At 66.0% G+C, this 54,893-nt stretch carries 57 protein-coding genes, 1 tRNA gene and 1 pseudogene (1 of these 59 running past the window's edge); 37 read left to right on the top strand and 22 right to left on the bottom strand.

Annotated elements, in window-relative coordinates:
• Positions 1–56 carry the 3' end of a dienelactone hydrolase family protein gene (locus WBB14_RS08130; protein WP_424239376.1) on the top strand. It extends 733 nt beyond the left edge of the window, so the window shows 56 of its 789 coding nt (coding positions 734–789); its start codon lies beyond the left edge, outside the window; it ends in the stop codon at positions 54–56.
• 76 nt (positions 57–132) lie between these two features.
• Here WBB14_RS08130 and WBB14_RS08125 read toward each other — a convergent pair whose 3' ends face one another.
• Positions 133–1,794, bottom strand: coding sequence for a Na/Pi cotransporter family protein (locus WBB14_RS08125; protein WP_424239375.1), 1,662 nt, complete (start codon positions 1,792–1,794; stop codon positions 133–135).
• Positions 1,795–1,967: 173 nt separating this feature from the next.
• Between WBB14_RS08125 and WBB14_RS08120 the strand changes: the two genes are divergently transcribed.
• Positions 1,968–3,359, top strand: a complete 1,392-nt coding sequence (locus WBB14_RS08120) for an L-serine ammonia-lyase (protein WP_332014673.1) — start codon at positions 1,968–1,970, stop codon at positions 3,357–3,359.
• Between the two features lie 66 nt (positions 3,360–3,425).
• On the opposite strand, the gene htpX is transcribed toward WBB14_RS08120, so the two are convergent.
• Positions 3,426–4,307, bottom strand: coding sequence for a protease HtpX (htpX, locus tag WBB14_RS08115; RefSeq protein ID WP_424239374.1), 882 nt, complete (start codon positions 4,305–4,307; stop codon positions 3,426–3,428).
• Between the two features lie 151 nt (positions 4,308–4,458).
• Between htpX and WBB14_RS08110 the strand changes: the two genes are divergently transcribed.
• Both WBB14_RS08110 and WBB14_RS08105 read left to right on the top strand, forming a co-directional pair.
• A complete protein-coding gene (locus tag WBB14_RS08110) occupies positions 4,459–5,313 on the top strand; it encodes a DMT family transporter (RefSeq protein ID WP_424239373.1) in 855 nt (284 codons plus the stop codon).
• A 37-nt stretch (positions 5,314–5,350) separates the two neighbouring features.
• Positions 5,351–6,202 carry a sulfurtransferase gene (locus WBB14_RS08105; protein ID WP_424239372.1) on the top strand — a complete coding sequence of 284 codons (852 nt, stop codon included), beginning with the start codon at positions 5,351–5,353 and terminating at the stop codon, positions 6,200–6,202.
• Positions 6,203–6,206: 4 nt separating this feature from the next.
• Here the strand turns inward: WBB14_RS08105 and WBB14_RS08100 are convergent, their stop codons facing one another.
• Positions 6,207–7,130 (bottom strand): LysR family transcriptional regulator, encoded by a 924-nt coding sequence (locus WBB14_RS08100; protein WP_424239371.1) that lies wholly within the window; start codon positions 7,128–7,130, stop codon positions 6,207–6,209.
• A 217-nt stretch (positions 7,131–7,347) separates the two neighbouring features.
• Here WBB14_RS08100 and WBB14_RS08095 point away from each other — a divergent pair, with 217 nt between their 5' ends.
• The gene (locus WBB14_RS08095) at positions 7,348–8,481 is read left to right on the top strand and encodes an MFS transporter (protein WP_424239393.1); all 1,134 of its coding nucleotides are present in this window, start codon (positions 7,348–7,350) and stop codon (positions 8,479–8,481) included.
• Here WBB14_RS08095 and WBB14_RS08090 read toward each other — a convergent pair.
• Positions 8,459–9,028, bottom strand: a complete 570-nt coding sequence (locus WBB14_RS08090; protein WP_013392486.1) for a phosphonate degradation HD-domain oxygenase — start codon at positions 9,026–9,028, stop codon at positions 8,459–8,461. The two genes, WBB14_RS08095 and WBB14_RS08090, sit on opposite strands and share 23 nt — an antisense overlap.
• 38 nt (positions 9,029–9,066) lie before the next feature.
• Positions 9,067–9,930: a LysR family transcriptional regulator gene (locus tag WBB14_RS08085; protein ID WP_424239370.1), complete on the bottom strand. Its 864-nt coding sequence runs from the start codon at positions 9,928–9,930 to the stop codon at positions 9,067–9,069.
• Positions 9,931–10,077: 147 nt separating this feature from the next.
• Between WBB14_RS08085 and WBB14_RS08080 the strand changes: the two genes are divergently transcribed.
• From WBB14_RS08080 to WBB14_RS08060, 5 genes are all read left to right on the top strand, one after another.
• A complete protein-coding gene (locus tag WBB14_RS08080; RefSeq protein WP_424239369.1) occupies positions 10,078–11,151 on the top strand; it encodes a putative 2-aminoethylphosphonate ABC transporter ATP-binding protein in 1,074 nt (357 codons plus the stop codon).
• The gene (locus WBB14_RS08075) at positions 11,129–12,919 is read left to right on the top strand and encodes a putative 2-aminoethylphosphonate ABC transporter permease subunit (RefSeq protein WP_424239368.1); all 1,791 of its coding nucleotides are present in this window, start codon (positions 11,129–11,131) and stop codon (positions 12,917–12,919) included. Before WBB14_RS08080 ends, WBB14_RS08075 begins: the two co-directional genes overlap by 23 nt.
• Before the next feature lie 23 nt (positions 12,920–12,942).
• Positions 12,943–13,764 (top strand): phosphonoacetaldehyde hydrolase, encoded by an 822-nt coding sequence (gene phnX, locus WBB14_RS08070; RefSeq protein WP_424239367.1) that lies wholly within the window; start codon positions 12,943–12,945, stop codon positions 13,762–13,764.
• Positions 13,765–13,859: 95 nt separating this feature from the next.
• The gene (locus WBB14_RS08065) at positions 13,860–14,882 is read left to right on the top strand and encodes a putative 2-aminoethylphosphonate ABC transporter substrate-binding protein (protein ID WP_424239366.1); all 1,023 of its coding nucleotides are present in this window, start codon (positions 13,860–13,862) and stop codon (positions 14,880–14,882) included.
• Between the two features lie 120 nt (positions 14,883–15,002).
• Positions 15,003–16,133 (top strand): TIGR03364 family FAD-dependent oxidoreductase, encoded by a 1,131-nt coding sequence (locus tag WBB14_RS08060; protein ID WP_424239365.1) that lies wholly within the window; start codon positions 15,003–15,005, stop codon positions 16,131–16,133.
• 76 nt (positions 16,134–16,209) lie between these two features.
• Here the strand turns inward: WBB14_RS08060 and WBB14_RS08055 are convergent, their stop codons facing one another.
• The 3 genes from WBB14_RS08055 to WBB14_RS08045 form a co-directional block, all read right to left on the bottom strand.
• A complete protein-coding gene (locus WBB14_RS08055) occupies positions 16,210–17,358 on the bottom strand; it encodes an aromatic ring-hydroxylating oxygenase subunit alpha (protein WP_424239364.1) in 1,149 nt (382 codons plus the stop codon).
• Between the two features lie 242 nt (positions 17,359–17,600).
• The gene (locus WBB14_RS08050) at positions 17,601–18,611 is read right to left on the bottom strand and encodes an acyltransferase (RefSeq protein WP_424239363.1); all 1,011 of its coding nucleotides are present in this window, start codon (positions 18,609–18,611) and stop codon (positions 17,601–17,603) included.
• 204 nt (positions 18,612–18,815) lie between these two features.
• On the bottom strand, positions 18,816–19,784 hold the full coding sequence (locus tag WBB14_RS08045; RefSeq protein ID WP_424239362.1) for a Bug family tripartite tricarboxylate transporter substrate binding protein: 969 nt from the start codon (positions 19,782–19,784) through the stop codon (positions 18,816–18,818).
• 155 nt (positions 19,785–19,939) lie between these two features.
• Between WBB14_RS08045 and WBB14_RS08040 the strand changes: the two genes are divergently transcribed.
• The 12 genes from WBB14_RS08040 to WBB14_RS07985 all read left to right on the top strand — a co-directional run bounded on the left by WBB14_RS08040 (position 19,940) and on the right by WBB14_RS07985 (position 30,060).
• A complete protein-coding gene (locus WBB14_RS08040) occupies positions 19,940–20,794 on the top strand; it encodes an IclR family transcriptional regulator (RefSeq protein ID WP_424239361.1) in 855 nt (284 codons plus the stop codon).
• Positions 20,795–20,887: 93 nt separating this feature from the next.
• Positions 20,888–21,154: an exodeoxyribonuclease VII small subunit gene (locus WBB14_RS08035; protein WP_424239360.1), complete on the top strand. Its 267-nt coding sequence runs from the start codon at positions 20,888–20,890 to the stop codon at positions 21,152–21,154.
• A 7-nt stretch (positions 21,155–21,161) separates the two neighbouring features.
• Entirely contained in the window at positions 21,162–22,073 is a 912-nt protein-coding gene (locus WBB14_RS08030) for a polyprenyl synthetase family protein (RefSeq protein ID WP_424239359.1), read from the top strand.
• 53 nt (positions 22,074–22,126) lie between these two features.
• A complete protein-coding gene (dxs, locus tag WBB14_RS08025; RefSeq protein WP_424239358.1) occupies positions 22,127–23,989 on the top strand; it encodes a 1-deoxy-D-xylulose-5-phosphate synthase in 1,863 nt (620 codons plus the stop codon).
• 181 nt (positions 23,990–24,170) lie between these two features.
• Positions 24,171–24,968, top strand: a complete 798-nt coding sequence (folE2, locus tag WBB14_RS08020; protein ID WP_173143174.1) for a GTP cyclohydrolase FolE2 — start codon at positions 24,171–24,173, stop codon at positions 24,966–24,968.
• Positions 24,969–24,975: 7 nt separating this feature from the next.
• Entirely contained in the window at positions 24,976–25,899 is a 924-nt protein-coding gene (locus WBB14_RS08015) for a DUF817 domain-containing protein (RefSeq protein WP_424239357.1), read from the top strand.
• Positions 25,900–26,109: 210 nt separating this feature from the next.
• A complete protein-coding gene (gene rpsF / locus WBB14_RS08010; protein ID WP_013392507.1) occupies positions 26,110–26,487 on the top strand; it encodes a 30S ribosomal protein S6 in 378 nt (125 codons plus the stop codon).
• A gap of 51 nt (positions 26,488–26,538) precedes the next feature.
• Positions 26,539–26,862 carry a primosomal replication protein N gene (gene priB / locus WBB14_RS08005; RefSeq protein ID WP_013392508.1) on the top strand — a complete coding sequence of 108 codons (324 nt, stop codon included), beginning with the start codon at positions 26,539–26,541 and terminating at the stop codon, positions 26,860–26,862.
• Between the two features lie 110 nt (positions 26,863–26,972).
• On the top strand, positions 26,973–27,245 hold the full coding sequence (rpsR, locus tag WBB14_RS08000) for a 30S ribosomal protein S18 (RefSeq protein WP_006218308.1): 273 nt from the start codon (positions 26,973–26,975) through the stop codon (positions 27,243–27,245).
• 14 nt (positions 27,246–27,259) lie between these two features.
• Positions 27,260–27,715: a 50S ribosomal protein L9 gene (gene rplI, locus WBB14_RS07995; protein ID WP_424239356.1), complete on the top strand. Its 456-nt coding sequence runs from the start codon at positions 27,260–27,262 to the stop codon at positions 27,713–27,715.
• Between the two features lie 126 nt (positions 27,716–27,841).
• Complete coding sequence (locus WBB14_RS07990; RefSeq protein WP_424239355.1) at positions 27,842–28,681, top strand: hypothetical protein; 840 nt, start codon at positions 27,842–27,844, stop codon at positions 28,679–28,681.
• Positions 28,678–30,060: a replicative DNA helicase gene (locus tag WBB14_RS07985; protein ID WP_332010884.1), complete on the top strand. Its 1,383-nt coding sequence runs from the start codon at positions 28,678–28,680 to the stop codon at positions 30,058–30,060. The genes WBB14_RS07990 and WBB14_RS07985 overlap by 4 nt, the downstream gene beginning before the upstream one ends.
• 64 nt (positions 30,061–30,124) lie before the next feature.
• On the opposite strand, the gene WBB14_RS07980 is transcribed toward WBB14_RS07985, so the two are convergent.
• From WBB14_RS07980 to WBB14_RS07960, 5 genes are all read right to left on the bottom strand, one after another.
• Positions 30,125–31,102, bottom strand: a complete 978-nt coding sequence (locus WBB14_RS07980) for a bile acid:sodium symporter family protein (RefSeq protein WP_424239354.1) — start codon at positions 31,100–31,102, stop codon at positions 30,125–30,127.
• 125 nt (positions 31,103–31,227) lie between these two features.
• Positions 31,228–32,208, bottom strand: coding sequence for a 4-hydroxythreonine-4-phosphate dehydrogenase PdxA (gene pdxA, locus WBB14_RS07975; RefSeq protein WP_424239353.1), 981 nt, complete (start codon positions 32,206–32,208; stop codon positions 31,228–31,230).
• A 62-nt stretch (positions 32,209–32,270) separates the two neighbouring features.
• Positions 32,271–32,579 (bottom strand): hypothetical protein, encoded by a 309-nt coding sequence (locus WBB14_RS07970; RefSeq protein ID WP_424239352.1) that lies wholly within the window; start codon positions 32,577–32,579, stop codon positions 32,271–32,273.
• Between the two features lie 42 nt (positions 32,580–32,621).
• Positions 32,622–33,080 (bottom strand): Lrp/AsnC family transcriptional regulator, encoded by a 459-nt coding sequence (locus WBB14_RS07965; protein WP_424239351.1) that lies wholly within the window; start codon positions 33,078–33,080, stop codon positions 32,622–32,624.
• A 107-nt stretch (positions 33,081–33,187) separates the two neighbouring features.
• Positions 33,188–33,793, bottom strand: a complete 606-nt coding sequence (locus WBB14_RS07960; protein ID WP_424239350.1) for a hypothetical protein — start codon at positions 33,791–33,793, stop codon at positions 33,188–33,190.
• A 182-nt stretch (positions 33,794–33,975) separates the two neighbouring features.
• Here WBB14_RS07960 and WBB14_RS07955 point away from each other — a divergent pair, with 182 nt between their 5' ends.
• On the top strand, positions 33,976–34,221 hold the full coding sequence (locus WBB14_RS07955) for a hypothetical protein (protein WP_424239349.1): 246 nt from the start codon (positions 33,976–33,978) through the stop codon (positions 34,219–34,221).
• Positions 34,222–34,466: 245 nt separating this feature from the next.
• The gene (locus WBB14_RS07950; protein ID WP_424239348.1) at positions 34,467–34,694 is read left to right on the top strand and encodes a hypothetical protein; all 228 of its coding nucleotides are present in this window, start codon (positions 34,467–34,469) and stop codon (positions 34,692–34,694) included.
• Positions 34,695–34,701: 7 nt separating this feature from the next.
• On the opposite strand, the gene WBB14_RS07945 is transcribed toward WBB14_RS07950, so the two are convergent.
• Both WBB14_RS07945 and WBB14_RS07940 read right to left on the bottom strand, forming a co-directional pair.
• The gene (locus WBB14_RS07945) at positions 34,702–35,265 is read right to left on the bottom strand and encodes a DedA family protein (RefSeq protein ID WP_424239347.1); all 564 of its coding nucleotides are present in this window, start codon (positions 35,263–35,265) and stop codon (positions 34,702–34,704) included.
• On the bottom strand, positions 35,262–36,701 hold the full coding sequence (locus WBB14_RS07940; protein ID WP_424239346.1) for a PLP-dependent aminotransferase family protein: 1,440 nt from the start codon (positions 36,699–36,701) through the stop codon (positions 35,262–35,264). The genes WBB14_RS07945 and WBB14_RS07940 overlap by 4 nt, the downstream gene beginning before the upstream one ends.
• Positions 36,702–36,870: 169 nt before the next feature.
• Between WBB14_RS07940 and WBB14_RS07935 the strand changes: the two genes are divergently transcribed.
• From WBB14_RS07935 to WBB14_RS07920, 4 genes are all read left to right on the top strand, one after another.
• Positions 36,871–37,251: a hypothetical protein gene (locus tag WBB14_RS07935; protein WP_424239345.1), complete on the top strand. Its 381-nt coding sequence runs from the start codon at positions 36,871–36,873 to the stop codon at positions 37,249–37,251.
• Between the two features lie 20 nt (positions 37,252–37,271).
• Positions 37,272–37,348, top strand: a tRNA-Met gene (locus WBB14_RS07930).
• Between the two features lie 249 nt (positions 37,349–37,597).
• Complete coding sequence (locus WBB14_RS07925; protein ID WP_424239344.1) at positions 37,598–37,942, top strand: hypothetical protein; 345 nt, start codon at positions 37,598–37,600, stop codon at positions 37,940–37,942.
• Positions 37,943–38,227: 285 nt separating this feature from the next.
• Positions 38,228–39,499: a TIGR03862 family flavoprotein gene (locus tag WBB14_RS07920; RefSeq protein ID WP_424239343.1), complete on the top strand. Its 1,272-nt coding sequence runs from the start codon at positions 38,228–38,230 to the stop codon at positions 39,497–39,499.
• A 12-nt stretch (positions 39,500–39,511) separates the two neighbouring features.
• Here WBB14_RS07920 and WBB14_RS07915 read toward each other — a convergent pair whose 3' ends face one another.
• Positions 39,512–39,919, bottom strand: coding sequence for a hypothetical protein (locus WBB14_RS07915; RefSeq protein ID WP_424239342.1), 408 nt, complete (start codon positions 39,917–39,919; stop codon positions 39,512–39,514).
• A gap of 66 nt (positions 39,920–39,985) precedes the next feature.
• On the bottom strand, positions 39,986–40,345 hold the full coding sequence (locus WBB14_RS07910; protein ID WP_424239341.1) for a hypothetical protein: 360 nt from the start codon (positions 40,343–40,345) through the stop codon (positions 39,986–39,988).
• Positions 40,346–40,513: 168 nt separating this feature from the next.
• Here WBB14_RS07910 and WBB14_RS07905 point away from each other — a divergent pair, with 168 nt between their 5' ends.
• From WBB14_RS07905 to WBB14_RS07885, 5 genes are all read left to right on the top strand, one after another.
• Complete coding sequence (locus WBB14_RS07905) at positions 40,514–40,645, top strand: entericidin A/B family lipoprotein (protein WP_424239340.1); 132 nt, start codon at positions 40,514–40,516, stop codon at positions 40,643–40,645.
• A gap of 144 nt (positions 40,646–40,789) precedes the next feature.
• A complete protein-coding gene (locus tag WBB14_RS07900; RefSeq protein ID WP_424239339.1) occupies positions 40,790–41,221 on the top strand; it encodes a BPTD_2524 family lipoprotein in 432 nt (143 codons plus the stop codon).
• A 3-nt stretch (positions 41,222–41,224) separates the two neighbouring features.
• Entirely contained in the window at positions 41,225–41,638 is a 414-nt protein-coding gene (locus WBB14_RS07895; protein WP_424239338.1) for a hypothetical protein, read from the top strand.
• 97 nt (positions 41,639–41,735) lie between these two features.
• Positions 41,736–43,028 (top strand): aspartate carbamoyltransferase, encoded by a 1,293-nt coding sequence (locus tag WBB14_RS07890; protein WP_332014514.1) that lies wholly within the window; start codon positions 41,736–41,738, stop codon positions 43,026–43,028.
• A 140-nt stretch (positions 43,029–43,168) separates the two neighbouring features.
• Positions 43,169–44,605 carry a diguanylate cyclase gene (locus WBB14_RS07885; protein ID WP_424239337.1) on the top strand — a complete coding sequence of 479 codons (1,437 nt, stop codon included), beginning with the start codon at positions 43,169–43,171 and terminating at the stop codon, positions 44,603–44,605.
• Positions 44,606–44,680: 75 nt separating this feature from the next.
• Here the strand turns inward: WBB14_RS07885 and WBB14_RS07880 are convergent, their stop codons facing one another.
• Positions 44,681–45,580, bottom strand: coding sequence for a recombination-associated protein RdgC (locus tag WBB14_RS07880; protein ID WP_054451049.1), 900 nt, complete (start codon positions 45,578–45,580; stop codon positions 44,681–44,683).
• A gap of 148 nt (positions 45,581–45,728) precedes the next feature.
• On the opposite strand from WBB14_RS07880, the gene WBB14_RS07875 reads away from it, so the two are divergent.
• Positions 45,729–45,938, top strand: a complete 210-nt coding sequence (locus tag WBB14_RS07875) for a hypothetical protein (protein ID WP_059379226.1) — start codon at positions 45,729–45,731, stop codon at positions 45,936–45,938.
• 427 nt (positions 45,939–46,365) lie between these two features.
• Here the strand turns inward: WBB14_RS07875 and WBB14_RS07870 are convergent, their stop codons facing one another.
• The 3 genes from WBB14_RS07870 to WBB14_RS07860 all read right to left on the bottom strand — a co-directional run bounded on the left by WBB14_RS07870 (position 46,366) and on the right by WBB14_RS07860 (position 50,408).
• Positions 46,366–48,027 (bottom strand): MFS transporter, encoded by a 1,662-nt coding sequence (locus tag WBB14_RS07870; RefSeq protein ID WP_424239392.1) that lies wholly within the window; start codon positions 48,025–48,027, stop codon positions 46,366–46,368.
• 196 nt (positions 48,028–48,223) lie between these two features.
• Positions 48,224–49,603, bottom strand: a complete 1,380-nt coding sequence (locus WBB14_RS07865) for a sensor histidine kinase N-terminal domain-containing protein (RefSeq protein WP_424239391.1) — start codon at positions 49,601–49,603, stop codon at positions 48,224–48,226.
• 115 nt (positions 49,604–49,718) lie between these two features.
• Complete coding sequence (locus WBB14_RS07860) at positions 49,719–50,408, bottom strand: response regulator transcription factor (protein ID WP_013392535.1); 690 nt, start codon at positions 50,406–50,408, stop codon at positions 49,719–49,721.
• A 291-nt stretch (positions 50,409–50,699) separates the two neighbouring features.
• Here WBB14_RS07860 and recA point away from each other — a divergent pair, with 291 nt between their 5' ends.
• Positions 50,700–51,761: a recombinase RecA gene (recA, locus tag WBB14_RS07855; RefSeq protein ID WP_332014511.1), complete on the top strand. Its 1,062-nt coding sequence runs from the start codon at positions 50,700–50,702 to the stop codon at positions 51,759–51,761.
• 135 nt (positions 51,762–51,896) lie between these two features.
• The gene (gene recX / locus WBB14_RS07850; protein WP_424239336.1) at positions 51,897–52,580 is read left to right on the top strand and encodes a recombination regulator RecX; all 684 of its coding nucleotides are present in this window, start codon (positions 51,897–51,899) and stop codon (positions 52,578–52,580) included.
• A 27-nt stretch (positions 52,581–52,607) separates the two neighbouring features.
• Here the strand turns inward: recX and WBB14_RS07845 are convergent, their stop codons facing one another.
• Entirely contained in the window at positions 52,608–53,525 is a 918-nt protein-coding gene (locus tag WBB14_RS07845) for a LysR substrate-binding domain-containing protein (RefSeq protein ID WP_424239335.1), read from the bottom strand.
• A gap of 142 nt (positions 53,526–53,667) precedes the next feature.
• On the opposite strand from WBB14_RS07845, the pseudogene WBB14_RS07840 reads away from it, so the two are divergent.
• A pseudogene (locus tag WBB14_RS07840) lies at positions 53,668–54,893 on the top strand (5-methyltetrahydropteroyltriglutamate--homocysteine S-methyltransferase); the annotation flags it as partial.

Genomic DNA, 54,893 nt, shown 5'->3' with positions numbered 1-54,893 from the left:
AGGCGGCGCAGGACGGCTGGAAGCGCATGCTGGATTGGTTCAAGCGGTACTTGTAGGAGCGGAGCAGGGGTGCGAAAGCGCCTCTCGCCGATTTGAAAAAGCCGACCTCGCGGGTCGGCTTTTTTCTTCTTCTCAGTTTCCCGCTTCGCGCAGGCGGCTGGGCAGCAGCTCGCCGTGGCGTGCCAGCAAGGGATAGGCGGCCGCGCCGACCAGATGGGAATTGATGCCCTTCATGTCGCGCAGGATATCCAGGTAGAGCGCGCCCACTTCGGCGGCGTCGACCTCGCCTGCCTTGATCTTCTGCAGGTGGGTGTCCGCCGCGTTGGTTTCAATCGAGCGGAAGCGCGCCTTTTCGCCCGCCAGCGCGCGGGCCTGGCGCAGGTCGTCGTTGACGAACAGGGCGGCGGCGGTGCGCTGGTTGGCGATGAGCTGGCCCAGCGTGTCGTCCAGGCTGGCGCGCTGCTCGGGCGAGAACACCCAGCCCTGCTTGCGCAGCTTGGCGACGTGGCTGAGCAGGCCGTGGTGGGCGATGTCGCCGGCATGGCCGATATTGCTGGTGAAGGCCAGGATGTCGTCCAGGCGCTGGATGTCGTCGCGCGTCATGTTTTCCTGGTCCAGGGTGGCCAGGTAGGTGGTGATGGCGTTCTCCAGCTTGTCCAGCGCGGCGTCCAGCTGGCGCGCCTGCACCATGCGGTGGCGGTTGTCGCGCTTGAAGCCGGCGCGGGCGTAGAGCAGCAGGGTCTGCAGCATGTCGGCCATGCGCAGGGCTTCGCGCGCCGCGTTGCCCAAGGCCACGGCCGGCACGTCGTGGGCCCATTCGTCCAGGTACTGGGGGCGCGACGGGTCGTTCGGATCCGCGCGTTTGGGCAACCAGCGGGTCAGCAGGGCGGCATAGGGCGTCAGCAGCGGCAGGAACACCAGGGCGATGACGGCGTTGAACAGCGTGTGGAAGTTGGCCACGGCGCGGGCCGGGTCGGACGCCAGGTCGCTCATCATCGGCTGCAGGTAGGGCAGCAGTATCAGTCCGATCAGCACGCCCAGCACTCGGGTCAGCAGGTTGCCCAGGGGCAGGCGGCGGGCCGCGGGGTCGTCGCCGGTCACGCCTTCGATCATGGGGTTGATGGCGGTACCCAGATTGGCGCCCAGCACCAGCGCAAACGCGACGTGCGGCGCCACCATATGGTGGCTGGCCAGCGACATGACCAGCACCACCACGGCCACGCTGGAATGCGCCGCCCAGGTGAAGGCGGCCGCCAGCAGCACGGTGGCGACCGGCTGGGTCGCCAGCGCGTCCAGGATCATGCCCAGCATGGGCGCGGTCTGGAACGGCTGGAACAGCTCGACCAGCTGGTGCAGCGACAGCAGCAAGAGGCCCAGGCCGATGAAGACGCGGCCTAGGTCGCGCGTGCGCCCCGGCGGATAGCGGCGGAACATCCAGACGCCCGCCAGGATCAGGATGGGGGCGAGCGAGGTCAGGTCGAAGGACAGCAGCTGCACAATCAGCGTGGTGCCGACGTTGGCGCCCAGCATGGCGGCCAGGGCCGGTGCCAGGGCGACGACGCCGCCGGCGGCGAAGCCGGTGATCATCAGACCGGTGGCGGTGCTGCTCTGCAGCGCGGCGGTAATGCCCAGCCCGGCGGCAAAGGCCCGCAATCGGGTGCCCAGGGCCTTGCCCAATGCCGCGCCCAGCGCGGCCCCGAAGGCGCGCTGCACGCCTGTTTGGACCATGTGTACGCCCCAGAGCAGCAGGGCGACGTAGCCGGCGAAGTCAAGCAGGGTAATAAGTCCGGACATCCTGGGGCGTTTCCATTCTTCTATGACAAGTAATAATTCTGTAATGATCGCATGCGCGGCGCTGGCGGGGGAACCTGTCCCCTCAATACAGCATACGCCTCCAGGTCCTGCTGCGCGCGGACGGGCCAGCGCGTATCATTGCTTCATCATTCGTAGATGCACTGGAGTTTGGCGTGGCCGTTTCCGTATTCGACCTGTTCAAGATAGGCATAGGCCCGTCTAGCTCCCATACGGTGGGGCCCATGCGGGCCGCCCTGTTGTTCGCGCAAGGCCTGGAGCGCGACGGCCTCATGCCCAGCGTGGCCGCGGTCCGCGCCGAGCTCTACGGGTCGCTGGGCGCCACGGGCAAGGGCCACGGCACCGACAAGGGCGTGCTGCTGGGCCTGATGGGCGAAGCGCCCGACACGGTGGATCCCGCCGCCATCGCCGGCATGGTCGCATCGGTGCGCGCCAGCCGCCAATTGCCGCTGCTGGGACGCCATCCGGTTCCTTTCGTGGAAAAGGAACACATGATGTTCTACCGCCGCGAAGCCATGGCGGAACATCCTAACGGCATGAAGTTTCATGCGTTTGACGCCAACGGCGAGTCGCTGCGCGAAGCCCGCTACCTGTCGGTGGGCGGCGGCTTCGTGGTGACGGCCGGGGCCTCCAACAGCCAGGTCATTGCCGCGCACGACCAACTGCCGTTCCCGTTCCGCATGGGCCGCGAGCTGATGTCCATGTGCCGCGAGAACGGGCTGTCGGTGGCGCAGCTGATGATGAAGAACGAGCTGACCTGGCGCGACGAGGCCGAGGTGCATGCCGGGCTGGACCGCATCTGGCAAGTGATGCAGGACTGCGTGTCGCGCGGCTGCGGCATCAACTATCCGGAAGCGGACGGCGAGCTGCCCGGTCCCTTGCGCGTGCGCCGCCGCGCGCCCGAGCTGTACCGCAACCTGACCCAGCGCGCCGAGCGCACGCTGTCCGATCCCCTGTCCGTGATGGACTGGGTCAATCTGTACGCCATGGCGGTCAATGAAGAGAACGCCGCCGGCGGCCGGGTGGTGACGGCGCCGACCAACGGCGCGGCCGGCATCATCCCCGCCGTGCTGCATTACTACGACCGCTTCGTGCCCGGTTCCAACCGGGAGGGCGTGCGCGATTTCCTGCTGACCGCGGCGGCAGTCGGACTGCTGTACAAGTACAACGCCTCGCTGTCGGGCGCCGAGGTCGGCTGCCAGGGCGAAGTGGGCGTGGCCTGCTCGATGGCGGCGGGCGGCTTGGCCGCGGCCCTGGGCGGCACGGTCGAACAGGTCGAAAACGCGGCCGAGATCGGCATGGAGCACAACCTGGGCCTGACCTGCGATCCCGTGGGCGGCCTGGTCCAGATCCCCTGTATCGAGCGCAACGCCATGGCCTCCATCAAGGCCGTCAACGCCGCCCGCATGGCGCTGCGCGGCGACGGCCAGCACTATGTGTCGCTGGATTCCGTCATCAAGACCATGCGCGAAACCGGCGCCGACATGAAGACCAAGTACAAGGAAACCGCGCGCGGCGGGCTGGCGGTGAACATCGTCGAGTGCTGACCCGTATCCCGGGTTGCACCCAAGAAAAAGCCCCTCCGTGGAGGGGCTTTTTGCTGGCTGCGCGGCTTAGATCACGCGGGCGTTCTGCAGCGCGGCGATGCGGGCCGGAATCGGCGGGTGCGAGGCGAACATCGCGGCCAGGCCACCCTTGCCGGTGATGCCCGAGGCTTCGAAGGATTTGGGCAGCTCGCCCGGCTCCAGGCCGCCCAGGCGGGCCAGGGCGCGGATCATGGGCTCGCGGGCGCCCATCAGGTGGGCCGAGCCGGCGTCGGCGCGGTATTCGCGCTGGCGCGAGAACCAGGCCACGATGATCGAGGCCAGGACGCCGAAAATGATTTCACAGACCAGCACGGTGATGTAGTAGCCCGGGCCGATGCCGCGTTCGTTCTTGAATACGACGCGGTCGATGAAGTAGCCGACCACGCGCGCCAGGAACACGACGAAGGTGTTGACCACGCCCTGGATCAGGGTCAGCGTGACCATGTCGCCGTTGGCGATGTGGGCGACTTCGTGGGCCAGCACGGCGGCGACTTCTTCTTCGCTCATGCTTTCCAGCAGGCCGGTGGACACGGCGACCAGGGAGTCGTTCTTGAACGCGCCGGTGGCGAAGGCGTTGGGCGCGCCTTCATAGATGGCGACTTCCGGGCGGCCGATGCCGGCGCGGTCGGCCAGCTGGTGCACGGTGTCGACCAGCCAGGCTTCGCGCTGGTTGCGCGGCGAGTTGGGGTCCAGCACCTGCGCGCCGGTACTCCATTTGGCCATGGGCTTGCTGATCAGCAGCGAGATGATCGCGCCGGTAAAGCCCACCACGACCGAGAAGATCAGCAGGGCGTTGAGGTTCAGGCCATTGGCGGTGATGTAGCGGTCTACGCCCAGGATGCGCAGCGTGGCCGACAGCACGAGCATGACGGCCAGGTTGGTAATGACGAACAGGACAATGCGTTTCATGTTTTTTGTGTTCCTCTGCGAGCAGGATATGCCGGGATTCGACATCGCCGCGGCCCGCCAGTTCCCCGACCTGCGGCGCCGCTTCCGGTGACGGAGAGTATAGTATCGCTTTCCCTTATTCCTTCTCACTTTTCCCTTAGCGTAGACCCCCATGCAGGCACTCTGGATGTTGCTGGCGTCCGCCATGTTCGCCATCATGGGTTCGTTCGTGAAGCTCGGCACCGAGCACGGCGCGTCGCTGCCGCAAGTGGTGCTTTTCCGCGGACTGCCATCGGTCATCCTGCTGCTGATCTGGGCCCGCGCCGGCCGCCAGTCCATCATCCCCGTCAGCTGGAAACTGCACCTGTGGCGCAACCTGTCCGGCGTCACGTCGATGTGGCTGGGCTTTTTCGCCATCGCCCATCTGCCCCTGGCCACGGCCACCAGCCTGAACTACACCGCGCCCCTGTTCATCGCCTGTTGGATGCTGGGGTGGGGCGGCGCGCAGCGCGACTCCGTGCGCATCATGGCGGTGGCGCTGGGCTTCCTCGGCGTGATCGCGGTTTTGCGGCCCAGCATCAACGAAGACCAGTGGCTGGCCGCCTTGCTGGGAATGACCGCCGGCGCCATGTCGGCCATCGCCATGATGCAGATCCGCCAGTTGGGCCGGGTCGGTGAGCCTGAATGGCGCACGGTGCTGTTCTTCTCCGTGGCCGTATGCGTGTCCAGCCTGGCCGGACTGCTGTTCGAGGGCTGGGGCTACGCCGACTGGACCGGCTACCTGTCGTTGCTGGGCGTGGGCGTGACGGGGCTGTTCGGGCAGTTGGCCATGACCCGCGCCTTCGGCCTGGGGTCGGCGCTGCTGACGGCGGCGCTGCAGTACAGCACCATCATCTTCGCGGCCTTGCTGGGCATGGGTATCTGGGGCGAGCAGCTGGACGCTCTGGCCTGGGCCGGCATGGGCCTGATCATTTTCGCGGGCCTGCTGTCGATATGGCGCACCATGCGCGATCCCAAGCCGGCCTGACCCGCGCTCGCCACACATCATTACAGGAGCACACCGAATGACGATGACCCTGATTTCCGCCGCCGACCTGGCCGCGCGCTTGGATGCGCCCGACGTGCGCGTGTTCGATGTGCGCCACGACCTGGGCAACCACGCGGCGGGCCGCCAGGCCTATGACGCTGGCCATATCCCCGGCGCCCGCTACCTGGACCATGAAACCGAGTTGTCCGCGGCCCGCACGGGCAAGAACGGTCGCCACCCCTTGCCCTCGCGCGCCGCGTTGGGCGCGCTGATGGCCGCGCATGGCGTGACGCCCCAGACCCTGGTGGTGGCCTACGACGCCAGCGGCGGCATGTATGCCGCGCACCTGTGGTGGATGTTGCGCTGGCTCGGGCATGACCAGGTGGCCGTGTTGGACGGCGGCTGGCAGGCATGGACTGCGGCGGGACTGCCGACCACGACCGAAGCCGTGGCCGCCGTGCGCGCCGGCGATCCGGTCGAGCCGGGCGCCTCCCTGGCGGGCTCGGTGGACGCCCAGGCGGTGCTGGACAACATTCCCCGCCAGGCCTTCACCGTGATCGATGCGCGCGCGGCCAACCGCTATCGCGGCGAGGTCGAGCCCATGGACCCGGTAGCGGGCCACATTCCGGGCGCCCTGAACCGTCCCAACGGCGAAAACCTCCAGGCCGACGGCCGCTTCAAGCCGGCCGCGCAGTTGCGCGAGGAATTCGCCAGCCTGCTGGACGGACGCGATCCCGCGGGCATCGTGCATCAGTGCGGCTCGGGCATTACGGCTTGCCACAATCTGCTGTCGATGGAGATCGCGGGCCTGTCGGGTTCGCGCCTGTACCCGGGCTCCTGGAGCGAGTGGTGCAGCGATCCGTCCCGGCCGGTGGCCAAGGGCGCCTAGGCTCCTAGCGCCTGGGGCGGTCCCCAGGCCTGGACGCCTTGGCGTCCGCAAATACTCTTGAACCAAGAAAGTCCACCAGCGCCCGTACTTTAGGCGACGGCTGCTTGCTGGCGGGCCAGAGCATGTGGAAGACGTTGGTGCGCTCAGCCTGTCCCGCGAGGACCTGCACCAGGCGCCCGTCCGCCAGGGGCTCGCGGATGGCGAAGTCGGGCAGGTAAGCGATACCCAGCCCTTGCAGCGCGAAGCAGGCGCGCGTCTCGATGTTGTTGCAGATCATCGAGACGGGCAGCTGCAGTTCAGGTTCGCCCTCGGCTTGCCGCAGCGCCCAGGTCTCCAGCTTGCCGCTGCTGGGAAAGCGGTAGTGCAGGCAGCTGTGATGCAGCAGATCTGCCGGCGCCTGGGGCGTGCCGCGGCTGGCCAGATAGCCGGGCGAGGCGACCAGCAGTATCTGGAAAGTGCCCAGCCGGCGGGCCGACAGCCGGGAGTCGGCCGGCTCGCCCGTGCGCACCACCGCGTCGAAGCCTTCTTCAATCACATCCACCATGCGGTCGGTGAAATCCAGATCGAGTTCGATCTCGGGATACTCGCGCATGAACTCGCCCAGCACGGGCAGCACCAGCCCGCTGACCAGGGGCAGGCTGACGCGCAAGCGTCCGCGCGGCGCGGCGGCGGCATGCGACAGCTCCAGCTCGGCGGCCTCGATCTCGGCCAGGATGCGGCGGCTGCGCTCCAGGAACAGCATGCCTTCGGCCGTCAGCGTGACGCTGCGCGTGCTGCGGTGGAACAGGCGCACCCCCAGCTTGTCTTCCAGCCGCGCCACGCTCTTGCCGATGGCGGACGCCGACACGCCGAGCAGCCGGCCGGCGGCGACGAAGCTGCGCGTTTCGGCAACTTGCACAAACACGACAAAGCCATTCAGGCTGTCCATTTCTTTCCCGATTGCGGACATACAGTTCCGCATAAGAAGGAAATGTAGCCTACTTTTTCTTTAATTCCAGGACATTTATCGTCTGGGCTCTCCCGCTTCGACCGAGATGCCGCCCATGACAGATTCCGCGTTTTCCTCGCGCCAAGGCCCCGCGCCCGCGCATCCGCCCGCAGCCGCCCGCGACCGCCTGCCGTTGGGCTCGCTGTTGGCGCTGGCCATGGCGGGCTTCATCACGATCCTGACCGAGGCGCTGCCGGCCGGGCTGCTGCCGCAGATGGCGCAAGGCCTGGCCGTGTCCCAGGCCAGCATCGGTCAGACCGTCACCATCTACGCGATCGGTTCGCTGGTGGCGGCCATACCGCTGGTCGCCGCCACCCGGGGAGTCCGACGGCGTCCGCTGCTGCTGGCGGCGATCGCCGGGTTCGTGCTTGCCAATACCGTGACCGCGCTGTCATCCGGCTATGTGCTGACCATGGCCGCGCGCTTCCTGGCCGGCATGTCGGCAGGGCTGCTGTGGGCGCTGGTGGCCGGCTACGCCGCGCGCATGGTGCCCGCGCATCAGCAGGGCCGTGCAATCGCAGTGGCGATGCTCGGCGCGCCGCTGGCGCTGTCGCTGGGCGTGCCGGCCGGAACCTTCCTGGGCGCGCTGTGGGGCTGGCGCATCGGCTTCGGCATCATGAGCGGGCTGGCGTTGATCCTGATGGTCTGGGTGCGCCTGCGGGTGCCGGACTTTGCGGGACAGGCACGGGGCCGGCAACTGCCGCTGCGGCGCGTATTCCTGCTGCCTGGCGTGCGTCCGGTGCTGTTTGCCGTGCTGGCGTTCGTGCTGGCGCACAACATTCTCTACATCTATATCGCGCCGTTCCTGGCCTCGGTGGGGATGGCCGCGAGCACCGAGCTGGTGCTGCTGGTGTTCGGACTGAGTTCCCTGCTTGGCATCTGGCTGGTCGGGACGCTGATCGACCGCCATCTGCGCGCGCTGACCCTGGCCTGCGTAGCGCTGTTCGGCCTGGCCGCGCTGGCGCTCGGCATCGCGGGCGGCATGCCGGCCATGCTCTATCTGGCGGTCGGCGCCTGGGGCGTCGCGTTTGGCGGCTCGCCGACGCTGTTCCAGACCGCGCTGGCCAAGACGGCCGGCGATGCCGCGGACGTCGCGCAGTCCATGCTGGTCACGGCGTGGAACACGGCCATCGCCGCGGGCGGCGTTGTCGGCGGCGCGCTGCTGGAACGCCTGGGCGTGGGCGCGTTCATGCCGGTCCTGTTGGCGCTGCTGGCGGCGACGCTGGCGGTCGTCTGGACCGCCAGCAAGCATGGCTTTCCCGCCAGCCCTACCAGATGGCAGCCAGCTTGACCCGTCCGGAGACGCTCTCGGCGATCTCCAGGAAGTGATCCAGCGGCGGCGTGGCCAATCCGGGAACCTTGGCCATGTCGTCCCAGCGCCTCAGGCGGATCGCATCCGGCGCGCCCGGCATGCTCGCGAAATCCACCGCCTGGCCCGCATCGAAACTGCCCCCCTGTAGCGCCAGGCTGCGTTTCGAATCCTCCGAGAGCGACGCTTCATATTGCGGTTCCACATAGCAGAGGTAGCGCTTGGCCTCCACATGCAGCCGGATCGGGTCCAGCACCGCCGGGCCGAACAGGCCGCGCAGGAAGGGCAGCACGAAATACTGGTGCTTGTCGTCGAGGCCGCGCAGCGTGGGCGTGCCCGGCCGGTCGGCGATGAGATGGCCCAGGTCGTGCAGCAGGCTGGCGGTGATCAGGTGGGCGCCGGCGCCGTGGCGTTCGGCCAATGCCGCGGTCTGCAGCGCGTGCCGCAGGTGGCTGACGGATTCGCCGTCATAGGAGCGGTGCCCGCGCTCCAGGAAAATCTGTTCGATATCTTGCAAGGTCAAGGCCATGGTTGTCTCCTGAGTGGCCGCATAGGGGAGGGCGGCGCTCAGCCGGCGGCTGGCGCCATCTCCAGAAAGCGCGCGATAAGCTGCACCGGTTGGCGCTCGCGCAGGCAGTACAGGTATTCGTGCATCACGATGCCGGCGTCCTCGATGTCCAAGGCCGCCAGTTCGGGATGGGAGGGGATCTCGCGCGAGGGGATCAGGCTAATCCCCAGTCCGCACAGGATCGCCTGGCGGATCGACTCGCGGCTGCCGATCTCCAGCGTGCGGCGCACGGCGACGCCGGCCGCCAGCAAGGCGTCCTCCGTCAGCTGCCGCGTCATGGAGCCGGGCTCCCGCAACAACAGCGCGTGTTCGGCCAGGTCGGCCAGGCGGACCCGGCTCTGGCGCGCCAGGGGGTGGTCGCGATGCGCCACCACCCGGATGGGATCGGCGGCGATCATGCGCCGGTACAGGTGCTTGTCATCCATCAGAAAGGAAGACGTGGCAATCTCGATGCGATAGTCATGCAGCGCCTGCAGCATGCTCTGCGAATTGCCGATGGCCAGCGTCAGGTCTATGCCCGGGTAGCGCTGGTTGTAGGCGCGCACCGTGTCCATGATGTAGTAGGGGCCGGTGGCGCCGATGCGCAGATTGCCTTCGCGCAGGTCGCTGGCGTCGCGCAGGCGGAAATCGATCTCGGTTTCCTGCTGAACCAGCTTCTCCACCATGGGCATCAGGCTGTGGCCGGCGTCCGACAGGCGCATGCCGCGCCCCTGGCGGTGGAACAGTTCCACGCCGTAACGGGACTCCAGCTGGCGCAATTGCCCCGTCACCGTGGGCTGGCTGACGCCCAACTGGGCGGCGGCCTTGGTAACGGTGCCGCAGCGGGCCACGGCATAGAAGGATTTGAGTTCGGCGACAAGCACGGTGCAGGGGGCGGAATATGGGCGCAATGCGCAAGACCGCCAGTACACCAAAATAATTTGATGTTTTTATTACTGCATTTGCGCGAAGTGTCATAAACACTCAATACGCGTCTTCCATACTGCCTTCGTTCCCAAACCGGAGGCCCCATGGCCGAACGCGATACCGCATTTCTCTCTGTCAGGCATCTAGTGAAGCGCTTCGGCAGCCATACAGCGCTGTCGGACGTCTCGCTCGACATCCGCGCCGGGGAGCTGGTGTGCCTGCTGGGCCCCTCGGGCTGCGGCAAGACCACCTTGCTGCGCGCCATCGCCGGCCTCGAACGGCAGGACAGCGGCGCCATCGTGCTGTCCGGCCGCGACATCTCGCACGCCGAACCGCAAGCGCGCGACTACGGCATCCTGTTCCAGTCCTATGCGCTGTTTCCCAACCTGACCGTGGCCCAGAACGTGGCCTACGGCCTGAGCGGCAAGCGCGCGCACCGCAACCACGTCGCCAACCGCGTCGAAGAAATGCTGACGCTGGTCGGGCTGGCCGGCGCGGCCGACAAGTATCCGGGACAGATCTCCGGCGGACAGCAGCAGCGCGTGGCCCTGGCGCGCGCGCTGGCGCCGTCGCCGTCGCTGTTGTTGCTGGACGAACCCATGTCGGCGCTGGACGCCCGCGTCCGCGAGCATCTGCGCATCGAACTGCGCGCCCTGCAGAAGCGCCTGTCCATCACCACGCTGATGGTTACGCATGACCAGGAAGAGGCCATGGTGATGGCCGACCGCATTGCCGTCATGAATGGCGGAATCATCGAGCAGTACGGCACGCCGCGGGAACTCTACCGCCAGCCCGGTTCGGCCTTCATCGCCGATTTCGTCGGCGAGGCCAACTGGCTGCCGTTCGAACGCCTGGATGCGCACCGCGCCCGCGTCGGACGCCAGGAACTGGCCGTGGACGAGGCGCTGGACGCCGCCAGCGGCAAGCTTTTCGTGCGGCCGGAAGCGGTGCGCGTCAGCACCGTGCGCCCGGACCAGCCGAACGCCATGCTGGCCGACGTGCTGGACGGGGTATTCCTGGGCCGCGGCTATCGCCTGGCCCTGCGCCTGGAAGGCGTGCCTGGCAGCACGGTGCATTCCATCGTATCCCCCGAAATCGGAGACGCCCTGCTGGGCCCTCACGCCGCCAGCCGCTGCTGGGTGGAGCTGCCGCGCCATGCGATACGCGCCTACGCTTGATCCGGCCATGAACCGTTCCGCCAACACGGCCGCCCCGGCTACGGCCAGCCTCGCGGCGCCCGTCCCGGCGCTGGGCCGCCGTCCGCTGCCGGCCTGGATCGGCTCCCTCGGCCTCTCTGCCGGGCAGGGCGCCCTGGCGCTGGGCTTGCTGCTGTTCCTGGCGCTGCCGCTGGCCGCGATCCTGATCCGGTCGGTGACCGACAGCGATGGCGCCTGGGCCGGCCTGTCGGTGCTGGCAGGCATCATTGGCGGCGATGGCTTCATGTCCATGGTCGCGCGCAGCCTCGCGGTAGGCGTCGTGACCACGTTGCTGGTCGTGCCCTGCGCCTACGGGTTCGCCTACGGCCTGACGCGCACCCGCCTGCCGGGCAAGGGGCTGCTGCGCACCGTCGCCTTGCTGCCGTTGCTGGCGCCGTCGCTGCTGCCGGGCATCTCGTTGGTGTATCTGCTGGGCAACCAGGGCCTGCTCAAGGGCCTGACCGGCGGCGCGACCATCTATGGCTTCTGGGGCATCGTCGTGGGCGAGGCTTTCTATACGTTCCCGCACGCGCTCATGATTCTCTTGACCGGCCTGGCCCTGGCCGACGGCCGTCTCTACGACGCCGCGCGTGCCATGGGCGCCGGCCCCTGGCGGACGTTCCTTACGGTGACCCTGCCGGGCACCCGCTACGCCGTGTTCTCGGCCTGCTGCGTGGTGTTCACGTTGACGGTGACCGATTTCGGCGTGCCCAAGGTCGTGGGCGGCGACTACAACGTGCTGGCGATGGAGGCCTACAAGGCCGTGGTCGGCCAGCAGAATTTCCCCAAGGGCGCGGCCATCGGCATCCTGTTGCTGCTCCCGGCGATCCTGACCTTTGCCCTGGACCGGCGCCTGCGCGCCCGCCAGGGCGCCCAGATGAGCGGCCGGGCCCAACCCTACGCCGCGGGTCCCCATCGCCGCCGCGATGCCGCGTTCCTGGCGCTGGCCGGCGTGCTGGCGGCGTTCCTGCTGCTGATCATCGGCGTGGCGGTGTGGGCGTCCTTCGTCAAGATGTGGCCCTACAACCTGTCGATGTCGCTGCGTTCGTATGACTTCGACAATATGGACGGCGGCGGCTGGCTGGCCTGGCGCAACAGCCTGCAGCTGGCGTTCTGCACCGCCCTGATCGGTACGGCCGTGGTCTTCACGGGCGCATGGATGATGGAGAAGGTGCCTGCCCGCGGCCAACTGGCGCGAGGCCTGCGCGGCATGGTCGGCATGCTGGCGCTGATGCCCATGGCCGTGCCTGGCCTGGTACTGGGCCTGGGCTACATCTTCTTCTTCAACAGCCTGTCGAACCCGCTGAACGTGCTGTACGGCACCATGCCGCTGCTGGTCCTGTGCACCGTCATCCACTTCTATACCAGCGCGCACCTGACGGCCGCCACCGCGCTCAACGCGCTGGATCCCGAATTCGAAGCGGCCTCCGCGTCGCTGAAGGTGCCGCGCCTGACGACCTTTGTGCGCGTGACCTTGCCGATGTGCCTGCCGGCCGCGCTGGACGTGGCCCGCTATCTGTTTGTTTCCGCCATGACGACGGTGTCCGCGGTCGTGTTCCTGTACAGCCCGTCGACGGTGCTGGCCGCGGTCGCGGTGCTGAACATGGACGACGCCGGCTTCATCGGCCCCGCCGCCGCCATGTGCACCGTGATCATGGCCAGCTCGGCCGTCGCTGCCATGGTCCTGCATCTGGCCAGCCGCGCGCTGGTGGCGCGCAGCCAGGCCTGGCGCCGCCCCGCGGCCCATTGAACAATTTTTCAAGGAAGATCCTCATGACTGTTTCGCCTTTGCCCGTCCGCCTGGAGGCGGTGATCTTCGACTGGGCCGGCACGCTGGTCGACTTCGGCTCCTTCGCGCCCACCAAGGTGTTCGTGGACGCGTTCTCGCAGTTCGGCGTGGAAATGTCGCTGGCGCAGGCCCGCGGCCCGATGGGCATGGGCAAGTGGGACCACATCCGCACGCTCTGCAACGATCCCGTGATCGCCGGCCAGTACCAGGCCCAGTTCGGCCGCCTGCCCACCGATGACGACGTAACCGCCATTTACGAGCGCTTCCTGCCGATGCAGCTGGACAAGGTCGCCCAGTATTCCGCGGCGATCCCCGGCTCGGCCGAATTGCTGCGCGCCTTGCGCCAGCACGGCCTGAAGATCGGCTCCTGCTCGGGCTATCCCGCCAGCGTCATGCGGCGCGTGGTCGAGCGCGCCGCCTCCGAAGGCCTGGAGCCCGATTGCATCGTCGCCAGCGATGACGTGCCGCGCGCCCGGCCGGCGCCCGCGATGGCTTTGAAGAACGTGATCGAACTGGGCATTTCGGATGTGGCCGCCTGCGTCAAGGTCGACGACACCGCCCCCGGCATCGAGGAAGGACGCCGCGCCGGCATGTGGACTGTCGGCCTGCTGCTGTCGGGCAACGCCGCCGGCCTGACGCTGGAGGAGTACCTGAGCCTGGACGACGCCGGCCGCCAGCAAGCGCGCACGACTGCCAGCCTGGAGCTGTCGCCCGCCGCGCCGCATTACCTGATCGACACCGTGGCCGACCTGCCCGCCGTGATCGCCGACATCGAGTCCCGTTTGTCCGCGGGCCGGCGCCCCTAACCCTCTACTACCTGTCTGCACCGCTTGCCGGGGCCGGTTCGTGCCAGCCCCGGAGGCCTTCCTCAGCCTTTTTCCGCCTACCAACGGAGTACTTCATGAATCGCTACAAGCTGCTTGCACTGGCCGCCGCCCTGACGGGCGTGATGGGCGCCGCCTCCGCCGAGACCACGCTGACGGTCTACACCGCGCTCGAAGCCGACCAGATCAAGGCCTACCAGGCCGCGTTCGAGAAGGCCAATCCCGACATCAAGATCCAGTGGGTGCGCGACTCCACCGGCATCATCACGGCCAAGCTGCTGGCCGAAAAGAACAACCCCAAGGCCGACGCCATCTGGGGCCTGGCCGGCACCTCGCTGGGCCTGATGGACAAGGAAGGCATGCTGCAGCCCTACGCCCCCAAGGGCCTGGACCAGATCGCCGCCAACATGCGCGATGCCAAGGCCGAGCCCAGCTGGGTCGGCATGGACGGCTTCGCCGCCGCAATCTGCTTCAACACCATCGAAGCCGAAAAGCAGAAGCTGCCCAAGCCCACCTCGTGGCAGGACCTGACCAAGCCGGTTTACGCCGGCAAGATCGTGATGCCGAACCCGGCATCCTCGGGCACGGGCTTCCTGGACGTCAGCGCCTGGCTGCAGATCTTCGGCGAAGAGAAGGGCTGGGCCTACATGGACGCCCTGCACAAGAACATCGGCTCGTACACGCACTCGGGCTCCAAGCCTTGCAACATGGCCGCAGCCGGCGAATTCCCGATCGGTGTGTCGTTCGACTACCGCGCCGCCAAGCTGAAGGCCGACGGCGCGCCGGTCGAAGCCGTGTTCCCCTCGGAAGGACTGGGCTGGGAAGTGGAAGCCACCGCCATCATGAAGGGCACCAAGAACCTGGAAGCCGCGCGCAAGCTGGCCGACTTCTCCGCCAGCCGCGAGGCCAACGAGCTGTACAAGGCCAACTTCGCCGTGCTGGCCATCCCGTCGATCGCCACGTCCAACCCCAACCTGCCGGCCGACCTGACCCAGCGCATGATCAAGAACGACTTCACCTGGGCCGCCACCAACCGCGACCGCATCATCGCCGAGTGGAGCAAGCGCTACGACGGCAAGTCCGAGCCGAAGAAGAAGTAAGCAGGCAAGCATGGCGGGCAGCGCCAGACCGGTCGCTACCCGCGCATTCCTTCCATTTCACCTTTCGGTTTCACCTTGCCGTTCTTCGTCGTGTTGACACGCTTCGGTGGGGCTCCAGCTATGAAAAAATTCGATGTAGTCGTGGTGGGCGCCGGTATGCTCGGCATTGCCCACGCCTGGGCGGCCGCCAAGCGCGGCCTGTCGGTGGCCGTGATCGAGCGCAGCCGCCAGGCGCACGGCGCCACCATCCGCAATTTCGGCCAGGTCATCGTGACAGGCCAGGCGCCCGGCATGATGCTGTCGCACGCCCAGCAGGCGCGCGAGCTGTGGCTGGAGTTGGCGGACCGCGCCGGTTTCCATGTGCGCGCCAACGGCGCCCTGGTGTTGGCGCGCAATGCCGAAGAGGCCGACGTGCTGCAGGAGTTCGCCGACACGCGCATGCGCCAGGAAGGCTATCGCGCCGACCTGCTGTCGGGCCGCGAGGTGGCCCGGCTGTATGGCGGACAGCTGGCACATCACTGCGCGGGCCTGCAAGGGCATGACGATCTGCAGATCTATTCGCGCGAGGCGCTCCCCGCCATCACACGCTACCTGGCGGAATCGCTGGGCGTGACGTTCATCACCGGCACGCTGGCGCGCGCGGTCGAGGACGGGCGGGTGTGCACCTCGGCGGGCGAATTCAAGGGCGGACACGTCTTCGTCTGCCCGGGGCACGACTACCTGACCTTGCTGCCCGAGCGCTTCGCGCCGCTGAACCTGGAGGTCACGCGCCTACAGATGCTACGCGCGGCATTCGAGACCAACCCCATCGCGCTGGACCGCCCCTTGCTGACGGGCCTGTCCTGTGTACACTACGGCGCGTTCTCCGATCTGCCTTCGGCGCTGGCGCTGCGCGACGTGATCCAGGTGCGCACGCCCATGCTGCTGGACAACGGCATCCACCTGCTGATCAGCCCCACGCCCCATGGAGAACTGATCATCGGGGATTCGCACCGCTACGGCCAGGACGCGCTGCCGTTCAACGACGAGGCGGTCGACAACGCCATGCTGGACCTGGCGACCCAGGCCCTGGGCGCGCGGCTGCGGGTGATCGAGCGCTGGCAGGGCGTTTATGGCGCGCATGGTCCGGCGCCGTTCTCAGTCATGCCGGTCGATCCCGCCACGACGGTGGCGGTGATGCATTCGGGCGTGGGCATGACGGTGGGACTGGCCATCGGCGAGCGCACGGTGGCGGGCGTGCTGGGCCACTGATCCCGGCCACCGGAAAAAGGAAAGGCCTCGCGCATTGCGAGGCCTTTCTGCATGGGGACGGCGTGCAAGCTGGGCTTCAGCCCCCCTCCTGCATGATGCGGCGATACCATTCATGGAAGTGCTGCATGCCGTCTTCCATGGGTGACTGGTAAGGACCGGTTTCGTTCACGCCGCGCAGCATCAGCGCCTTGCGGCCCGCGTCCATGCGCTCGGCGATCTCGTCGTCCTCGATGGCCGTTTCCATGTAGGCGGCGCGCTGCGCCTCGACGAATTCGCGTTCGAAGGCCGCGATTTCCTCGGGGTAGTAGAACTCGACCACGTTCACCGTTTCCTGCGGGCTCTTCGGATACAGCGTGGAGAGCACCAGCACGTGTGGATACAGCTCGATCATGTGGGTCGGGAAATACGTGACCCAGACCGCGCCGAAATCCGGCGCGTCGCCTTCGCGGAACGCCAGCAGGCGGTCATGCCACTGCTTGTACACGTCGGATCCCGGTTGCGCCAGGGCGTTGTGCACGCCGACCTTCTGCAGGCTGTACCAGTCGTTGAACTCCCAGCTCAGGTCGTCGCAGGTGACGAAGCGGCCCAGGCCCGGGTGAAACGGACCGACGTGGTAGTCCTCCAGGTAGACCTCGATGAAGGTCTTCCAGTTGTAGTTGCACTGGTGCACTTCGACGTGGTCCAGCACGTAGTCGCCGAAGTCGAATTCCGGACGCGAGAACAGCGGCGCCATGTCGGCGGCCGGATCGCGCGGGCCTTCGAACAGCAAGCCATGGCAGTCGCGCAGGCGGAACTTCTGCAGGTTCATGCAGGGCGTGGTGGCGAACTGGGGCGCGCCCAACAACTCGCCCTGGTTGTTGTACGTCCAGCGATGCAAGGGGCAGACAATATTGCCGCCGGTTGCCTTCAGGTTGCCATGCGAATTGCAGTTGCCGGCCACATTGCCAGCCTCGCCGCCAAGCATCAAAGCCTGGCGATGGCGGCAGACATTTGAGATGAGTTCGACGCCTTGCTGGTTGCGAACCAGCACGCGTCCTCCGTCTTCCTGGGCCAACGTACGCCAATCCCCGATTTCGGGCACCACTTTCTGGTGGCCGACGTATTGTGAGGATTGCTTGAAAATGAGTTCTTGCTCGCGGGCAAAGAGGGCTTCGTCAAAATACGCGCTGACGGGTAGCTGGGTGCGAGCTGGCACTACATGTGCCATCCGACCGATGTCGGTCATGATTCCCCCCGCTCGGATAAAAAAGCCAGGACGGAGAAGCACTTGCCTGGCGGCTTGAAATCCGCTGGGTGCAGTCCGTGCTGGCGCGAAGAAAAATCGGTGTCTGGCCGATCAAATAAGCCGTGAATTGTACCCCAAGCCCTTACCCCGCGCCCGTGAAGATCTGCGAAGCTTCGTGAAGTTATGCCATGCCCGGCTGATGCGTGCCTGCTGCGGCATAACCCCTTGAAGATGTAGGCCTTTCAGACGAAGCGCCGTGTCGCGGGATGGCGCCTCAACAGCCAGCTGCTGGCCGCCGACAGCGCGAACACGCCAGCGGCCAGCACGGGCAAGGTCCAGGCGTCATTGCGCGCGCCCGTCAGGGCGCCGGCGCGGTGCGCCACGTCCAGGAACAGCGGATGGATCAGATAGACGCCGAAGGTCAATGGCGCCAGCGAGGCCAGCCGCGGCAGGCGCGGCGACGCGATGATCCATTGGAATGCGGCCAGCGACATGAAGGGTACGGTGAGGCTGAAGTAATCATAGAAGTAGGTATCCAGCGCGCGGTTGCTCGACATCGCATACACGCCCAGCGCAGTCGCGGCCACGCTGGCTGCCAGCATCAGGCCGGGGCGGGGGATGCGCATCTGGCCGTCGAAGATCAGGCGGCCCGCCACGAAGTAGCCCAGATAGGGCAGGAACCAGGTCAGGAAGAAGCCGGCGGGCGCGTCCAGCGCGCGGCGGTACAGCGCGTCCAGGATCGCCACGCCCAGGATGCCCACCACCCACAGCGCGCGCGCCCGCGGCGTGCTGCGCGCATACAGGAGGCGCACCAGCGGCGCGAACAGGTACAGGCCCACGATCATGTACAGGTACCACAAGTGGTAGTAGGGTTCGCCCTGGACCAGCTTGCGCGGCCAGAACGAAAAATCGATGCGGCCGTCGTCCCACCAGTCCAGCGCCGTGCGCCATGCCAGATAGAAGAACGTCCAGAACAGCAGCGGCGCGCAGATCCGCGCCATGCGCCGGCTGTAGAACTGGCGCGCGTCCTGCGGCTTGTCGGGATCCAGCAGCAGGGCGCCGCTGACCATGACGAATACGGGCACGCACCAGCGCGCAGCCGAGTCGTATAGATTGGCGGCCAGCCAAGCGCCTCCGCCGTAGACGGCCGGATTGCTGACTACCATGGCCGCGCTGTGCAGCAGCACGACCGCCACCGCCGCCAACCAGCGCGCGGCATCCAGGCGCGCATATTTCTCTTCGGTGTACGACATCGGGCTCCCGTTGCGGTGTTTGCCTTTTCACCTTAGCAGCCGGTCGCGCCCCGGTTCTGTATCCAGGGGTTAGAGGGCCTGTCGGTGGCGCAACAAAAACCGGCAGGGGCCGTGGGGGCCTCTGCCGGTGGGAGCCGCGCGGCGCGGCGCATTCATGGACGGGCGCGGGCCCGCCTACGTTTTGTCACGAAACGGCCAGCGCCATCATTGCAGAACGATATTGGCCTGCTTGATCAACTGCGCCACGATGGGTTGTTCGGTCTTGATCTGCTTGTCCAGTTCGGCGGCGGTGCCGGAGCGGGGATCGATGCCCATGTCCAGCATGCGTTTCTTGACGGTTTCGTCCTGCAGGGTTTCGACCAGGGCCTGCTGCAGTTTTTCCATGACGGGGGCGGGAGTGCCCTTGGGCGCCACGAAGCTGAACCAGGCGGTCATGTCGAACGCGGGATAGCCTTGCTCGGCCAGCGTCGCCAGCTTGGGTTGCGTCGCCAGGCGGCCAGGGCTGGTGATGGCGAAAACCTTGACCTTGCCGGCATCGGCCTGCGGCATGCCGGTGGCCACCATATCGAAGAACAGGTCTACGTCGCCGCTGACCAGGGCGGGCAGGGCCTGGGTCGCGCCCTTGAACGGCACGTGCAGGATGTCGATGCCCGCGCGTTCCTTGAAGAGTTCACCTGCCAGGTGCGAGGACGTGCCCGGGCCGAAGGTGGCGAAGGTCAGCTTGCCCGGGTTTTGCTTGGCGTAGGCGACCACGTCCTGGGTGCTGTTGAAGGGCCGCTTGGGGCTGGACAGCAGCACCAGCGGTCCCACGCCAACCATGCCGATGCGGGCGAAGCCGTCGGGATCGTAGGGCAGTTCCTTGTATAGATAGCGGTTGGTGACCAGCGTGGAGTTGGTCGCCATCAGGATGGTGTAGCCGTCCGGCGCCTCGCGCGAAACGAATGCCGCCCCGATCGAGGTGCCGGCGCCCGCCTTGTTCTCGACGATCATGGGCTGGCCCAGCGTCTTGGCCATGCGTTCGGCCAGGATCCGGGTCAGCACGTCGGTGGCGCCGCCGGCGGGGAAGGGCGAGACCACCTTGATCGGCCGGGCGGGATAGGTTTGGGCTTGGGCGCCCAGCGCCGCCGCGCTGAGGAGCAGCGTGGCCAGCAGTTTGAAGCTAGTGCGAAGCATGTTTTCCCCTTGAAAACGTGTGCATGAGTGGCGGGTCGGGCCTGGCTTGGCGCCGCGGAGCAGTGCTTGCCAGGTCTCCTTGGATGAATTAAATTCCGCAAAATGGAATTTAATTTTGTCATTCGAAATAAACTATAAAAACGAAGCGAATAGAAATGCAATCTTTTTCTGACGCCAAGCGCATCGCGCATCCCGCCGCCAAGCCCGACGGCAAAGTCGAACTGAGCCTGCCCGCGCGCCGCAAGCGCGCCGCCGGCACGGGCGAGGGCGCCAACTCTCCCGACTTCATTACGGCGCTGGCGCGCGGATTGGACGTGCTGCGTTGCTTCCGCCATGGCGTGTCGGCGCTGGGCAATCTGGACCTGGCGCGCCTGACCGGCCTGCCCAAGCCCACTATCAGCCGCATTACCTACACCCTTACCGAATTGGGTTATCTGCGCTATCACCCGGACACTGGCAAGTACTCGCCCGGTTACGGCGTGCTGGCGCTGGGTTTCGGCCTGTTGGCCGGACTGGAGGTGCGCGAGCTGGCCAAGGCCTCGATGACCGAGCTGGCGCGCGCCACCGGCGGCGCGGTCGCCCTGGGCGCCTTCGATGGCGATGCCATGACCTACGTCGAAGCCATCCACGGTTCTTCGGCGCTGTATCTGCGCCTGCCGGTGGGCTATCGCGCCAGCCTGGACAGCGCCATGGGCCGGGCATACCTGGCCAGCTTGCCGCCCCAGGCTTGCGGCGAAGCGCTGGCCCGCCTGGGCGAGACGGCGCCGGCCGCGGACGCCATCGAGCGCGCCCGGGCGGAACTGCGGGACACGGGCTGCTGCTACGCCATCGGCGAATGGCAGTCGGGGATCAACGCGGTGGCGGTGCCGTTCTCGTCCATCACCGGCGAGGGCGTCTTCGTCATGAGTTGCGGCGGGCCGGCCAGCCTGTTGCCGGAGGCGGACCTGCGCACGCGCGTGGCGCCGCTGCTGCAGGCTGCCATAGCGGGGCTGGCGGGCGCTCCGGCCTGAGACGCGCGGCGCGCGGCGGCAAGCCCGACGGCCTTGCGGGTATCTCGTACAATTCACGGATTGATCCACCCCCTAGCGCCCTCGGAGACCCGTTTGGCCAAACCCTCACAAGCCGATCCGCAGATCGATGACCGTCCCTTGCCCCAGGATTTCGAAACGGCGCTGGCCGAACTCGAATCGCTGGTAGCGGCCATGGAAGACGGCTCGTTGCCGCTGGAGCAGTCGCTGGCCGCCTACCGGCGCGGCGTGGCGCTCACGCGGGTCTGCCAGGAACGCTTGGCGCAGGCCGAACAGCAGGTCAAGGTCCTGGAAGGCGATTTGCTGCGTCCGTTGGACCCGGCGGCGCTGGATGACGAATAAGAACCCGATGAAGCAAATTCAACTCGCCTTTCCGGAATGGTTGCAAGGGCGCGTGCAGCACGTCGAAGACGTGCTGGATGACCTGTTGCCCCCGGCGGATGCGTTGCCCTCGCGGCTGCACGAAGCCATGCGTTACGCCGTGCTCGGCGGCGGCAAGCGCGTGCGCGCCGCGCTGGTCTATGCGGCGGGGCAGGCCTGCCCCGTCAGCGGCAGCGTGCTGGCCGTGCAGGCCTCGCTGGACCGCGCCGCCGCGGCGGTGGAACTGATCCACGCCTATTCGCTGGTGCACGACGATCTGCCCTGCATGGATGACGACACGCTGCGCCGCGGCCGCCCCACCACCCATGTGAAATTCGACGAAGCCACCGCCATGCTGGCGGGCGATGCGCTGCAGCCGCTGGCCTTCGATTTGCTGGCCTCCATGCCGATTGCGCCCGCGCTGATCGTGCAGGCCACCCAGTCGCTGGCGCGCGCCGCCGGCAGCCAGGGCATGGCCGGCGGCCAGGCCATCGACCTGTTCAGCGTTGGCCGCGCGTTGTCGCGCGACGAACTGCAAACCATGCACAGCATGAAGACGGGCGCCATATTGGCTTGCAGCGTGGCCCTGGGCGGCATCGTGGCAGGCGCCAGCTCGGCCTCGCGCCAGGCGCTGGACGCCTATGCGCAGGCCGTGGGGCTGGCCTTCCAGGTGGTCGATGACATTCTGGACGTGACCGCCGACAGCGCCAGCCTGGGCAAGACGCCGGGCAAGGACGCCGCCGAAAACAAGCCCACCTATGTATCGCTGCTGGGTCTGGACGGCGCGCGCGCGTTTGCCCAGGAACTGCGTGAGGACGCGCTGGCTGCCCTGGCTCCGCTGGGCGAGGCTGGATCGCGCCTGGCTGAACTGGCCGACTTCATCGTCCTACGAGACCGCTGAGCCGGGACCAGCCCGGGCTGGAGGCAGGCCGGGCCAACGAACCACATAAAAGCATGACGACAGATTTACTGGACCGCATTCAATCCCCGGCAGACCTCAAGCGCCTGGATCGCCGCGAGCTGAAACGGCTGGCCGACGAGCTGCGCGGCTTCGTGCTGGAATCGGTGTCCAAGACGGGCGGGCATCTGTCGTCCAACCTGGGCACGGTCGAGCTCACCCTGGCCCTGCATCAGGTATTCGACACGCCGCACGACCGCATCGTCTGGGACGTGGGCCACCAGTCCTACCCGCACAAGATCCTGACCGGGCGCCGCGCCGGCATGGCCAAGCTGCGCCAGCAGGATGGGATTTCGGGCTTCCCGAAACGCAGCGAATCCGAATACGACGCCTTCGGCACCGCGCATTCGTCCACCTCCATCTCGGCCGCGCTGGGCATGGCGGTGGCGTCGCGCAACGCCGGCGTGCAGCGCCAGCACATCGCCATCATCGGCGACGGCGCGATGTCCGCGGGCATGGCCTTCGAAGCCATGAACAATGCCGGCGTCACGCCCAACATCAATCTGCTGGTGATCCTGAACGACAACGACATGTCGATCTCGCCGCCGGTGGGGGCGCTGAACCGCTACCTGGCGCGCCTGATGTCGGGCCGCTTCTACGCGGCCGCCAAGAATGTCGGCCGCGCGGTGCTGCAGCACGTGCCGCCGGTGCTGGAGCTGGCGCGCCGCTTCGAAGAGCATGCCAAGGGCATGGTCACGCCGGCCACGCTGTTCGAGGAATTCGGCTTCAACTACGTCGGCCCGATCGACGGGCACGACCTGGACGCGCTGGTGCCCACGCTGCAGAACCTCAAGGCGTTGGAAGGCCTGCAGTTCCTGCACGTAGTCACCAAGAAGGGGCAGGGCTACAAGCTGGCCGAGGCCGATCCGGTGCTGTACCACGGCCCCGGCAAGTTCGATCCTGCGGTTGGCATTCAGCAATCGAAGGGGCCGGGCAAGCGCAGCTTCACGCAGGTATTCGGCCAGTGGCTGTGCGACATGGCCGAACAGGATTCGCGCCTGGTCGCCATCACGCCCGCCATGCGCGAAGGCAGCGGGCTGGTGGAATTCGAGCAACGCTTTCCGCAGCGCTATTTCGACGTGGGCATCGCCGAGCAGCACGCCGTGACCTTCGCCGCCGGCATCGCCTGCGAAGGCCAGAAGCCCGTGGTCGCGATCTACTCCACCTTCATGCAGCGCGGCTACGACCAGTTCATCCATGACGTCGCCCTGCAGAACCTGGACGTGACCTTCGCGCTGGACCGCGCCGGCCTGGTGGGCGCGGACGGCGCCACGCATGCCGGCAACTACGACATCGCCTTCCTGCGCTGCGTGCCCAACATGGTGGTGGCCACGCCTTCGGACGAAAACGAAACGCGGCTGCTGCTGTCGACCTGTTATCAGTATCCCGGCCCTGCGTCGGTGCGCTATCCGCGCGGCGCCGGCTGCGGCGCCACGGAAGAGACCGGCCTGGGCACGGTCGAACTCGGCCGCGGCGTGGTGCGCCGGGAAGGCCGCAAGATCGCCATCCTGGGCTTCGGTACGCTGGTCCAGGCTGCGCTGGGCGCCGCCGAAAAGCTCGACGCCACCGTGGCCGACATGCGCTTCGTCAAGCCGATCGACCGCGAACTGATCCTCGACTTGGCCAGCCGCCACGACGCGCTGGTTACGCTGGAAGATGCCTCCATCATGGGCGGCGCGGGTAGCGCGGTGCTGGAAACGCTGAGCGCGGCCGGCGTCATGATCCCGGTGCTGCAACTGGGCCTGCCCGACGAGTTCATCGACCATGGCGAGCAGTCGGCGCTGTGGGCCGGCGTAGGCCTGGACGCGGCGGGCATCGAAAGCTCGATCCGCGCCCGCTACGCCGACCTGCTGGGCTGAATCCGCTCCGATTCCTGCGGGCTTTGTCCGCAGGAATGAAACACACTGTTCCGGCCCCGCCAACCTACGAATAAAAGGGTTTTCCCTGGCGATTGGCGGACTATGGGCGATAATGGCCCCCTCTCAAAGATTCCTAGGCCCGTGCGTTTTCACGACTGATTGCCTAGACAGGTAAGCCGAAATGAATTCTCCGATCGACCCCGCCCTCGTGATGCCCGACGTCCAGAGTTCGGCGGACACCCGGCACATCCCGATTCAGCGCGTGGGCATCCGTGGCGTGCGCCACCCCATGTTGATTGAAAGCGGCGACGGCTCGCCCCAAGGCACCGTTGCCAACTGGACGCTGACCGTCGCCCTGCCGCCCGAAGAAAAGGGGACGCATATGTCCCGCTTCGTGGCGCTGCTGGAAAAGTACCGCAGCACCCCCATGACGCCGACCCTGTTCCGCGCCATGGCGGCCGACATGCTGCCGCTGCTGCATGCCGAGCGCGGCGACATCACCGCTGCCTTCCCGTACTTCATCAACAAGTCCGCCCCGATCTCCGGCGTGCAAAGCCTGCTGGACTATGAAGTGCAGTGGATCGCCCGTGCCCAGGGCGACGAGGTCGAGTTCGAACTGATCGTGCAGGTGCCCGTGACCAGCCTCTGTCCGTGCTCCAAGGCCATCTCCGAGTACGGCGCGCACAACCAGCGCTCGCACGTCACGGTGTCCGCCATCCTGAATGCCGACATCGGCATGGACGGCGTTATCCGCCTGATCGAGGAAGAGGGCTCCTGCGAGCTGTGGGGCCTGCTCAAGCGCCCGGACGAGAAGTACGTCACCGAACGCGCCTACGACAACCCTAAATTCGTCGAGGACCTGGTGCGCGACGTGGCTGCCCGCCTGAACGCGCATCCCGGCATCGCCCGCTACCGCGTGGAAGCCGAGAACTTCGAATCCATCCACAACCACTCGGCCTACGCCGTCGTGGAAGGCTGAGTTTTCCGTGAGCCATCCGGCGGCCAATGATTGGCCGCTCATCGCGGGGCTGCAGCAGTGGGAATCGCGGCTGGCCAGCAATCTGGCCGGCCGCGGCCGTTTTGGCGTCGCCCTCTACGAGTTCTTCCGCTTCGGCGTGAAGCAGGCCTGGGCCTGCCTGTTCGGCGGCCTGATGTGCGCGCTGCTGCTCGGCACGCACTGGTGGTATCCGAAGGACGCCGCGTTGGCCCGCTACGATTTCCTGACCCTGGCGGCCTTGGGCATCCAGGCGCTGCTGCTGGCGCTGCGCATGGAAACCTGGAGCGAGGCGCGCGTGATCCTGCTGTTCCACGTGGTGGGCACGGGCATGGAAGTGTTCAAGACCGCCGCGGGCTCGTGGATCTATCCCGAGGCCAGCGTGCTGCGCATCGGCGGCGTGCCGTTGTTCACGGGTTTCATGTATGCGGCGGTGGGCAGCTACCTGGCGCGCGTCTGGCGCCTGTTCGACTTCCGCTTCCGCGCTCATCCGCCGGTGGCGGCCACCGTGGCGCTGTCGGTGCTGATCTACGTGAATTTCTTCGCGCACCACTACATCCTGGATATCCGGTGGGCGCTGTTCGCGCTGACCGCCATTCTGTTCGCGCGCACCTGGGTGTATTTCCGCATTTGGCAGGTCTACCGGCGCATGCCGCTGCTACTGGGTTTCGTGCTGGTGGCCCTGTTCATCTGGTTCGCCGAGAACATCGGCACCTTTGCCAATGCCTGGCGCTATCCCAACCAGTCGCAGGGCTGGGAACTGGTGTCCATTGCCAAGCTGGGCTCGTGGTTCCTGCTGATGATCATCAGCTATGTGATGGTCAGCGTGGTCAACCGGCCCGAGGAAATCGATGTTGCCGATTTGCCTCGGCGGGCGGGGCAGGGGGGCGGGAATAGTCCGTCCCTGATTTCCTGAGGCCTCGGCGGCTTGCGCTGTACCGCTCGATCGGTGATAATCGAGGGCTTTCTTGCTCGACCGCCCATGGTTTTTGGGTAGCGGGCTGCCCCTTGCGGGCCACTGTCTACGTTGCAAATCACGATGTAAATCAAGATGCAATCCACCCCTGATGGAAAGCGGCGGGTGTAAGACGGACGGCCAGCGAGACATCCTCAAGGAGTTTTACTCATGCGTCACTACGAAGTAGTGTTTATCGTTCACCCCGACCAAAGCGAGCAAGTGCCCGCCATGGTCGAGCGTTACCAAGCGCTGGTCACGGGCCAAGGCGGCTCGGTTCATCGCCTGGAAGACTGGGGTCGCCGTCAACTGGCCTACCCGATCCAGAAGCTCGTCAAGGCTCACTACGTCTGCCTGAACATCGAGTGCGGCCAAGCCACGCTGGATGAGCTGGAACACTCGTTCCGCTACAACGACGCCGTTCTGCGCCACCTGGTCATCAAGACCAAGAAGGCTCAAGCCACGCCCTCGATCATGATGAAGTCGGTCGAACGCGAAGAAGCCCGCAAGGCTTCGGCTGAAGCAGCAGCGCCGGCTCAGGCCGAGTAAGCAGGGCTCACGCAGAGCTCATCCCATGAAGTCCCCTCGGTGCCTGGCAGGATGAATAAGCTGGAACTCAGCGCCCGCGTTCTTGAATGCGAGCCTTTGCGCCACACTCCCGCCGGATTGCCCGCACTGGAAATGGTGTTGGCGCACGAGTCCGAAGTCGTCGAAGCAGGCCACCCGCGCCGCGTCGAACTGACTATCGCGGCTGTGGCACTGGGCGATCTGGCGTTGCTGTTGAAGGACACCGCGCTAGGGTCCGAATTGCTGGTGCAGGGCTTTCTGGCTCCTACCCGCAAGGACTCGGTGAAGGTCAAGCTGCATTTGCAGCAGGCACGCAGGATCAGCGGCAGCGCAGGGCGCGATCCGCTGGTGGCTTGAAGGGAATTGGGCAAGAGGCGCGATGAGCGCCTTCTGAATACGGATAGGTTATGGGGGTTTGGGCCCGTTTTGGGTAAAACCCGGCCCCCTCAAACAAAGAGGCACATATCATGGCTTTCTTCGGAAAACGCAAGGAAAAACGCAAATTCACGCAGCAGAACCCGCTTTTCAAGCGTCGTAAGTTCTGCCGCTTCACCGCTGCCGGCGTGGAAGAGATCGACTACAAGGATCTGGACACCCTGCGCGACTTCGTGCAAGAAAACGGCAAGATCATCCCGGCTCGCCTGACCGGCACCAAGGCAATCTACCAGCGCCAGCTGGACACGGCCATCAAGCGCGCGCGCTTCCTGGCTCTGTTGCCTTACACCGACAACCACAACTAATCCGGGGCACTGAAATGCAAGTTATTCTGCTCGAAAAAGTCGTCAACCTGGGTAACCTCGGCGAAGTCGTCCGCGTGCGTGATGGCTACGCCCGCAACTTCCTGATCCCCCAGCGCAAGGCCCGTCGTGCAACCGACGCCGCCCTGAAGGAATTCGAAGCGCGCCGCGCCGAACTGGAAAAGGCCCAGGCTGAAAAGCTGGCCGCTGCCCAAGCTCTGGGCGAGCGCCTTGCTGGCTTCCAGCTGAAGATCGCCCAGAAGGCTGGCGTCGACGGCCGTCTGTTCGGCTCGGTTACCAACGCCGATATCGCCGAAGGTCTGAAGAAGGCCGGTTTCGAAGCCGTCGAAAAGGCGCAAGTGCGCCTGCCCAACGGCCAACTGAAGTCGGTCGGCGAGTTCCCGATCCAGGTTGCCCTGCACGCTGACGTTCTGGTCGACGTGACGGTTCTGGTTGAAGGCGAACTGTCCTAAGCCGGTACCCGCAGTAAAAAGAAGCCGGCCCGCGTGCCGGCTTTTTTTCTTTTTGCCCCACGCGTATTGCGTGTAGGCTTCGGACTCCACGATCCGGGCTTCGCGCCGCATTCCTCAGAGGACGTCTTGACTCAGCCCCCCGTTCACCACAACGCGCCTCCCGGCTTGCGAGCCTGGCTGGATAGCGTGGATGCGTCGCGTGAACCGTCGGTGCGGGATGTGACGATAGACGGTGTGCGCTGCATCATCAAGCGGCGCCGGCCCAGCATCGGCCGGGGCCTGAGCTATGCGCTGCGCTATGTGCGCGCCCTGTTCCTGGGCGTGGGATGCAAGATCTTCCTGGGCGAATTTCCGCGTCCAGGCGTATTGCTGCGCAATGGCCTGGCGCACGAGTCGCAACGCCTGGCGCAGTTGCTGAAGGCCGGCTGCCGCGTGCCCGAGGTCTGGTGGCAGGAGCAGGGCCTGCTGGTGCTGGAGTACGTCGGCGAGGACCTGGCCGACCTGATCCGCAACGAGGACACCACCTCCCGCTTGTGGCTGGCGCGCGCAGCTGCGGCCGATCTGGCCGCCTTCCATGCCCGCGGCATGTGGCATGGCGGCGCGCAGATTCGCAATATCACTTTGCAGGGCGGCGAACTGTGGCGCATCGATTTCGAAGAGAATATCGGTTCGACCCTGTCGCGTCCGTTGGCCCAGGCCTACGACCTGTTCCAGATGCTGGCCTCTCTGGTGTCTTTGCGTAAATTGCCCGACGACGCGGCCCGCACGCTGGGTAAACTGGCGCTCGAAGTCTATTTCGAGAGCAACCCAGATACCGAGGTACGCGCTCGCCTGACACGCCTGGCGCGTGTGCTCTGCGCCATTGCGGCGCCCTTGCGCGTGGTACTGGGCCGCCTGCCCTCGCGCGATATCCAGGGATTCTTCCGCGTCGCGGATATCCTGCAGCCGTTACTATTGAAGTCATGAATACACCCGCCGATTCCCAGCTCGAGTACCTACGCGTTCCTCCCCATTCCATCGAGGCTGAACAGTCGGTTCTGGGTGGCCTGTTGCTGGACAACGCAGCCTGGGACCGCATCGCCGACGTGCTGGTGGAAGAAGACTTCTATCGCCACGACCATCGCCTGATCTGGCACCACATCGCCCGCCTCATCGGACTGGCGCGTCCCGCCGACGTGATCACGGTCAACGAGTCCCTGATCAGCGCGGGCAAGGCCGAAGACGCAGGCGGCCTGGCCTACTTGAACGCGTTGGCGCACAACACGCCGTCCGCCGCCAACATCCGCCGCTACGGCGAGATCGTGCGCGAGCGCGCCATGCTGCGCAAGCTGGTGTCGATCGCCGACGAGATTTCTTCGGCCGCCCTGAATCCGCAAGGCAAGGAAGCCCGCCAACTGCTGGACGAGGCCGAATCCAAGGTCTTCCAGATTGCGCAGGAAGGGTCGCGCGGCGCCGCTGGCTTCCAGGAGATTCAGCCCTTGCTCACGCAGGTGGTCGAACGCATCGACGAGCTTTACCACCGCGAGGGCAGCTCCGATGTGACAGGCGTGCCCACCGGCTTCGCCGACCTGGACAAGATGACGTCCGGCATGCACGGCGGCGACCTGATCATCGTGGCCGGCCGCCCGTCCATGGGCAAGACCTCGTTCTCCATGAACATCGGCGAACACGTGGCCATCGAACAGGGCCTGCCCGTGGCGGTGTTTTCCATGGAAATGGGCGCGGTGCAGTTGGCGATGCGTATGCTGGGCTCGGTCGGCCTGCTGGACCAGCACCGCATGCGTACCGGCAAGCTGATCGCCGACGACTGGCCGCGCGTGACGCATGCCGTACAGCTGATGCAGGACGCGCAGGTCTACATCGACGAAACGCCCGCGCTCAGCCCGATGGAAGTGCGCGCGCGCACCCGCCGTCTGGCGCGCCAGTGCGGCCAGCTGGGCCTGATCATCATCGACTACCTGCAGCTCATGTCGGGCAACGGTTCGGGCGAAAACCGGGCCACTGAAGTGTCGGAAATCAGCCGCTCGCTCAAGGGCCTGGCCAAGGAACTCAACTGCCCGCTGATTGCGCTGTCGCAGTTGAACCGAAGCCTGGAACAGCGCCCCAACAAGCGTCCCGTGATGAGCGACCTGCGCGAATCCGGCGCCATTGAACAGGACGCCGACGTGATCCTGTTCATCTACCGCGACGAGGTCTACAACCCCGACTCGCCGGACAAGGGCACCGCCGAGATCATCATCGGCAAACAGCGTAACGGCCCCATCGGCACGGTGCGCCTGACCTTCCAGGGTTCGAGCACGCGCTTCCTGAACTTCTCGGGTTCGCAGCCGCGCGACATGTACTGAGCGGTTCCGGCCCAAGAAAAAACCGCGCCTCGGCGCGGTTTTTCATTGCAGGCGGGAATCCGCTTCAGGCTTCGGCCTCGGGGCGCTTGCCAAAGCGCGCGGCGAGCACGCCGCACACCATCAGCTGGATCTGGTGGAACAGCATCAGGGGCAGCACGATCGCGCCCACGGCGTGGCCGGCGAACAGCACCTGAGCCATCGGAATGCCGCTGGCCAGGCTTTTCTTCGAACCGCAGAACAGCAGCGTGATGCGGTCTTCCACGTTGAAGCCGAGCACCCGGCCGGCCAGGGCCGACAGGCCCAGCGCCAGCGCCAGGATGACCGCACATGCCACCACCAGGCCGGCCAGCGCGGGGATCGGGGTCGAACTCCACAGGCCTTCATTGATGGCTTCCGAAAAGGCCGTGTAGACCACCAGCAGGATGGAGCCCTGATCGACGAACTTCAGCATGGCCTTGCGCTTGTGCACCCAGGCGCCGATCCAGCGGCGGGCGAACTGGCCCAGCACGAAGGGCAGCAGCAGCTGCAGCATGATCTTGCCGACCGCGTCGAACGAAATCGGGGCGCTGCCTGCGTTGGCCACCACCGTGCCCACCAGCAGCGGGGTGAGGAAGATGCCGAGCAGGCTGGAGGCGGAAGCGCTGCACACGGCGGCCGGCACGTTGCCGCGCGCCATCGAGGTGAAGGCGATGGCCGATTGCACCGTGGCGGGCAGGCAGCACAGGAACAGGATGCCCAGATAGAGTTCCGGCGTGACCAGCGGCTCCAGCACCGGCTTGAGCGCCAGGCCCAACAGCGGGAACATCAGGAAGGTCGCGGAGAAGATGGTGAGGTGCAGCTTCCAATGGGTCAGGCCGGCGATGATGGCCTCGCGCGACAGGCGCGCGCCATGCAGGAAGAACAGCAGGCCGACCGCGATGTTGGTGATCCAGCCGAACACGACCACGCCTTGCCCGTGGGCGGGCACGATGCTGGCGATGATGACGGTGCAGATCAGGTAGAGGGTGAAGCGGTCGGGAAGAAGGCGGACAAGGCGTGACATGAGGGAAGGGAGGGAGAGCGGACGGAAAGCGCCGCGGGCGGCGTAAACGGGGCGTATTGTAGTCCCGGGGACGCCTTGCTTCCTGACAGCCAGTTGTCAGCGCCGCGCGGGCCGCGGCGCGACGCTCAAGGCGTCATGGCCAGCGCCAGGTCGAAGGCGGCGACCAGAGAGGCGTGGTCGGCCAGGCCCTTGCCGGCTATGTCGAAGGCGGTGCCGTGGTCGACGCTGGTGCGCACGAAAGGCAGGCCCACCGTCACGTTCACGCCATGGTCCAGGCCCAGGTACTTGACCGGAATGAGGCCCTGGTCGTGGTACTGCGCCACCACGATATCGAATTCGCCGCGCCGGGCGCGCATGAAGATCGTGTCGCCGGGCCAGGGGCCGCTGGCGTCTATGCCTTGCGCGCGGGCGGCGGCGATTGCGGGTTCGATGATGTCGATGTCCTCGCGGCCGAACTTGCCGCCTTCGCCCGCATGCGGGTTCAGCCCCGCGACCGCCACGCGCGGCTGGTCGATGCCCATCTGTCGGCAGGCTTGGTCGGCCAGTTTCATGGCGGTCAGTTCGGCTTGCGGCGTGATGCGCGCGATCACGTCGGCCAGCGCCACGTGGATGGTCACCAGCAGCACGCGCAGCTCGTCGTTGGCCAGCATCATCGCGAAGTCGCGCGTGTTCGAGCGCTCCGCCAGGATTTCGGTGTGGCCGGGATAGTCGATGCCGGCGGCATGCATGGATTTCTTGTTCAGCGGCGCGGTGACGATCGCGCGGATGCGGCCGGCCTGCGCGTCGTCGATGGCGGCGCAGACGTAATCGTAGGCGCCGCGTCCGGCTGCCGCGCTGATCTGCCCCAGGGGCAGGTCGGCAGCCAGGGCGGGGCTGCAGGCGATGACGTTGATGTGGTCCGCGCCCGGCGAGGCCTGGCTCACGTTCGCGATCTCGACGATTTCCAGCCTGGCGCCCAACTGGGCGGCGGCGCGCCGCAGCGCGCCCGCGTCGCCATACACCACGCAAGGCGCATTCAGGCCTTGCGCGTATGCCTGGACGACGATTTCGGGGCCGATGCCGGCGGCATCGCCCATGGTGATGCCCACGGGCAGGGAGGTCTTCACGGTGCTGGGACTGAGGTTGTGTTGCGGATCATGCTACACCCGATCGCGGGCGGGCCGCCGCCTTACTTCGAGGGATTCTTGGGCGGTTCGATGACGCCGCATTCGAAGGTCACGGTGGCGCGCTTGGGACCCAGGCCGGTCGCGTGGTTCGACGTGATCTTGGGTTTGACCAGTTTGCGGTCGATGGATTGGCAATACTGTTCGGCGCGCAGCAGGGCCTGGTTCTTGATTTCCACCCAGGTCATCATCTGGGTGCCGGAGCTGTGGGTGACGCTGTAAGTGTCCTTGCCGACGGACGTGACTTCGCTCATGCTGGAACAGGCGGTCAGCAAGGCGAGCAATACGGCGGCGGGGGCAAGGCGTGCAAACATGAGGCGTCCTGAAATGGCAATTATCCCAATTACACCATCATTTCAGGGCGCGGCGACGGCGCTGCGGCGGTCGAGCTTGCGGCTCAGGACGATGGAGGTCTGGGTCTGCTTGACCCCGTCGATCAAGCCGATGCGGTCGAGCAATTCGTCGAGCTGTTCGTGGGTCTCGCAGCGCAGGAAGATGAGGTAGTCGTAGGGGCCGCTGACCGACGAGACCTCCTCGACTTCGGGCATTCTCTCCAGTTCGCGCATCACTGCGGCAGTCGTCTTGGGCAGCACGCTGATGGAGCAATAGGCCCGCACCGCCGCTTCTTCCAGCAGCCGCCCCAGGCGCACGCCATAGCCGGCCACGATGTGTTCGCGCTCGAGCCGCGCGATGCGGGCCACCACGGTGGTGCGGGCCAGGCCGAGCTTGCGCGCCAGGATGGCGGCGGGTTCGCGCGCATTGGCTTGCAGCAGGCTGAGCAGTTGCCGGTCGATGGCGTCGAGTCGTTCGTTCATACGGTGATGGGCGGCATGCAGCGAGAGGGCGCGAGTGCCGACGGTACAGGCGCTGGGCCGCCCGCGTCAATGCGCAGCGGTGCGCACGCGCCCGGGCGGGCCGGGCGCTAGCCGTCCGATTCGGGCGGAATGCCGCCCTGATAGATGCGGCCGTCGAATTCGAAGCGCGTGATGGTCTTGCGCGCGGCATCGAATATGCGGTCGCGGCTGGCGTCGTCCAGGCCGTCGTGGTCGGCGAAGCTGAAGCGGCACAGATCAATGTCGCTGTCATAGAAGGCCGAATGCACATAGCGGCTGACATCGGCCTCGTGCGCGAAATGCGCGAACTCGCGCAGTTGCTCCATTTCGTGGAAGGATCCATTGCGGCTGACCAGCAGCATGCCGAACTTGCGCTCTTCGTCCGCTACGGGCTCGGGCGCGGCCAGGGCGTCCGGCTGCCGCAAATCTTCGTAGTCGAAGCGCGCGCCCAGTTCGTGCATGGCGGCCAGCACGCGCTGCCATTGCGCTTCATCCAGCGTGAGGCGGGCCGCCACATAGAAGAGGCGCTGGCGGCCCAGCGAGCGCGGTTCGGCGCCGCCGATATAACTGTGCCAAGGGACGGCCGCGTCAAGTCCGGCTAGTTCCGCCATGCGCGCGTCGCTGTATCCCAGCCGGTCCTGCAGGCGGCGCATGGATTGGGCGTCCGGCGCAACGTAGTTCTGGATGGTCTTCATGGGGGCCTCCGGTTGCACCGGAGTTTCGAGGGCCGCAGCCCGGGAAACGGAGCCGGTGACGTGCGCCGCCGTGCCTCTGCGGCCACGCTTCATGCTAGCGCGGCGGGCAGGGCTTGCCTAGCATGGGCAGGCGCGGCGCCGTGCTAGGATTTGCGCCGACTTCAATGCCAGGAGGCTTTCAAATGGACATCCAGGAACAAATCGCCGTCATCGTGCATACCATTTCGCACCAGGGCGGCCGCATCGACGCGCTGAATTCGACACTGCTGTCGATGCTGCATCTGGCCAAGGCTACGCCCGGCCTGCGCGAGGCCATCGAGGCCCAGCTCGAACAGAATTACTCCAGCTTGCTGGCTCGCTCCGAGAACCCGCAGTACGTGGCTGGTTTCGAGAGCGTGCGCGACATGGTCCTGGGCGCACTGAAATAGCCGCCCCACTGGCGCCGGCAGTGGCGGGAGTTACCCACAACTTCTGTGGACAAGCCTTGGGATAGCGCGGGCATAGATCTCCAATTTCCTTTAATTACAAAGGCTTGCATGGGGCGCTCAAAGCTGGCTCCATTTGCGCTCGCTGGCAGCGGTGCTGGCGGCGCGGCGCAGGTCATGCAAGCCGGGTAATATGCGGCCCCATGCGGAATCAGTATTCATTGGAATGCCGAGGCGGATCGATCGCGGTGCGCGTCTCGGAAGCAGCAAAGCTGGCGGCTTTCGACCCCGGCAAACTCTCCCCCGAGGCGTGCCAGAGCTGGGAGCGCATGGGGCATGGCTTCAAAGCCTGGCACGACTTCGACCAGCGTCACCCCATCCTGCGCCGCCTGGCGCGATTGCCCCTGGTAGGCCGCTGGTACCGCAATGCGCGCCGCCGCTACGTGCTGCGGGCCAGCGGCAAGCTGGTGGTCTGAAGCCGCTTTATTTGCGGCGTTTGCCCAGCAGGTGATATGCCAGCCAGATGATGGCGCCGATCGCGATGGCCACGGCCAGCTTGGTCTCGACGCCATGCAGGCGTCCCAGCATGGATTCGATGGTCTGACCGAACAGATAGCCCAAGGCGCTGAAGCACACGGCCCAGATGGCGGCGGCGATGGCGTTGAGTACCAGGAAGCGCAGCGGCGGCACGTTCGACACGCCCAGCGCCACAGGTCCTACGGTGCGCAGGCCATACAGAAAGCGCAGGCTCAGGATGAAGCCGTGCGGATAGCGGTCCACCGCCGCCAAGGCCTTCTCGAAAGCGGGTTTCTCGCGGATCCGCCGGACATAGCGATGATCGCGGTAGCGGCGGCCCAGCAAGAACAGCGCCTGGTCGGCGAGGAACGAACCGGCGAAGGCGCACAGCATCACGTAGGGCAGGTGCAGCAGCTGCTGGTGCGCCAGGAAGCCGGCGAACACGACCACGCTTTCGCCTTCGAGCAGCGTGCCGCCGAACACCGCCCACAGGCCGTAGTCGACGATGAACTGATGCAGGGCTGGGTTCATCTGGGCCGCTCGGCCACGATGCGCGCCAAGGTTTGCAGGGCGCTGGTGATCTCGGGCGTGGTGCGTTGTCCGCAGCTGATGCGCAGGAAGTGGTTGTAGCGCGTGCCGTTGGAGAACATTGCGCCCGGCGCGACCCGTATGCCTTGGCGCAGGGCGGCCTCGAACACGTCAGTGCCGGAACGCCCGTCAGGCATCTCTACCCACAGCAGCATGCCGCCCTGCGGCATGCTCAGGCGGGTGCCAGGAGGAAAATGCGCGGCGATGGTCTCGGCGGTCTGGTCGCGCTGCATCTTCAGGTGCCGGCGCAGGCGCGACAGGTGGCGATCGTAGGCGCGCGAGCCCATGAATTCGGCCACGGCAATCTGCGCCAGCGGTTCATTGGGGCGGCTTTGGGCGAACTTCAGCATGGCGATGCGGGCCTTCCAGCGGCCGCCCAGCAGCCAGCCCAGGCGCATGCCCGGCGCCAGCGTCTTGTGCATGGACGAGCAATAGATGACGTTGCCGGTCGCGTCCCAGGATTTGGCGGCGGCCAGCGGCGTGTCGTCGTCGGTCAGCGCGCCGTAGGTGTCGTCTTCGATCAGCGGCACTTGCTGGCGTTCGCACAGGGCGACGAGCCGCGCCTTTTCCGCGTCGGGCATGACGCAGCCCAGAGGGTTCTGGAAATTGGGCACCACCACCACGGCGCGGATGTTGCCGTGGGTCTGGAAGGCCAGGTCCAGCGCTTCGATCGACAGGCCGTGCTGCGGGCTGGTGGGGATCTCCAGCGCCCGCATGCCCAGGCTTTCCAGTATTTGCAGCAGGCCGAAGTACGCGGGCGATTCGACCGCTATCGTGTCGCCAGGCCGGGCCACCGCGCGCAGCGCCAGGTTCAGCGCCTCGATGCAGCCATGCGTGACGATGACGTCGTCGGGCGTGGCGTTGATGCCATTGGCCAGCGCCCGCCGGGCGAGCACGGTGCGCAGGTCCGGATGTCCTTGTGGCGGGACCGGGCTCACCAGCACTTCGGGTGACTGGCGCAGCGCGCGCATCATGGCCTGCTTCAGTTCCTCCTGCGGGTAGGCCTCGGGCACAGCCGCGGCCAGGGCGAAGTTGGCGCTGACCGGGTGCGCTTCGCATTTGGCCACGAAGTCCGAAACCCGGTCGTGGATGCCCACATACTGCGCGGCGCCGAGCGTCTGGCGGATGTCCGGCTCGTCGACGGGCGGGATGCTGTTGCGCCGGGGCTTGAGCACGAAGTAGCCCGAGCGGGGACGCGCTTCGATCAGGCCATCGTCTTCCAGCTGGCGGCAGGCCTGCAGCGCGGTCGACAGGCTGACGTGATGGGTACGCACCAGGGTGCGGACCGAGGGCATGCGCTGGGCGGGCGCCAGCACACCCGTCTGGATGGCGCGGCGGTAATGGTTGGCCAGGCGTAGATATAGCGGTTGCGGGTCCATGCGCCGATCATGCTCCCCGAGGTTGGAATGAGGGTAGGCACAGATTCAGCCAAAGTACACCATAACAGCGTGGAAATCGAGCATCTGCATCGGTACAGAAACCCAGGGATTGTGACTGTTGCGCATAGCAGGGCGCGCGTAGCCTGTAGTTGTCCGACAGGAGATGACGATGATTGCGACTTACGCCCCAGATGCCCAGGCCCGCCGCCTGGAACTTGCCGCCGGCGCCAGCCGGAAACTGGTCCTGCGCGCCGGCGCCACCCTGGTATGCGTCAGCGGCAGCGTGCGGATCGAAGAGCCGGCAAACGGGCCGGAAGCCGCGGGTGGACTGCCTGGCGCGGTATCCGTGCGCATCAATGCGGGCGAGGGCCACGGCCTGGGCTACGGCGGCGTGGCGCACGTCACGGCCATCGGCCCGGCGGAGCTGATCTGCGTGGACAACCCGGGCTACGCACAGCGCCTTTTTAGCGCCGCCGCCGCTTTTTTTCAGCTGGAACTGCTCAAGAATCGAAAAAATCGGCTGGGTGCGCTGCACAAGATTTCAAAATGATGTATGATTCACACATCAGACGCGGGGTGGAGCAGTCTGGCAGCTCGTCGGGCTCATAACCCGAAGGTCGTAGGTTCAAATCCTGCCCCCGCAACCAGTTTCAAGCAGGACCCGGATGGTCCCGCAGCGTGTCGGAAGATGCGCGCCGGATGATCCCTTGCAGAAGAAAGCCGCGATTTTCATCGCGGCTTTTTTTTCGCCCTCAGGCAGGATTCCCTGCGCCGCTTGCTCTGCGTCAAACCTTTGTTCCAGTCCGGACTTTCCCTGGTGTTCGTGGCCGCACAGGCCTCCAACCCTGCGCTACCATGGGTCACGCGCGCTAGGTTGCCGCACTCGAGGAGGGTCCATGGGAACAGCAAAATACGATCATCCTGGCTATGTCGCCGATACTGGCGCTGACGGCAAATACCACGTGGGCATTTGGTGCCCCCACGGCTATCCTGCCCATATCCATATCGGCCGGCCCGCGGAACGCGGCGATCCCCAGGCGCTGCTGCGCTTGCGCATACCGGATGGGGTCTTCCAGTCCTTGCCCGACGATCCTGAAACCCTGTGCCGCCGCGCACTCGGCCAGGCGTTGGGCGCCGGCCTGCTGTCTTCCGTTTCAGTGGATGGTGAATACCAGGAACTGCGTTTCCAGATGGACGCCGAACCTTGGTCCGGCCCGATGCTGGCCGCGGCCCACGCCTGATTCCGAGGCTCATGCCCGGGCTGAATTACCCACAGCTACTGTGGACAAGCCTTGGGATAGCCTCTGCGCATTTCGGGTTTTCCCTGTTATAACAATGACTTGGTAGCACCGGTCAAAAAACGCCCCATCGGGGCGTTTTTTGCGTCCAACCTGCCTGGCGCTGCGGCTATGCGACAATCTTTTCCCTTCCTGGCGCGCCTGCGCCTGTTTGCCATTCCCTCCCGGTTTGTTCCCCATGCTTAGTGCTACGTCTATCCATTCCCGCGGCCTGAAGGCGCCGGCGCCATGAGTCCGGCTGCCGCGTGCGTTGCCGTGATAGGCGGTGGTCCTGCCGGCCTGATGGCTGCCGAGCGCCTGAGCGCGCAAGGCGTGCAGGTGGATGTATTCGATGCCATGCCCTCGGTCGGCCGCAAGTTCCTGATGGCGGGGCGGGGGGGATTGAACCTGACCCACAGCGAGCCGGCCGCGCCGTTCCTGGGGCGCTATGGCGACCGCGCGCCCCATGTCGCGCCCTGGCTGCAGGCGCTGGACGCGGACGGCTTGCGCGAGTGGACGCACGGCCTGGGCATCCAGACCTTCGTGGGCTCGTCCGGTCGCGTGTTTCCCCAGGAGATGAAGGCGGCGCCGCTGTTGCGGGCCTGGCTGGCCAGGTTGCGCGCCAGCGGCGTGCGCTTGCACATGCGCCACCACTGGCTGGGATGGCCGGCGGATTCGCGGCCCGCGGCTGGGGTTTTGCGCTTCCATACGCCCGAGGGCGAGCAGCACTACGCCGCGGATGCCGTGGTGCTGGCGCTGGGAGGGGGCAGTTGGGCCAAGCTGGGGTCGGACGGGGCTTGGACCCGCGGCCTGCAGGCGCACGGTGTCGGGGTTGCGCCGCTGCGTCCGGCAAATTGCGGGTTCGACGTGGCGTGGTCGGATCATTTCCGCCAGCGTTACGCCGGGCAGCCGGTGAAATCCGTGGCCATGGCTTGCGAGACCGCGGCCGGCAGGACGCCAGTCAGGCAAGGCGAGTTCGTCGTGTCGGAAACCGGCGTGGAAGGCAGCCTGGTATACGCCTTGTCCGCGCTGCTGCGCGACCGGATCGAGGCCGAGGGGCATGCCATCGCCCTGCTGGATCTGGCCCCGGATTGGTCTCAGGAAAAGGTGATGGCTGCCGTGACGCATCCCCGCGGCTCGCGTTCCATGTCCAGCCATCTGCAGAGCCGGCTGGGGCTGACCGGGGTCAAGGCGGGGCTGCTGCGCGAATGCGCATCGGCCGCGGATTTCCGCGATGCCGAACGCCTGGGCTTGCGCATCAAGGCCTTGCCGCTGCGCCTGCTGCGCGCGCGGCCCATGGACGAAGCGATCAGCACGGCTGGCGGCGTGTCGTTCGACTCGCTCGATTCCGGCCTCATGCTGTGCGGGATTCCTGGCGTGTTCTGCGCGGGGGAGATGCTGGATTGGGAGGCGCCGACCGGCGGCTATCTGCTGACGGCATGCATGGCGAGCGGCGTGATCGCCGCTGCCGGAGTGATGGAATTCCTGCGGTCCGACGGCCAGGCGCCGCCAGCTGCCTGAGGCCGCGCGGCTTCAGGAGCCCGAGGAATAGGGCGCCAGGCCCAGCGGCGCGCGCGGCGCCAGGTCGCCGACCACATGTCCCACCACCGGCGCGCCGCCCTCGGGTTGCGTGATGATGCCGATGACGCGGGTAATCGAGCTGGCAGGAATGTCGGTGCCATGCGCGGGATCTTGCACCAGCTGCCAGATGGTGGCTTCCGCGGGAATGGCGTCTTGATCGACCAGTTCGGGGCTGTCCAGGCAACTGCGGGCAAAGGCAGACCAGTCCGACGCGTTGCAGGGCAAACCGTGAGCGGTGGCCAGTCGGGCCAGGGCCAGGGGCGCATCCGCCTGGGCGGCGGCATACTGGGCGGCGGCGCCCAGGGAGACATCCAGCGACAGCAAGCGCAGGAACTCTACGACGTTGTCGGTATTTTTCATTGTGCGGTCTCCTGCTGTAACTGTTCTGTTTATGGTTCCGGACCTGCTGGCAAGCCGGGCGGTGTTTTAGGCTGGGCCTTGGCCCAGCATGGACACCAGGGATTGTTTCAGGCGCGCCGAAAAAATGGGTACCGTATGGGACACACCGTTGCGGTCCACGCCTTCTTTGAGTTCGACCGATTGGCCGAGGAAAATTTCCGGCGCGGCGCCTATTTCGTTGTAGCGAGCCAGCAATTCATTCACGTTCTGCTGCGCGTTGGCCAGCGTGCTGCTTTCAGCCAGCTTGCCGGCGGCATGCGCCTGCAAAATCCGATGGAGATCGTCGATGAAGAGCGCCAAAGCCGCTTGTCCGCGGCATTGCGGCTGTTCCCAGCCCCAGCCCTGGTGGGCGGAAGCGCTGTTTTGCGATGCGTGTTTCTTGGTCATTTGCGAATCCTAATCGATTGGCGGTAATTGCGCGACAGGCGAACGCAAGCCTTTTCAACGGTGTTTGATCTTGCGCCGATACGGGCGGCGCCTGCATCCGGCCCATGCCCAAATGAGGGTCTTTGGGGTATGCTGGCTTCACTTTCCAAGCCCAGACAGGAGATGTCCATGAAGAACAAAGTCTTTCTCGTCATGTTGCTTTCGATCGCGGCCCTCTCGGCGGGATGCAACACCGTAGCGGGGGCAGGCAAGGACATCCAGCGGGGCGGCGAGAAGATAGAGGGCGCCGCCTCCAAGTAGGCGGCCCTGGTTCGCCGCGCCGCAATTCCGGCCCGGAAGCCGCGAGACATGCCTGCGCATCGCTCTCGCGGCTTTTTTGTTGCCGGAGCACAGCCCCCCCTCCTGGCATAATTCGGGGAGTTGAATTCGATCGTGGGAAGTGTCATGCGCAAGTCTTTGTGGGTGGGAATGGCGTTTGCGGCCCTGTTGGCCGGCTGCGCGAGCAAAGGGGTCTACGAGTCCGATGCCGTGGTGACGGAGACCTTCACCGTCAATACCAACTACGAAGCGGCTTTCCGCCGCGCGGGCGAGTACGTGCGGACCTGCCACGTGCAAGTGCAGCACGCCTACAACGTCGCCTATGCCTGGCGCCACGTGAAGGGCGAGAAGGGCGCGCCGGACGAGGTGCAGCTCTATAAGGTGACGGAACCCGCCAGGGTGCTGGAATTGATCTCCGCCGAAACCGCAAGTCCTTCGACCTCCAAGGTAACCATCACCGTGCTGGGCGAAGGCCGTTGGGACGCGGCCGAAATCGCCGCCGCCAAGGCTTCCATCCAGAGCGCCACGCCGGTCTGCCGCAAGGGCGCCGAAGGCTGATCCATGGACGCCCGCTCCCAGCAGATCCGCGCCAGCGGCCTGTCGTTCTCGCTCTTGGCGGGGGCGTTCCGCTTCCTGGGCTGGCTCAATGGCGGCGCGGCGCTGGCCCTGACGGGCTTTTCGCTGGGTGTGGTGGGAGGCGACATCGCCGCGCCGGATCTGCAGGTGCCGTTGGCGCTGCTGCTGGGCGGCCTGCTCGCTGCCTGCCTGGGAATACTGTTTGCCTACCTGGCGCAGGTCAGCCTGTTGCGCCAGGGCTACACCGGTCATCTGACGCGCGCCCACTGGCCTGCGCAGCTTCTGGCCATGTCTTGCTACCTGATCAGCGCGCTTGCCTTCTGCGCCGCCTGCTGGCTGGCGGCTGGACAGGCGATAACGGATGCTCCCCTGACGACTACAGCCTATGCAAGGCGGTAATTGCGGGTAAACCCGTGTGCGCAAAAGTGTTGGACTTGGATTTGTGTTGAGAATAATATGCGCACAGCGTATATAAATCTTCCGTTCGGGGCCCGTCATGACCATCTCCCAGCAAGCCTTCCTGCGCGACGCCATGCGACGCCTGAACCTCACCCGCGATGTGTTCGCGACGCGTATCGGCGTCAAGCGCCGCGCGCTCGATACCTGGCTGCTGCCCGAAGGCTCGCAGGAATTCCGCGCCATGCCGGAAGTGGTGCAGCGCTTCGTCAGCGAAATCGTCCAGAACGGCGTCTTGCTGGAAAAATATACGCAAAGCGTACAAGAAGGCCCTCTGCGTGACCGTATCGCGGTGGAAGGTAAGCACCAGTTGCTGTCGGTGGATCAGTTCACCCGCGAATCGGTCGAGGATCTGTTTCGCGTGGCCGACATGATGCAGCCCATCGCGCGCCGCCAGAAAGTGTCCCGCGTGCTGGAAGGCGCGGTGTTGGGCAACCTGTTCTTCGAAGCCAGCACCCGCACCCGCGTCAGCTTCGGCTCGGCGTTCTGCCGCCTGGGCGGCTCGGTCTGCGACACCACCGGCTTCACGTTCTCGTCCATGGCCAAGGGCGAATCGATCTACGACACCAGCCGCGTCATGAGCGGCTACGTCGACGCCATGGTCATCCGCCATCCGGACCAGGGCTCGGTCGCGGAGTTCGCCCGCGCCACCAACATTCCCGTGGTCAACGGCGGCGACGGCCCGGGCGAGCACCCCAGCCAGGCCCTGCTGGACCTGTACACGATCCTGACGGAGTTCTCGCGCCTGGGCAAACTGCTGGACGGCGCGCATATCGCCATGGTGGGCGACCTGAAGTACGGCCGCACGGTGCACTCGCTCATCAAGCTGATGGCGCTGTACAAGAACGTGAAGTTCTCGCTGGTGTCGCCCAAGGGCCTCGAAATGCCGTCCTACATCATCGAGCAGGCCAGCCGCAACGGCAACGTCATCGAGCAGAAGAGCACGCTGGCCGAGGGCTTGGCCGGCGCCGACGTGATCTACGCGACGCGCGTGCAGAAAGAGCGCTTCGCCAACGAAGAGAACGAAGGCTACACCCCGGACTTCCAGATCAGCCGCGCCATCATCGACGCCTACTGCGGCCCGGACACCATCGTGATGCACCCGCTGCCGCGCGACAGCCGTCCCGGCGCCAACGATCTGAGCGTGGACCTGAACCACGACCCGCGCCTGGCGATCTTCCGCCAGACCGACAACGGCATTCCCATCCGCATGGCGATCTTCGCGGTGCTGCTGGGCGTCGAGGGCCTGGTGCAGCACTCCTTGCGCGACGTGACCTGGCAGCATCCGTCCCACGTCGGTCCGGACGATTCGTCCTTCCACGGACTCGAATAAGCGCGCGACGCCGGCCCGAATATCCCTAGGCCGAGGCCGCCGGGCGGACCCGGCCCGGGGTTTTCAAGCATAATCCGCGCTGACTTTTTCTGTCGCGTGTCGTTTCCGGACACGCCGTGGAGCCTTCGGGCGGATTATCTATGTCTTCAAGCAGTCTCGGCGTCCCGCCATTTCCCGACCGGCACGCTGGCGCATCCGATCAGGCGTGCTACCTGAGCGCGTCCAACGAGCAGGCCTGGGTTGCGGTCTACCAGTCGGTTGACGCCTATACGCGCGGGCAAGTCGCCGCCGTGGTGGGCGACAGCCTTTCGGAGCTGGTCGACGCCTTTTATTCCACGCTGCTGGCCGACGCCGAGGCCGGCCCGCGACTGTCCCATGAAATCGTGTCGAGCCGCCTGCATGCGGGCATGACGCGCTGGCTCAAGGGGCTGCTGTGCGTGCGCGACCAGGGCGATGTCGCCTCCCTGATGGCCACGCAGAAAAAAGTGGGCGAGGTGCATGCCCGCGTCCATATCCCCATCCATCTGGTGATGGCCGGCGCCCGCATCCTGAAAAACGAGATTGCCCTGCGCCTGCGCGCCAGCGACCTGGACGGCATGGCCGCGTCCGTGGCGACCCAGTACGTATGCAATCTGTTCGACCTGGCGGTCGAGCAGATGAGCCGCGCCTTCATGCGCGACATCAGCCGCGGCGCCCGCAACGACGAGGCCTACCGGCTCTTCGCCCTGGGGCAGAACATCTCCACGGAGCGCGAGCGCCAGCGCGCCGCCTTGCTGGAATGGAGCCAGGCGGTGCTGATCGGCCTGCATTACCGCGCGGCCGGGCAGAGCCTGCCGCGGCTGGCGGCCTCCGAGTTCGGGCTGTGGCTGCAGCACAAGGGCGGGGCGATGTTCGAAAGCGCGCCGGGCCTGCAGCAGATCACGGATGCCGTCGCGCAGCTGGACGGGGTGGTGCTGCCTCAATTGATGCGGGGCGAGGAACTGGGGCAGGCCTCGGCCATGCCCGACCATGTGCGCGAATTGCAGGAGTTGGTGGCGCGTATCAAGCACCTGCTCAACGGTTTGTTCGACATGGTGGCCGAGATCGAGAGCGGCAGCGACCCGCTGACCAATGTGCTGAACCGGCGCTTCCTGCCCTCGGTGATCGGGCGCGAGATCTCGATTGCGCGGCGCCAGCGCAGCGAATTCTCGGTCCTGTTGCTGGACATCGACCACTTCAAGGCCATCAACGACCAGCACGGCCACTCCGGGGGTGACCAGGTGCTGCGCCAGTTTGCCGAGGTCCTGCACCAGGCGTGCCGCTCCAGCGACTTCGTGTTCCGTTATGGCGGCGAGGAGTTCCTGGTGGTGCTGGTGGATGCGCCGCGCGAGGCCGCGTTGGCCGCGGCCGAGAAGCTCGGCGCGGAAATCCGTCGCCATGTCTTCACCATTCCCGAGGCCGGACCGCTGCACATCACGGCCAGCATCGGCGTGGCGACGTTTGACGGCCATCCTGATTACGCCTATCTGATCGACCGTGCCGACCAGGCGCTCTATCAGGCCAAGCAGGCCGGCCGCGACCGCGCCGTGTCGGCCTGAAGCCAGTCTTGCAGACATGAAAAAGGCCGCCCTGCCAAGGGCGGCCCAGCTTGCAGGCGCAATGGCGCCAGCGGCTTACACCTTCTTTTCGCCGCCCAGGGCGTCGACCAGCTCGGCCATCATCTTGGCCAGTTCGCCCGTCATCAGCATCATGTCGGAATCGAACTTCTCGTCGTCGTTGGCGGCCACGCCTTCATTGCCTTCCTTCAGCACGTCCAGGGGCGCGACGCGCTTGACGTCCAGGCCTTCGGTCAGGACGAACGAAATGCGGTCGGCCCAGGTCATGGCCAGGCGGGTGCATTGCTTGCCCGACTGGATATGGCGGCGTACGTCGTCGGCGTCGATCGAGTGCTTGACGTAGCGGATGGCCGCGCCGCTTTCGCCCGAGGAACGCAGCTCGGTGTCCTGGTCGATGGAGAAGTTGGCCGGAGCCTCGTCCTCGGCCAGCCAGCCGGTCATGGCCGAGGCCGGGGACTGGGCGACGTACAGGTTTTCGAGCGGGAAGGGATCCACGCACTTGGCCAGCAGGCCGATGACTTCGTCGGCCTTGGCCGAGGCGGCCGCATCAATGACCAGCCAATGGTTCTGCGGGTCGATCCAGACGCGGGTGTCGCGGTACACGCTGAAGGCGCGCGGCAGGAGCTCGTCGGTGACGCGCTCCTTGATTTCCTTCATCTGCTTGCGGCCCGGCTTGTAGCCTTGCTGTTCTTCGATTTCCTGGGCGCGGGCCTTGGCGACCTGGTTGACGACGGTGCCCGGCAACAGCTTCTTCTCGGCCCGCAGGCTCAGCAGGATCTGGCCGTTGACTACATGGGCCAGGCCGCCGTTCTCGCGCGGAGGAACCCAGCCCAGGCTTTGCATTTCGAGGTTGTTGCCGCTTTGGTAGGCATGCCGCGCGAGCGTTTCTTCAAGCTGGTCGCCGACCAGCGTCCACGGCGAGGAGAGGCGATAAATCTTGAGATTCTTGAACCACATGAGCGTCGGCCAAAAGGGTAGATTCTATACGACGCGGGCGCTTTGCCGAAGTGCGGCAATACCGCAGTGTGGTGCGACACCTTCTGTCACTGACAGCGGCGGGCCTATGCGCTAATGTCCGCGCAGCTAGTCGAACTGGAGAGAAAAAATGAAGATCATCGGCGCCATCTTGATCGTCCTGGGTATCGCCGCCCTGGCCTACAAGGGCTTCAATTACAAATCCGAGGAGACCGTGCTGCAGATCGGTTCGGTGAAAGCAACCGCCGAGACCGAGAAGTCGGTGGCGATCCCCGCGTGGGCCGGCATCGCGGCCATCGTGGCCGGCGTGGTGGCGATCGGCGTCGGCATGCGCCGCTGATTGCGGGCGGTCCAGGCCGCCCCCTGCTGGATACGAAAATGGCGACCGCCGTGTGGTCGCCATTTTTTTGCGCCTTGTGTGCCGGCACAAAAAAAAGCGGCCCGGCTCATTGAGGGCCGGGCCGGTACGGGAGCACGCAATACCGCGTCATAAAAGGCTCGCGGGGAACGCGGTATCGGTGTCAGAACACTGGCCCTGCAATCGTCCGACAGGGGGATCAATCGTCGGCCGATCTGGCGCAAGGCCGTAATCTGAGCGCCCAGTCTAATGGCGCGGGTCTGACATGGTCCTGAAAGTGCTGATCTCTTTTTTCGCCTGATCGGTCAGGTGGCAGAAAAGTCTTGAGCCGGCGCAAAAAAAAAGCTCCATACGGAGCTTTTGAAAGGCCGGGCGGGCGCAGCAGTCCCGTCCGGCGGGGGATGGTCGTTTATGCGTTGATGTCGTTGTCCTTGGATTCGCGCACGAACAGCGTGCCGATGACCAGGGTCATGACTGCAATGATGATCGGGTACCACAGGCCGTCGTAGATGTTGCCTGTCGCGGCGACCACCGCAAAGGCGACCGGGGGCAGGAAGCCGCCGAACCAGCCGTTGCCGATGTGGTAGGGCAGGCTCATCGACGTGTAGCGGATGCGGGTCGGGAACATTTCCACCAGCATGGCGGCGATCGGGCCGTAGACCATGGTCACGTAGAGCACCAGGATGGCCAGAAGCACCACGACCATGACGTTGTTGCTTTGGGCCGGGTCAGCCTTGGCGGGGTAGCCGTGGCTGCGGATGGCGGTGGTCAGCGACTTGTCCAGTTCGGCGGCCTTGGCCTTGAAGTCCGCCGGGGCCATGGTCTTGCCGTCGAACGAGGCGAACTCGTCGTTGCCGATCTTGACCTTGGCGACCGAGCCCGCTGGCGCCGCTTCGTTCTTGTAGTTCACCGAGTTGCGGGCCATGAACGACTTGACCACGTCGCAAGAGCTGGTGAACGACGAGGTGCCCACGGGGTTGAACTGGAACGAGCAGGTGGCCGGGTCCGCGATCACGGTGACCGGGGCCGTGGCCTGGGCCTTTTCCAGCGCCGGGTTGGCGAAGTGCGTAATGCCCTGGAAGATCGGGAAGTAAGTGATCGCGGCGATCAGGCAGCCTGCCATGATGATGGGCTTGCGGCCGATCTTGTCGGACAGCGCGCCGAAGACCACGAAGAACGGAGTGCCGATCAGGAGCGCGATGGCGATCATGATGTTGGCGGTATTGGCGTCGACCTTCAGCGTCTGCGTCAGGAAGAACAGGGCGTAGAACTGGCCCGTGTACCAGACCACGGCCTGCCCGGCGGTCAGGCCCAGCAGCGCCAGGATGACGACCTTCAGGTTCTTCCATTGGCCGAACGATTCGGCGATCGGCGCCTTCGAGCCCTTGCCTTCTTCCTTCATGCGCTTGAAGGTCGGCGATTCGCTCAGTTGCAGGCGGATCCACACCGAGATGCCGAGCAGGACGACCGAGATCAGGAACGGAATGCGCCAGCCCCAGGCCTTGAATTCGTCTTCGCCCATGACCGTGCGGATGCCGAGGATGACCAGCAGCGACAGGAACAGGCCCAGGGTCGCAGTGGTCTGGATCCAGGACGTGTAGAAGCCGCGGCGGCCATGCGGCGCGTGTTCCGCGACATAGGTCGCGGCGCCGCCGTACTCGCCGCCCAGCGCCAGGCCTTGCAGCAGGCGCAGGACGATCAGGATGGCGGGAGCGGCCAGGCCGATGCTGGCGTAGCTGGGCAGCACGCCCACGAGGAACGTGGACAGGCCCATGATCACGATCGTGACCAGGAAGGTGTATTTGCGTCCGACCAGGTCGCCCAGACGGCCGAACACCAACGCGCCGAACGGACGCACGGCGAAACCGGCCGCGAACGCCAGCAGCGCGAAGATGAAGCCCGCGGTGGGGTTCACGCCCGAGAAGAAATGTTGCGCGATGATGGCTGCGAGCGAGCCGTAGAGGTAAAAGTCGTACCACTCGAAAACCGTGCCCAGCGACGACGCAAAGATGACGCGGCGCTCATCCTTGGTCATCGGGCGCGGATCCGCGGATGGACCGCGGCCTGCCATGGTTGTTGTGCTCATGATGTCTCCTCGGTTTTTATGGCCGGCGGTTGTCCGCCGTGCTCCGCCCGCAGCCGGCCAGACCGACATTGAGCTATACGCAACATTGGGGGGCGAGGCTGACGAGGTTCTGACGGGATCCTTACTTGAGTCTTAAAATTGAAACTACAAGTAACTGCTCCCTGGGGCGCTAGGGATAGTCCTAGGATGCGGCGGGCGTATCCAGGGACTCGGCATAGAGCGGAAAAACCACGCGGATCCGCGTGCCGGGCAGGTTCGAATGCGCCGTGGGGTGATCGCTGATTTCGACGCTGGCCTGATGCTTCTGGGCGATTTCCCGCACGATGGCCAGGCCCAGGCCGCTGCCGTCGGACGTGGTGCCCAGCACACGGTAAAAGCGGTCGAACACGCGTTCGCGCTCTTCAGGCGGGATGCCGGGACCGGAATCCTCGACCTCCAGCAGCGCCTGTCCGTCCCGGCTCTGCGCGCGCACCGTGATGTGGCCGCCGCGCGGCGTGTAGCGCAGCGCGTTGTCCACCAGGTTGTTGAGCAGCTCGGCCAGCAGCAGGGGGTTGCCGTTGATTTCCACCGGCTGGTCCGAACCTTCGAAGCCCAGATCGGTGTTCAGCGAGAGCGCCATTGGCACCCAGTGCATGGCCTGCTCGTAGGCGATGGTGTTGATGTCGGTGCGCGTCAGGCCGATGGCGCTAGGGTTTTCGGCCCGGGCCAGCAATAGCAGCTGGTTTACCAGGCGCGTGGCGCGCTCTGAACCGGTCACGAGTTGGCGCAGGCTGGACTGCATTTCCTCGGGGCTGGCGTCGCGCAGGGCCAGCTCGGCCTGGGTGCGCAGGCCGGCCAGCGGTGTCTTCAGCTGGTGCGCCGCGTCGGCAACGAAGCGGCGCTGCGCCTGCACGTTGGACGAAAGCCGGTCCAGCAGGTCGTTCATCGCGGCCACCAGGGGCGCGATCTCGGTCGGCGCGGCGCGCTCGTCGATGGGAGAAAGGTCGTCGGGCCGGCGGGCCCGCAGGCGCTGCTGCAACGCGTTCAACGGCGCCACCCCGCGCGACAGCCCGAACCACACCAGCAGCACGGCGACGGGCAGCACCACGAACTGCGGAATGATCACGCCCTTGATGATGTCGTTGGCCAGCTGCGTGCGTTTTTCGACTGTCTCGGCCGCGATCAGCAGCGCCGGCTGCGTATCGGGCAAATGCAGGTCTACCCAGGTGAACGCCAGCCGGATGCCGAAGCCGCGCAAGGTGGCGTCTTCGTATTGCACTTCGCCGGGGCGGGGCTGGCCCACGGTGGAGGGCAGGGGCAGGGCGCGGTCGCCGCCGAGGTATTCGCCGCGACTGCCCAGCGCCAGCCAGAACACGCTGTCAGTCTCGTCGGCGTGCAGGACCTCGCGGGCGGTGTCGGTCATCTTGAGCACGGCCCGGCCGTCCTGCGCGTGGACCTGCAGGGTCAATACGTGGAGGTTGTTGGCCAGTGCGCGGTCGTAGGGCACGTTGGCGATGTTCTGCGCCACCACATAGGTGATGGCCACGCTCATGGGCCACAGAAGGAACAGCGGCGCCAGCATCCAGTCCAGGATCTCGCCCAGCAGGGAGCGCTGCGGCGGCGCGAAGCTCGGGCCCTTGGCCCCCGCCCGCATGACATCCAGTGCTTCCTGGTTCAGCGCTTCCGGCGGCGCCGCTTCAGCTTGCGAGGTACGCCGCACCCTGGTCCCGCTCAAGACAGTAGCCCAGGCCGCGCACGGTCACGATCTTCACGCCGCTGGGCTCCAGCTTCTTGCGCAGGCGGTGGACGTAGACCTCGATGGCGTTGGTGCTGACCTCTTCGCCCCATTCGCACAGGTGGTCGACCAGCTGGGTCTTGCTGACCATGCGGCCGCTGCGGGTCAGGAGGATCTCGAGCAGGCTGACTTCGCGCGCCGACAGGTCCAGCGTCTGGTCGTCGACCATGGCGACGCGGCCGGTCTGGTCGAACAGCAGGCGGCCGTGCTTGATCATGGTGGCGCCGCCGCCTGCGCCGCGCCGGGTCAGGGCGCGCACGCGGGCCTCGAGTTCGGACAGCGCGAAAGGCTTGGCCATGTAGTCGTCGGCGCCCAGGTCCAGGCCCTTGACGCGCTGTTCGATGCTGTCGGCCGCGGTCAGGATCAGCACGGGCAGGGCGGAGTTGCGGGCGCGCAGGCGGCGCAGCACTTCCAGCCCGGCCAGTTGCGGCAGGCCGAGGTCCAGGATGAGCAGGTCGAAGGCCTGGGCAGCCAGCGCCGAATCGGCCGCCAGCCCGTCGCGCACCGCATCCACGGCGTAGCCGTTGTGGCGCAACGAACGGGACAGGCCGTCGGCCAGGATGCTGTCGTCTTCGGCGATCAGGATACGCATGGGCTACAGTGAAAAAAGACCCCGCGGCGCAAAGGGGAAAAACGCCGGGTTCGTCTGGCATTCTGGCATATGGCGCCATGCTTGCCACTCAGGGTATACGTGCAAAACACTGGCACACTGTTTTTTTGTACAGTATAATCCGATGCCATAATCTGATCCGTAGCTCAAAGCACCCGCCGGACCACAGGGCTAGGCAAATCCGGCAAACCTGGCCCGGCAGAAGCAAGACTGACCTTCCCAGCCAGATCCGCAATCCCCTCGACACCAGATACGTTACAGACAGGACTCTACATGGACGACAAAACCACCAAGGCCGCCGCATCGGAAAAGGCCAAGGCGCTTGCCGCCGCGCTTTCGCAGATCGAAAAGCAGTTCGGCAAGGGCTCGATCATGCGCTACGGCGACAACGAGGTCTCGCATGATATCCAGGTGGTTTCCACGGGCTCGCTGGGTCTGGATATCGCGCTGGGCGTCGGTGGCCTGCCGCGAGGCCGCGTGGTCGAAATCTACGGCCCGGAATCGTCGGGCAAGACCACGCTGACGCTGCAAGTCATCGCTGAAATGCAGAAAATCGGCGGCACCTGCGCCTTCGTCGACGCCGAGCACGCGCTGGATGTCCAGTACGCCTCCAAGCTGGGCGTCAAGCTGACCGATCTGCTGATTTCGCAGCCGGACACGGGCGAGCAGGCCCTGGAAATCACCGATGCGCTGGTGCGTTCGGGCTCGGTCGACCTGATCGTCATCGACTCGGTGGCGGCGCTGGTGCCCAAGGCCGAAATCGAAGGCGAAATGGGCGATTCCCTGCCCGGCCTGCAAGCCCGCCTGATGAGCCAGGCGCTGCGCAAGCTCACCGCCACCATCAAGAAGACCAACTGCATGGTCATCTTCATCAACCAGATCCGCATGAAGATCGGCGTGATGTTCGGCAACCCCGAAACCACCACCGGCGGCAATGCGCTCAAGTTCTACGCTTCCGTGCGCCTGGACATCCGGCGCATCGGCTCCATCAAGAAGGGCGACGAAGTCGTCGGCAACGAAACCCGCGTCAAGGTCGTGAAGAACAAGGTCGCGCCGCCGTTCAAGCAGGCCGAATTCGACATCATGTATGGCGCCGGCATCTCGCGCGAAGGCGAAATCATCGACCTGGGCGTGGCCGCCAATGTGGTGGACAAGTCCGGCGCGTGGTACAGCTATAACGGCAACCGCATCGGCCAGGGCAAGGACAATGTCCGCGAGTACCTGAAAGAGCACAAGGACATGGCCGTCGAGATCGAGAACCGTGTCCGCGAGAACCAGGGCATCGTCAGCCGCGCGGCCGAATTCGTGCCCACGGCGGAAGACACCGAAGAGTAATCGGATCGATGACGGGCCTTGCGCGGGCGGATCCAGGTCCGCCGCGAAGGGCCTGCATCTCGCCTCGGGGTCGCCCGAATACTTGCGGCAGGCGCCAGGACGGGCCTGCCGTTATGCATAGCAAGCAGGAAACGCATGAGCTGGAAACCGCCGCCCGCGTCAGCCGAGCGCCTACGCGCCAAGCTGGATGACGAATTCGAAACCGTCGCCAAGCCTCAGGGCTTGCGTCGCACTTCGGATGCGCGCCGCGAGCAGGACGCGGAATCCAGTGATGAGGCGGACCAGTGGAGCCGCAGTTCGGAAGCGGGCGATGCGCGCCGTGGCCGCCGTGCCGCTGCGGCCGAGGACGGCCCGGATGCGGACGGCCAGTCCGCCCGCAAGGGGCCATCGCTGAAAATGCGGGCCGTGGGCTATCTGTCGCGGCGCGAGCACGCCCGCGAGGAACTGGCACGCAAGCTTGCCGCCCATGCGGAGGACCCGGCCGAAGTCGAGGCCGTGCTCGACGCCCTGGAAAAGGAAGGCTGGCTATCCACCGAACGCTTTGCGCAAAGCCTGGTTCATCGGCGCGCGTCGCGCCAGGGGGCGGCGCGCATCGTGCAGGAATTGCGCCAACACGGGGTGGACGACAACCAGGTCGCCGAGTTGCGCGAACAGCTGCGGGCCACCGAGTACGACCGCGCGCTGGAAGTCTGGAAGAAGCGTTTCAGCGCCAAGCCGGAGGACCGCGCGGCCTACGCAAAACAGGCTCGTTTCCTGGCCAGCCGCGGCTTCGCGCATGACGTAATCCGCCGCATCCTGGGCGCAGGCGACGAGGACTGAGCGCTACGGTCCGCAGCGCCTGGCGCCTTACTTTGCCGACTTGATCCCCGACAGCGTCTTGAAGCAGACGTCGCGGGTAATGGTCAGGAACTCGTCGATGTACGAGGCATCCGTGTCCTCGCTGCGCACCGTCGCGTACAGCGTGCGCCATACGCCTTGCGGGCCCAGCCGGCACAGGCGCAGCCAGCCCTGATTCATGTATTCCGTCAGCGCCCAGTTGGGCAGCGCGGCCACGCCGCGGTTGCTGGCCACCAGCTGCGCAATGATGGGCGTGAGTTCCGCGCGGCGGATGGCCGCCGGTTCCACGTCGGCGGGGTCGAGGAACGCCGTGAAAATGTCCAGGCGCTGCTTGTCCACCGGGTAGGTGATGAGCGTCTGGTCGGCCAACTGGTCCGGCATGACGAACTTGCTGCCAGCCAGCGGATTGGATTCCGACACGGCCAGCACCAGCTCGTACTTGAACAGCGGCAGATACTCCACCGCGTCCAGCGGCTGGGGATCGGACGTGATGACCAGATCCAGGTCGCCGCGCACCAGGGCGGGCAGGGGGGCGAAGGAAAATGCCGCCGACAGGTCCAGCGCCACGTCCGGCCATTGCGCGCGGAAGGCGTCCAGCGCCGGCATCAGCCACTGGAAGCAGGAATGGCAGTCGATGGCCAGGTGCAGCCGGCCGGTGCGGCCGGCGGCCAGCCGTTGCAGGTCGCGTTCCGTCGCGCGGATGCGCGGCAACACGTCATCCGCCAGCGCCAGCACACGCAAGCCTGCTGTCGTCAGCCTGGCCGGGCGCGTGCGGCGGTTCAACAAAGGGGTGCCCAGCCGGGTTTCCAGGTCGCGCAACTGGTGCGACAGGGCCGACTGGGTCAGGTGCAGGCGCTCGGCGGCTTCCTGCAGGCTGCCGCCGTCGCGGATGGCGGTAAGCGTTTCTAGATGGCGGATTTCAAGCATGGGTGACTGCAAGGATTCGGAATGAGCTCATATTGTATGAGATTTTCTCATTTTATGAATGTACACATTGATTTTGATTCATTTTGGTTTGGCCCCAGAATAGCTGCCACTTGAACAAATTTTGTCTAACGGCGGTGATGTCATGACTACTATTCATAATCTTGGATTCCCCCGCATCGGTGCGCAACGTGAACTGAAGCGCGCGGTTGAGGCCTACTGGGCCGGCAAGCAGACCGCCGAAGAGCTCGAGCAGACCGGCCGCGACCTGCGCGCCAAGCATTGGAAACTGCAGGCCGCTGCGGGCCTGAAGTTCGTGCCGGTGGGCGACTTCGCCTGGTACGACCAGATCCTGGAGTGGACCGCGCTGCTGGGCGCCGTGCCCGCCCGCTTCGGCCAGAAGGACAACGAGCCTGTCACGCTGGACACGCTGTTCCGCATGGGCCGCGGCCGGGCGCCGTCGGGCAAGCCCGCCGCCGCCTGCGAAATGACCAAGTGGTTCGACACCAACTACCACTACATCGTGCCGGAACTGGTGCCGGGCCAGACCTTCCGCATCGCCCGCGAATCGCTGTTCGAACAGGCCGAGGAAGCGCAGGCCCAGGGCTACGCCATCAAGCCCGTGATCCCCGGTCCGCTGACCTGGCTGTACCAGGGCAAGGGCGACGCCTTTGCCGCCGGCGCCGCCGACGCGGGCAAGCTGCAACTGCTGGCCGCGCTGCTGCCGGTCTACCTGGAAGTGCTGGCGCGCTTCGCCAGGCTGGGCGTGCAGTGGGTGCAGATCGACGAGCCCATCCTGGCGCTGGATCTGCCGCAAGCCTGGCGCGATGCGTTCAAGCAGACCTATGACCAGTTGTCCGCCAGTCCGGTCAAGCTGCTGGTGGCTACCTACTTCGACGGCCTGAAGGACAACCTGCCGACCGCGCTGGGCCTGCCCGTGGCCGGCCTGCACGTGGACCTGGTCCGCGCGCCCGAGCAACTGGCGGAAGTGGTTTCCGGCCTGGGCGCCGAGCAGGTGCTGTCTGCCGGCGTCATCAACGGCCGCAACATCTGGCGAACCGACCTGGATGCCGCCATCGCCACGCTGACGCCGATCAAGCAGCAATTGGGCGACCGCCTGTGGCTCGCGCCGTCGTGCTCGCTCCTGCACGTGCCGGTGGACCTGGCCTATGAAACCGAGCTGGATGCCGAACTGAAGAGCTGGCTGTCCTTCGCTGCGCAAAAGCTGGAAGAACTGAGCCTGCTGGGCCGTGCCCTGGACAGCGCGACGCAAGCCGCCGCGCAGGACGGCCTGGCCAAGCAGCGCGCCGCGCTGGCCGCCCGCCGTTCATCGGCACGCATCCACAATCCCGCCGTCGGCCAGCGCATGGC

The organism is Achromobacter sp. (assembly GCF_049647645.1).
In the GTDB taxonomy this organism is placed as follows: domain Bacteria; phylum Pseudomonadota; class Gammaproteobacteria; order Burkholderiales; family Burkholderiaceae_B; genus Achromobacter.
The sequence above is the reverse complement of the archived record's forward strand: the minus strand, read 5'-3'. Positions and strand labels throughout refer to the sequence as shown.

Coding starts and splice junctions, on each gene's coding strand:
- recA (WP_332014511.1), top strand. CDS start 50,700: ATGGACGACAAAACCACCAAGGCCGCCGCATCGGAAAAGGCCAAGGCG.
- rplI (WP_424239356.1), top strand. CDS start 27,260: ATGCAAGTTATTCTGCTCGAAAAAGTCGTCAACCTGGGTAACCTCGGC.
- recX (WP_424239336.1), top strand. CDS start 51,897: ATGAGCTGGAAACCGCCGCCCGCGTCAGCCGAGCGCCTACGCGCCAAG.
- WBB14_RS07870 (WP_424239392.1), bottom strand. CDS start 48,027: ATGGCAGGCCGCGGTCCATCCGCGGATCCGCGCCCGATGACCAAGGAT.
- WBB14_RS08050 (WP_424239363.1), bottom strand. CDS start 18,611: ATGTCGTACACCGAAGAGAAATATGCGCGCCTGGATGCCGCGCGCTGG.
- WBB14_RS08090 (WP_013392486.1), bottom strand. CDS start 9,028: ATGGCCTTGACCTTGCAAGATATCGAACAGATTTTCCTGGAGCGCGGG.
- WBB14_RS07940 (WP_424239346.1), bottom strand. CDS start 36,701: ATGGACCCGCAACCGCTATATCTACGCCTGGCCAACCATTACCGCCGC.
- WBB14_RS07860 (WP_013392535.1), bottom strand. CDS start 50,408: ATGCGTATCCTGATCGCCGAAGACGACAGCATCCTGGCCGACGGCCTG.
- WBB14_RS08105 (WP_424239372.1), top strand. CDS start 5,351: ATGACGATGACCCTGATTTCCGCCGCCGACCTGGCCGCGCGCTTGGAT.
- WBB14_RS07880 (WP_054451049.1), bottom strand. CDS start 45,580: ATGTGGTTCAAGAATCTCAAGATTTATCGCCTCTCCTCGCCGTGGACG.
- dxs (WP_424239358.1), top strand. CDS start 22,127: ATGACGACAGATTTACTGGACCGCATTCAATCCCCGGCAGACCTCAAG.
- WBB14_RS08110 (WP_424239373.1), top strand. CDS start 4,459: ATGCAGGCACTCTGGATGTTGCTGGCGTCCGCCATGTTCGCCATCATG.
- rpsR (WP_006218308.1), top strand. CDS start 26,973: ATGGCTTTCTTCGGAAAACGCAAGGAAAAACGCAAATTCACGCAGCAG.
- WBB14_RS07985 (WP_332010884.1), top strand. CDS start 28,678: ATGAATACACCCGCCGATTCCCAGCTCGAGTACCTACGCGTTCCTCCC.
- WBB14_RS07970 (WP_424239352.1), bottom strand. CDS start 32,579: ATGTTTGCACGCCTTGCCCCCGCCGCCGTATTGCTCGCCTTGCTGACC.
- WBB14_RS08045 (WP_424239362.1), bottom strand. CDS start 19,784: ATGCTTCGCACTAGCTTCAAACTGCTGGCCACGCTGCTCCTCAGCGCG.
- WBB14_RS08055 (WP_424239364.1), bottom strand. CDS start 17,358: ATGACCGACATCGGTCGGATGGCACATGTAGTGCCAGCTCGCACCCAG.
- WBB14_RS07955 (WP_424239349.1), top strand. CDS start 33,976: ATGGACATCCAGGAACAAATCGCCGTCATCGTGCATACCATTTCGCAC.
- WBB14_RS07945 (WP_424239347.1), bottom strand. CDS start 35,265: ATGAACCCAGCCCTGCATCAGTTCATCGTCGACTACGGCCTGTGGGCG.
- WBB14_RS07960 (WP_424239350.1), bottom strand. CDS start 33,793: ATGAAGACCATCCAGAACTACGTTGCGCCGGACGCCCAATCCATGCGC.
- WBB14_RS07900 (WP_424239339.1), top strand. CDS start 40,790: ATGCGCAAGTCTTTGTGGGTGGGAATGGCGTTTGCGGCCCTGTTGGCC.
- folE2 (WP_173143174.1), top strand. CDS start 24,171: ATGAATTCTCCGATCGACCCCGCCCTCGTGATGCCCGACGTCCAGAGT.
- WBB14_RS08030 (WP_424239359.1), top strand. CDS start 21,162: ATGAAGCAAATTCAACTCGCCTTTCCGGAATGGTTGCAAGGGCGCGTG.
- WBB14_RS08095 (WP_424239393.1), top strand. CDS start 7,348: ATGGCGGGCTTCATCACGATCCTGACCGAGGCGCTGCCGGCCGGGCTG.
- WBB14_RS08075 (WP_424239368.1), top strand. CDS start 11,129: ATGCGATACGCGCCTACGCTTGATCCGGCCATGAACCGTTCCGCCAAC.
- phnX (WP_424239367.1), top strand. CDS start 12,943: ATGACTGTTTCGCCTTTGCCCGTCCGCCTGGAGGCGGTGATCTTCGAC.
- WBB14_RS07885 (WP_424239337.1), top strand. CDS start 43,169: ATGTCTTCAAGCAGTCTCGGCGTCCCGCCATTTCCCGACCGGCACGCT.
- WBB14_RS07845 (WP_424239335.1), bottom strand. CDS start 53,525: ATGCTTGAAATCCGCCATCTAGAAACGCTTACCGCCATCCGCGACGGC.
- WBB14_RS08065 (WP_424239366.1), top strand. CDS start 13,860: ATGAATCGCTACAAGCTGCTTGCACTGGCCGCCGCCCTGACGGGCGTG.
- WBB14_RS08080 (WP_424239369.1), top strand. CDS start 10,078: ATGGCCGAACGCGATACCGCATTTCTCTCTGTCAGGCATCTAGTGAAG.
- WBB14_RS07965 (WP_424239351.1), bottom strand. CDS start 33,080: ATGAACGAACGACTCGACGCCATCGACCGGCAACTGCTCAGCCTGCTG.
- WBB14_RS07925 (WP_424239344.1), top strand. CDS start 37,598: ATGGGAACAGCAAAATACGATCATCCTGGCTATGTCGCCGATACTGGC.
- WBB14_RS08060 (WP_424239365.1), top strand. CDS start 15,003: ATGAAAAAATTCGATGTAGTCGTGGTGGGCGCCGGTATGCTCGGCATT.
- WBB14_RS08040 (WP_424239361.1), top strand. CDS start 19,940: ATGCAATCTTTTTCTGACGCCAAGCGCATCGCGCATCCCGCCGCCAAG.
- WBB14_RS07890 (WP_332014514.1), top strand. CDS start 41,736: ATGACCATCTCCCAGCAAGCCTTCCTGCGCGACGCCATGCGACGCCTG.
- WBB14_RS08100 (WP_424239371.1), bottom strand. CDS start 7,130: ATGGACAGCCTGAATGGCTTTGTCGTGTTTGTGCAAGTTGCCGAAACG.
- rpsF (WP_013392507.1), top strand. CDS start 26,110: ATGCGTCACTACGAAGTAGTGTTTATCGTTCACCCCGACCAAAGCGAG.
- htpX (WP_424239374.1), bottom strand. CDS start 4,307: ATGAAACGCATTGTCCTGTTCGTCATTACCAACCTGGCCGTCATGCTC.
- WBB14_RS07910 (WP_424239341.1), bottom strand. CDS start 40,345: ATGACCAAGAAACACGCATCGCAAAACAGCGCTTCCGCCCACCAGGGC.
- WBB14_RS07875 (WP_059379226.1), top strand. CDS start 45,729: ATGAAGATCATCGGCGCCATCTTGATCGTCCTGGGTATCGCCGCCCTG.
- WBB14_RS07980 (WP_424239354.1), bottom strand. CDS start 31,102: ATGTCACGCCTTGTCCGCCTTCTTCCCGACCGCTTCACCCTCTACCTG.
- WBB14_RS07920 (WP_424239343.1), top strand. CDS start 38,228: ATGAGTCCGGCTGCCGCGTGCGTTGCCGTGATAGGCGGTGGTCCTGCC.
- WBB14_RS07905 (WP_424239340.1), top strand. CDS start 40,514: ATGAAGAACAAAGTCTTTCTCGTCATGTTGCTTTCGATCGCGGCCCTC.
- priB (WP_013392508.1), top strand. CDS start 26,539: ATGAATAAGCTGGAACTCAGCGCCCGCGTTCTTGAATGCGAGCCTTTG.
- WBB14_RS07865 (WP_424239391.1), bottom strand. CDS start 49,603: ATGCTGGCGCCGCTGTTCCTTCTGTGGCCCATGAGCGTGGCCATCACC.
- WBB14_RS07895 (WP_424239338.1), top strand. CDS start 41,225: ATGGACGCCCGCTCCCAGCAGATCCGCGCCAGCGGCCTGTCGTTCTCG.
- WBB14_RS08125 (WP_424239375.1), bottom strand. CDS start 1,794: ATGTCCGGACTTATTACCCTGCTTGACTTCGCCGGCTACGTCGCCCTG.
- WBB14_RS07915 (WP_424239342.1), bottom strand. CDS start 39,919: ATGAAAAATACCGACAACGTCGTAGAGTTCCTGCGCTTGCTGTCGCTG.
- WBB14_RS07935 (WP_424239345.1), top strand. CDS start 36,871: ATGATTGCGACTTACGCCCCAGATGCCCAGGCCCGCCGCCTGGAACTT.